The organism is Georgenia sp. SYP-B2076, from assembly GCF_003991205.1.
Taxonomy (GTDB): domain Bacteria; phylum Actinomycetota; class Actinomycetes; order Actinomycetales; family Actinomycetaceae; genus Georgenia.
The window spans coordinates 113,227-169,343 of record NZ_RXOZ01000001.1; the positions used below are offsets into that span (position 1 = coordinate 113,227).

The window sequence follows — 56,117 nt, forward strand, 5'->3', positions numbered from 1 at the left end:
TGATGTCCATGGACGGAGTCTGACAGGTGGGCGCCCGGTCACGCTCCCGGCCGCTCGTCCCCCTCGCCCGCCTCCTGCTCGTCGTCAGCCGGCGTGGCGCTCGTCCAGGAAGGCGCGCAGGTCGGCCAGCGTGTCCGCCGAGATGCCGTGCCCGAGCCCGTCGTAGACCCGCGCGGTCAGGCTCGAGTGCTCGGGCAGCCACTGCCCGGCCCGCTCCACCAGGAACGGGGCGATGACCTGGTCGGCGCTGCCGCGGGCCCAGAACACCGGGGGTCGGCGACGGGCCAGCTCGGCGTCGCCGTCGAGCTGGCCGGGGGCGACGAAGCCGGAGAGGTTGGCCACGACGCCGATGCGGTCGGGCTCCTGGCGCAGGACCTGGGTCGCGATCGCCCCGCCCTGGGAGAAGCCTGCGAGGCCGACGCCGCTGAACTGCCCGTCGAGCGTGTCCAGCCAGGCGCGCACGGCCTCGGCGGCGCGGTTGGCGCCCTCCTCGCGCAGGCGGTCCGTCGTCTCCGTCTGCTGGTGGGCGGCCGGGCCGGCGAGCTCCCCGCCCAGGGAGAACCACTCGTACCCGAACTGGTTCCGGCCGGGGGCGCGGAGGGAGGCGACGACCAGTTCCTCCGGCAGGTACTGCGCGAGGCCGAAGAGGTCCTGCTCGTTCGAGCCGTAGCCGTGCAGCAGCACGAGCAGGGGCCGGCCGGCGCGCTCCGCGGCCGGGGCAGACCAGAGGATTGCGTCCGGGTCGATGGTCAGGGGTGTGCTCATGCGGGGGCGCTCCTGGCGTGCGGTGGTGGGGACATGGCGGTGCCGCCAGGTCCGTCCGCACAACGGCGCCGGGGCGGGTGGCATTCCGGGAGGTCGGCGACCATCGCGCGGCTAGGCCCGCCATTGCCCCACGACTGGTGCCGAAGTTACAGGTGTGTCGGCCGATCGGCCCTTGAGTGCCTCACCCGCCCCATTCATGGGACAAACGGCTCGTCCGCGGCGGCCGGGTCCACCGACGGCGGCTTGCCGCGCTACAACCGGGTGCCGCGCCGCACGACGGCGCCCATGATCACCCCGGCGACGGTGAAAGCGCCGATCATGACCGTCGCCATGATGGTCACCGAGCTGCCCAGCAGCCCGGACAGCGGCGCCCCGACGGCGGCCATGCCGAACTGCGAGGCGCCGATGAGGGCCGCGGCGCTGCCGGCATCGTGCGACTGGCGGGCCAGCGCGATGGCGGGCACGGTCGGCAGCAGCACCCCGATGGAGCCGATGGTCGGCAGCAGCGCCGCCAGCAGCGGCCACAGCCGTCCGGGGCCGGTCCCCACGGCGCCCGCGACCACGATCATCGCCGCCGCCCCGCAGAGCGCGACGACGAGGGCCCCGAGGACGAGCCGTTCCGCGCGCACCCGGCCCATGAGCGCGCCGGCGACCTGGGTGCCGGTCGTGACGGTGACGGCGCCGAGCCCGAAGATCAGGCCGAACTGCTGGGCGCTCAGGCCGTAGGTCTCCTGGAACAGGAAGGTGGACGTGGAGATGTAGGTGAACTGCCCGAGCATCGCCAGTCCCGCCACGAGCACGAGCCCGAGGTAGGTGGGGTCGCGCAGGAGGGCGACGTAGGCCCTCACCGCGGCCCGGGTGCCGCCGCGGCGGCGGCTTTCCGGCGGCAGGGTCTCCGGCATCCACAGCGCGACGAGGGCGAGCTGGACGGCGCCGAGCACGGCGAGCACCACGAAGAGCAGCCGCCAGGAGCCGACCAGCAGCAGCTGCGAGCCCAGGGCTGGCGCAACCACCGGCGCGACGCCAACCACGAGCATGAGCCGCGAGAGGGTCTTGCCCACCCGGACGCCCTCGTAGACGTCGCGGACGACCGCCACGGCGATGACGATCCCGGCGGCGGCCACGAGGCCGTGCAGGAAGCGGAGGGCCACCAGCAGCTCCACGCTGCCCACCACCGCGATGGCCAGGCTCAGGAGGACGTGGAGCGAGATGCCGACCAGGAGCGGCCGGCGGCGGCCGACCGCGTCGGAGACGGAGCCGATGACCAGCTGGCCTAGGGCCAGCCCGACCAGCGCGGCGGTGAGGGTGAGCTGGACCTGCTCGGCGCCGGTGCCGAGCTCCGCCGCCAGGTGCGGGAACGCGGGCAGGTACAGGTTGAGCGTCAGCGGGGCCATGGCGACGAGGGCGGCCAGCAGCACGACGAAGCCGGCACCGAGGCGCTGGCGTGTGGTCGTGGTCACCCGGAGAGCCTAGGCGCCTCGCGGGCCGCGCGGCGGGTACCCGGCGGCGGCGAAAGTCCGCTGGCGCAGGCCGCCGCCGGACGGGAGGGGGTTCGTCCGGCGGCGGGCTGGTCTCAGCGGCTGGCCGGCTTGCCCGCGACCACCTGGAACTGCGTGGTCGACTCGGACACCTGGCCGTAGGGGTCGGTGCTTCGCACCGTCACGGTGTGCTGCCCGGGGGCGATGTTGTTGGGCAGCCCCGCCGTCCACAGGTGGGACGAGGGCTCGGGCTTGGCCGGCTGCTCCGGGGTGCCGAGGTAGGCGGCCCGCAGGGTCGTCATGTACGGGTCATCGACCGGCGCGGACCGAGTCATGGCGGCGAAGGGCCGGCCGTCGATGCTGACCTCGACGGTGTGCCGGGCACCGCCGTCGAACACGTTGGCGGTCACCGTCGGGATCGCCCAGCGCTCGCCGTTCCAGTCGCGAGGGTGGTACTGCACGGCCTCGGCGAAGTCTCCCGACCCGCTCGGCCCGGACGGGACCCGGGTGACGTCGCCCTCGCCCCCGGAGAAGCTCAACCGCATCTGGAAGTCTGCCGGCAGGCTCGCGGCCTTGTACCGGGCGGTGTAGTCGGTGCCGTCGAAGCTCATGGTGTAGTAGCCGTTCGGGTTGCCGTCGGCCATGTCGGCGGCCGAGACGCCGCGCTCGTCGATCGGCCCGGTCGTCCAGCCACCCCCGCGGACCTCGGCGAGGACCTGCTGGTGGAAGGGCTTGGCGCCGGTCCACCCATCCTCCTCCCCGAGGTACATCTGCCAGCTGTTGGAGGTGTCGTGGCCGGAGAAGCTGTACACGTTCTCACGGTCGGCCAGGACGTCGAAGAGGCCCTCGAGGTTCGCCGTGTTGCCGCCCGCCGACGTGGAGGCATCGGACTTCAGCGGGATGTGCGTGGCGATGACGACCAGCGCGTCATCGGGAACCTGGGCGAGGTCGTTGGCCAGCCACTGCAGCTGCTGCTCGGACAGGGATCCGCGGTAGGCCGAGCCCGTCCCGGTCTTCTCGACGTTGTCCATGGCGACGACGTGCACCTGGCCGTAGTCGAAGGAGTAGTTCGTCGGGCCGAACACCGACTTGAATGTGTCCGTGGCGTGCTCGTCGCTCGGGGCGTCGTAGTCCATGTCGTGGTTGCCGGGCAGGCTCCACCACGGGATCCCGATCTCGGCGACGGCCGCGTTGTGCTCGGGAATCAGGCTCAGCGGGTCGTTGACCACATCCCCCACGGTGAGGCCGAAGGCGGCGTCTGATCCAACCAGCTCGGCGATCACGTCCTGGCGCAGCTCGCCGATCTCCCCGGAGTTCCGCGTCTGCGGGTCGGCAAAGACGAGCGCATCGAAGGCGTCCGGGTCGTCCTGCTCGACAAGCGGGAAGTCGACCGACTCCGGCAATGGGCCGGTCGGCTCGATCCCCCCGTAGCGGAGCGTGTGGGGTGTGCCGTTCGGGTAGTGCAGGTAGTAGAACTGGGGCAGCTGGACCTCGTTCACGGGAACCATGTACCCCGAGGGCTTGGAGACGAAGAGGATCGTCTCCTCGTCGACCGGCAGCGAGTAGGCGCCGCCCTGGTCCGTCGTCACGACGTCCAGCCCGTTGGACACGGCGACCCCCTCGATGCCGGGCTCACCGGCGTCACGCCGGCCGTTGCCGTTGTGGTCGTTGTACACCACACCCTCGGCAGTCTCTGTCGTGGCAACCGCGGAAGCCGCTGTGCCCGGCACGAGCAGCCCGGCCGCCAGCACCGTGCACGTCAGGGTGAGTCGTCTTCTCAGCATGCGTCTCTCGCCATCTCTTCGATGAAGTACGGACGCTTTGTGACGTTAATTAGTCCAGACGACTGCCTCATGAACACAGCGGTACCAGGAGCGGAACCATGCCCGGCGGTGGCGATGACCGGGCCGCGGGGAGCATGGGGAGGGCGTCACGTCCCTGCGCACGGGTCGTGAGCCCGCGACCGGGCCACCAGGGCTGGCGCGGCTGCCACGACCGGTCGTCGACCTGTCGACGACGCAGGACGTCGAGCCCCCGTTCGGGACCGAGCCTGCCATCGTCTGTGGTCCGTCATCCCGCCTCTCAGTAGCACACGTCCCGGTCGGGGACGGTGAGACCGACGAGGAACGCGTCAACCGCCTCCCGTGCGCAGGCGGAGGTGTAGTAAGAGGTGTGCCCGTCCCCCGCGCGCGTGAGCACGTGGCTGCCCTCGATCTGCGCGGCCAGGCTGTGGGCCCACTTGTAGGGCACGGACGGGTCGTAGGTGGCGTGGACGATGAGCGCGGGCACGTCCCGCACGTCCAGGCTCCGGGGCGGGTTGGTGGCCTCGACCGGCCAGTCGGTGCACAGGTTGACCCGCCACGTCTCCGAGGCACCCTGCAGGTGGGGCGCCAGCTGTTTGCCGAGCTCGATCCGCCGGCGCATCTGCTCCCAGGTGTGTACCTGGGGAACGTAGTCGAGGCAGGCGTTGCCGAGCTGGGCGTGCAGGCCGGTCTGCGGGACGTCGGCCGGGAGCGCGAAGGCGGAGGCGTCACCGCCCAGCGCGGCCTGGAGCGCGCGGGACAGCCCGGCCCAGGACACGTCGGGGCCGTAGATCGACGGTTCCTTGAACGTCAGGCGGCCGATGGTGCCCATCCGGATGTCTTCACCGGTCACCGCGCGGATGGCGCCCTCGACCGGGAGGGGACGTTGGTCCGCCGCCGCGACGAGCTGGTCGTAGAGGCCGGCTACGTCCTGCCCGCGCAGCGCGCAGGTGCCGTCCGTGCCGCACCACTGGACGAACCGGTTGAAGGACGCTTCCACGGCCTGGATCTCGTCCGCGACCTGCGCGACCTCGGGCAGACTGTGCTCCAGCGCCGCGTCGAGGGCCATCGCGCGCGTGTGCCCAGGGAAGAGCTCGGCGTAGTTCGCGGCGACCTGCGTCCCGTAGGAGACGCCCAGCCAGCTCACCTCGGGGACGTCGAGGGCCTGGCGCAGGGCCTCGTGGTCCCGGGCCACGCTGACCGTGTCGAGGTGCCGGAGCATTGCGCCGGTCCCCTCCAGGCAGCTCTCCCCGACCGCCCGGTTGTGTGCCTTGAGCTGCTCGAACTGCTGCTCCGTGCGGGGCCACAGCGTGGACTCCGCCGTCAGGACCGGGAGCGCGCAGCTGACGGGCGTGCTGGCCCCGACGCCCCGCGGGTCCATCGCGACGATGTCGAACCGGGCGCGGAGGGTCCCGGAGAAGATCCGCTCGGCGTCGATGACGTAGGAGACGCCGCCGTCCCCCGGGCCGCCCGGGTTGTAGAACAGGGTGCCCACCCGCTCGTCCGGGTTGTCCGCCGGGCGGCGCGCGACGGCGAGGGTCACCTCGTCCCCGTCCGGCTCGGACCAGTCCACGGGGACGTCGAGGGTGCCGCACTGGGCCGCCTCCGACCCCGGGCAGGCCGCCCAGTCCACGACGACGGACGGCGTGCGCCGATCGGGATGCGCCTCGGCTGCTCCGGCGGCCGGCGCCGCGGGTGCGGCCAGCGCTGCCGGTGCGGCCAGCGCCGCCGGTGCAGCTAGCGCCGCGGGTGCGGCCAGCGCGGCCGGCAGGACGAGCGCAGCCGGCAGGACGAGCGCGGCGGCGAGGATCGGACGGACGTGGGGACGCGTCATGGCCTTGCCTCTCGCGGAGAGGACAGGCGCGGGCTGTGGCTCGGGATGAGTCGACACGTGCTCGTCCGCGCCGTCCCGGTCGAGGATCCGCGCCACATCGGACCGGGTCAAGGGTGGCCGGTCTCACCCGCCGCTTCGGAGGCGACCTGTCAGGCGTCGAGCAGGGCCAGCAGCTTGAGGACGGTCGACCAGTTGCGGGCCGTACCCTCCGGAGGGGCCTCCGCACCGGTGCCCGGCCGGGCCAGCACCGCGGCCAGCTTGCTCCGACCCAGCCCGTCGGGCGTTCGCAGGTACATGGTCCGGCCAAGGACGGTGACCTCGTCGCGCCCGCCCTGCTCCCGCGCGCGCCGCGAGGCGGTCGCGACCGCCTCGACCTGGCTGAGGCTGGGCGCCGCGGCCAGGAAGACCGCGTGGAGGCGCTTCGGGTCGGCCTCGTCCGGGTAGGGGTTCGCCGCGACCACGTGGGCCAGCTCGTCACGCGTGATGACGACGACGCGGGGTCGTACACCCAGCTCGTCGGCGATCCGTTCCTCGAGGGCCGCGGCGAGCGCGGCCGTGCCGGCGTCCGGGGCGCTGGCCGTGAAGACCACGTTCCCGCTCTGGATGTACGTCGCCACGTCGCCGTGCCCCAGGGACGTCACGACGCCACGCAGGTCGGACATGGCGACCTTGTTGTGGCCGCCCACGTTGATGCCGCGCAGCAGGGCGACGTGGGTGGGCATGGCAACACCGTAGGGGCACCCGGTCGTCCGCGGGACGCGACGGCATGCGCCGGCACGGCTGACGCCGCCGGCACGACCACCGGCGGCACCCGGCACGACCGCCGGCGACACCGGGCACGACCACCGGCGACAGCCGGCACGACCACCGGCGCCGGACCTCCGCGTGAGCGACTTGCCGGGCCCCGGCGTGAGCACCCGGCCGGGCCCGGCATGACCGCCGCCCCGCACATCGGCGACAATGGGACACCGTGACCCAGAGCCCGCAGCAGGAGAGCACGGCGACGCCGTCCCCGGACGCCGCCCCGACGCCGGACGGCGACGCGCGGCGCACGCCCCGGCGCCGTCGCGGGCGCGGCGGTCGTGGCGCGCGGGCGGGCGGCGCAGATGGCGGCCGCGCGGCAGTGGAGCCACGGCCCGACGGGACGCCCGGCACGCCCGGCACGCCGACGAACGACGATGCGGCCACCCGTGCCCCGGACGGCGACGGCCGGGCGCAGCAGGGGCACCGCAGCACCGAGGGGCAGGCCCCCGAAACTTCGGAGGACCGCGAGCCCGGGCGCGGCCGCCGCACAGGACGCGCACCGGGGCGGGGCGGGGACGGCGCCTCCCGTCGTCCGCCGGAGCAGCGGCCGAGCCGGGGCGGGTTCCGCCCGTACTCACCCGAGCAGCTGGCGGAGCGCCGCGCCGCGATGCCGAGGATCACCTACCCCGAGCAGCTGCCCGTCTCCGCCCGCCGCGACGAGATCGCCGAGGCGATCCGCGACAACCAGGTCGTGATCGTCTCGGGCGAGACCGGTTCGGGCAAGACCACCCAGATCCCCAAGATCTGCCTCGAGCTCGGCCGCGGCATCGCCGGGACCATCGGGCACACGCAGCCCCGCCGGATCGCCGCCCGCACGGTGGCCGAGCGCATCGCCGAGGAGCTCGGCGTCCAGATGGGCGGCGCGGTCGGCTACCAGGTCCGCTTCACCGACCACGTCTCGGCAACCACCCTGGTCAAGCTCATGACCGACGGCATCCTGCTCGCGGAGATCCAGCGCGACCCGCTGCTGCGCCGCTACGACACGATCATCGTCGACGAGGCCCACGAGCGGTCGCTGAACATCGACTTCATCCTGGGCTACCTCGCCCAGCTGCTCCCCCAGCGCCCGGACCTCAAGGTCATCATCACCTCCGCCACGATCGACTCCGAGCGCTTCGCCGCGCACTTCGGCCTCCACGAGGGCGGCCGCCCCACCGGCACGCTCATCAAGCCGGCCCCGGTCGTCGAGGTCACCGGCCGGACTTATCCCGTCGAGCTCCGCTACCGACCGCTCGTGCCCGACACCGACACCGAGGACGAGGACGAGGACGGCCCCGCCGTCGGCTCCGCGCCGCGCGGCACCAAGGGCGGGGGCAAGGGCGGCAAGGGCGGCGGCAAGCCGGCCCGCGAGGAGCCGCTCGACCAGATCACCGCGATCACGCAGGCCGCCGACGAGCTCATGGCGGAGGGCCCCGGCGACATCCTGGTCTTCCTCTCGGGCGAGCGGGAGATCCGCGACACCCACGTCGCCCTGCAGGAGAGCCTCGGCCCCCGCTACGTGGACACGGCGCGCGCCTCGGCACACGCCGTCGGCGCCGTCGAGGTGGTGCCGCTGTACGCGCGGCTCTCCTCCGCGGAGCAGCACCGCGTGTTCGAGCACCACACCACCCGGCGCATCGTGCTGGCCACCAACGTCGCCGAGACGTCGCTGACCGTGCCGGGCATCCGGTACGTCATCGACCCGGGCACCGCCCGCATCTCGCGGTACTCCAACCGCACCAAGGTCCAGCGCCTGCCGATCGAGCCCGTCTCGCAGGCGAGCGCCAACCAGCGCTCCGGCCGCTGCGGCCGCGTGGCCGACGGCATCGCGATCCGCCTCTACTCCGAGAAGGACTTCGCCTCCCGCCCGGAGTTCACGGAGCCGGAGATCCTGCGCACCTCCCTCGCCGCCGTCATCCTCCAGATGGCGGCGCTGGGCCTGGGCGACGTCGCCGCGTTCCCCTTCGTCGACCCGCCCGACACCCGCGCCGTGCGCGACGGCGTCCAGCTGCTCACCGAGATCGGCGCCCTCGACCCGGCCGCCACCGACCCGCGGCACCGCCTGACCAAGATCGGCCGCGAGCTCGCCCAGCTGCCCATCGACCCGCGCCTGGGCCGGATGCTCCTGGAGGCCGAGCGCAACGGGTGCGCCGCGGAGGTCATGGTCATCGTCGCCGCGCTGTCCGTGCAGGACGTGCGCGAGCGCCCCGCCGAGCACCAGCAGGCCGCGGACGAGAAGCACCGCCGCTTCACCGACCCGACGTCGGACTTCCTCGCCTACCTGAACCTGTGGCGCTACCTGCGCACCCAGCAGCGCGACCTCTCCGGGTCCGCGTTCCGCCGCCTGTGCCGCACCGAGTTCCTGAACTACCTGCGCGTGCGCGAGTGGCAGGACGTGGTCGCCCAGCTGCGCCAGCTCGCCAAGCCCCTCGGCCTGACGCTGCGCCCCCTCGCCCTGCCTCACGAGAGCGACATCGCGGCGACGGCGGAGGGGAGCCAGGACGGGCGGCCCGACCCGGCCAGGGCCGTGGTCGCCGTCGGCCGTGGCTCCGACGCCACCAGCGCGGACGCCCTGCACCAGTCCATGCTCGTGGGCCTGCTGTCCAACCTGGGCTCCTGGGACGAGCGGCGCCGCGAGTACGCCGGCGCGCGCGGCACCCGGTTCGTGATCTGGCCCGGGTCCGGCCTGGCGAAGAAGACCCCGGCGTGGGTGATGGCCGCCGAGCTCGTGGAGACCTCGCGCCTGTTCGCCCGCACGGTGGCGCGCATCCAGCCCGAGTGGGTCGAGCCCCTGGCCGGGCACCTCGTCAAGCGCACGTACTCCGAGCCGTTCTGGTCGACCAAGCAGGGCGCGGCCATGGTCAAGGAGAAGGTGCTCCTGTACGGCATGACCCTGGTCGCCGACCGGACCGTGCTGCTGGCCAGGGTGGGCACCGACGAGGCCCGGGAGCTCGCCCGCGAGATGTTCCTCCGCCACGCCCTGGTGGGCGGCGAGTGGCGCACCCACCACGAGTTCTTCGCCCGCAACCGCGAGCTGCTCGCCGAGGCCGCCGACCTGGAGAACCGGGCCCGCCGGCGCGGGCTCGTGCTCGACGAGGACGGACTGTTCGACTTCTACGACGAGCGGGTGCCCGACGACGTCGTCTCGGCGGCGCACTTCGACTCGTGGTGGAAGAAGGCGAAACGTGCGGACCCCGCCCTGCTCGACTTCACCCTCGACCTGCTCGTCCCCGACGCCGGCGCGGTCTCCGGCGCGGACTTCCCCGACGCCTGGCGGCAGGGTGACCTCACCCTCCCGCTGACCTACCAGTTCGAGCCCGGCACCTACGCCGACGGCGTCACCGTGCACGTGCCCGTCGAGGTCCTGAGCCGGCTGCGCCCGGACGGCTTCGACTGGATGGTCCCCGGCCTGGCGCTCGAGCTGGCCACAGCGACCATCAAGGCCCTGCCGAAGAAGGTGCGCGTCCAGCTCGTGCCCGCACCCGACGTCGCCCGCCAGGTGATCGCCGAGCTGCCGACCTGGTCCGAGGTGGCCCCGGCTCCCCCGGGCGCCCCCTCCTACCAGGAGGCCTTCGCGGGCGTCGTCCGTCGGCTGCGCGGGGTAGAGATCCCCGACGACGCCTGGGACGAGGACAAGCTGCCCGACCACCTGCGGATGACCTTCCGGGTGCTCTCCGAGCGCGGCGCGGTGCTGTCCGAGGGCAAGAACCTCATCGCGCTGCAGCGCGAGCTGGCCCCACAGGCGCAGCAGGCGGTGCGCGCGGCCGTCCGCGGCGCGGTCCGGGTCGCGCTCGAGGAGGCGCACGCGCGGTCGGGTGCGGATCGCGCCACAAACGCCACCGCTCGTGGGGCCGATGGGGCCGATGGGGCGGCTGAGGGCGCCATGGCCGCCTCGCAGGCGCCGGTCGTGGCGCGATCCGGCTCTGGTGGCTCGCTCATGCCCCTGCTGCCCGAGCAGAGCGACCTGACTACCTGGCCCGACGTGCCCGGCGGCGTGATCCCCCGGCAGGTGGAGTCCACCGGCGCGCACGGGCTGATCGTGCGGGGCTACCCCGCGCTGGTCGAGGTGCCAGCGGGCGCGGCCGGGGCGCGGGCGCAGGGCAAGCAGGCCGCGGGCGCCGCCGGGACCACGGTGGCGCTGCGGGTCCTCGCCGACGCCACCGAGCAGGCGCGCGCCCACCGGCTCGGCGTGCGCCGGCTCGTGCTGACCCAGGCCGCCCTGAACGTCCAGCGGGTCACCACCCGGTGGACGGGGAAGCAGGCGCTCACCCTGGCCGCCAGCCCCTACCCCACCACGGAGGCGCTCGTCGCGGACGTGCAGCTCGCCGCCGCGGGGGCGCTGGTGGACGAGTGGACCGCGGCGCACGGCGGGCACCAGGTCGTCGACGCGGCGGCGTACCGCGAGCTCGTGGCGCACGTGCGCACGGAGCTGGAGGAGCGCGTCCACCGCACGGTCGGGCAGGTCGTGGCCACGCTGGACGCCCAGCGCGACCTCCAGGGGGTGATCAAGTCGGCGACCTCGATGTTCCTGCTGAACACCCTCACGGAGGTCCGGGACCAGGCCGCCCGGCTGGTCTACCCCGGGTTCGTCTCCGCGACGCCGCCGGGTCAGCTGGTCCACCTGCCCCGCTACCTCAGGGCGGCCCAGCGGCGGGTCGAGCGGGCACAGCTCAACGTCCACCAGGACGCGGACCTCGCCTGGCGGGTGGGGGAGATCGAGGACGCCTACGAGGCGGCCGTCGCGGCGAGCGCGCGCCTGGCCCCGGACCCGGCACGCGACGCCGCACTGGTGGAGGTGCGCTGGCTCATCGAGGAGCTGCGGGTCAGCTTCTTCGCCCAGCAGCTCGGGACGCCGGTGAAGGTCTCCGAGAAGCGGATCCGCAAGGCGCTGGCGGAGCTGTAGGCGCCGCCGGCCGGCCCCCGCCCCGAGCTCACTGCGCCACCAGCGCCTCGACGTCGACGGGCTTGTCGACGACCCCCCGCTCCAGCATCCGGTCCGCGATGAGGGTCAGCGAGGCTATGTCGACCTTGCCGTTCCAGACCGGCAGCACCATCGCGGAGGCCACCGCCGGGTCCACGCCCTGCAGGTCGGGCAGGGGCGAAGGCGTCCGGGTCGTCGGCGATGCGCGTCGCCGTGTCCGGGAAGCCCATCTCGACGAACCGGATGCCGCTCGTGTCGACCCCGCGCTTCTCCAGCGCCGCCGTGATCGTGATGTCCCCGATGTTCTCCAGGGTGTTCACGGCGATCGACCGGCCGGCCCCGCTGGCCGGCCAGGAGCGCGGAGACCGTGTTGGAGCCGGCGATGTCCAGGTTCCCGCTCACCAGGGCCGGGATCACGGCCGCACCCCCGGTCGAGGTGTCGACCTCAAGGTCGAGGCCGTGCTCCTCGAAGATCCCGAGCTGCCGGCCGTAGGCGAGGAACGCCGAGGGGACGCCGGCGGTCTCCCCGACGTGGACGGCGACGGGCCCGGCGCCGGTCCCGGACCCCGCCTGGTCGCTCGGCGCCGGCGCTGAGGTTCCGCCGCAGGCGGCGAGGCCCACGGCAGCGGCAGCGGTGGCGGTGGCGGTAGCCACGAGGACGCTCGGTCGTGCTCTCATCTCGGCCCCCTCCGCCGTTGGTGGGTGCGCGGTGCAGGTGGCCTCAATCTCCGGTGTCCCGCGCACGGCGGCCACCCGATCCGGTCGTGGCGGCCCGCACGCGGCGCTAGATTCTGTCAATGATCGGCCTCGAGGGGGAGGGACGATGAAGGTCTTGATCGTGGGTGCCGGCATCGGTGGCCTGACGTTGGCCCTGGAGCTCCAGCGCGCCGGCATCGACTGCCAGGTGGTCGAGGCGTCCCGGGACCTCGCGCCGATCGGCGCGGGCATCAACCTGCTGCCGCACGCGTCGAGGGTGCTGGCGCGGCTGGGGCTCGAGCCGCTGCTCGCGGGCGTCGCCGTCCAGACCCGGGAGTCGGCGTTCTTCAACCGCTTCGGTCAGCACATCTACACCGAGCCGGCGGGCCGCGCGGCGGGGTACGAGCACCCGCAGTTCTCCATCCACCGCGGCGACCTGCAGGAGATCCTCCTCGGCGCCGTCCACGACCGCCTCGGTGAGCGCGCCGTGAGCCTGGGACGCAGGGTCCTCGGCGTCACCGAGGCGCCCGCCGGCCCGATCGCCCACACGGTGGGCGTCGCCGGCGACGTCGTGGACCTCAAGGGCGACGTCGTCATCGGCTGCGACGGCGTGCACTCGGCGATCCGCCGGCAGCTGTACCCGGACGAGGGCGAGCCACGGTACTCCGGCGTGAACATGTGGCGCGGGGTCACGTGGTGGAGGCCGGTCCTGAGCGGGGCCACGATGGTCCGGGCGGGCTGGCTCGCCCACGGCAAGATGGTCATCTACCCCGTCCGGCGTGAGCTCGACGACGACGGGCTCCAGATGACCAGCTGGGTCGCCGAGGTCCAGACACCCCAGCACGCCGACCGGTCGTGGGACCGCACGGGGCGGCTCGCGGACTTCATCGGCCACTTCGAGGACTGGCACTTCGACTGGCTGGACGTGCCGAGGATGATCCGGTCGACCCCGTCCATCCTGCAGTACCCGATGGTGGACCAGGAACCGCTCCAGAGATGGACGTTCGGGCACGTCACGCTGCTCGGCGACGCCGCGCACCCGATGGTCCCGCGCGGCTCCAACGGCGCGGCCCAGGCCATCCTGGACGCGCAGGCCCTTGCACAGGCGCTGGTTCGCGAGGCCGATCCGGCGTCGGCGCTGGCGGCGTACGAGGCGGAGCGGCGACCGGCCTCGAACGCCGTCGTCCTCGCCAACCGGCGCACCCCTCCCGACGCGATCCTCCGGGAGGTGTGGGAACGCACCGGGGACCGGCCCTTCACCGACATCGACGACGTCATCAGCCGTGCCGAGCTGGCCGCGCTCACCGACCGGTACAAGCACGTCGCCGGCTACGGCCTCGAGCAGCTGGAGGTGACCGACTGACCACGGCCCCACCCCCTCCTCCGGGCGCGACAGGTCAAGTATTGACAGGCGCCGGGCGCGGGCGCCTACGTCACTAGATGACCTCTCACCACCCTGGCGCGGGGCGGACGCCTACGTCAGTAGATGACCTCTCACCACCCTGGGGCTGGCGGACGCCCGCGTCAGTAGATGACCTCTCACCACCTGGGGCGGGATCTGCCCCACCATCACGCTCCCCCGGGGCCGCCCGAACCGTCACACTCACCTCTATCAGCGTTCCCCGCGCCGGCCCCGACGGCGACGCCCGCACCAGGAGAGCCCATGACCACCACCCGAACCACGGCCGCGACCACCACGGTGCCCGCGCCGCACTGGCTCGACGGCAAGGCCTACGCCGGCACCTCGGGACGCACCGGCGAGGTCTACGACCCCGCCACGGGCGAGGTCCGCGCGCACGTCGCGTACGCGTCCACCGAGGACGTGGCCGCCGCCGTCGCCTCCGCGAAGGCCGCCTTCCCGGCCTGGCGCGACACCTCGCTCCCGCGCCGCACGCAGACGCTCTTCGCCTTCCGCGAGCTGCTCAACGCCCGGAGGGACGAGCTGGCCGGCATCATCACGGCCGAGCACGGCAAGGTCCTCGCCGACGCCCTCGGCGAGGTCGCCCGCGGCCTGGAGGTCGTCGAGTTCGCGTGCGGCATGCCCGGGCTCCTCAAGGGCGGGATGACGGAGAACGCGTCCACCGGCGTGGACGTCTCCTCGGTCCGTCAGCCGCTGGGCCCGGTGGCGATCATCTCCCCGTTCAACTTCCCCGCCATGGTGCCGATGTGGTTCTTCCCCATCGCCATCGCCGCCGGGAACACCGTCGTCCTCAAGCCCTCCGAGAAGGACCCCTCCGCCTCCCTGTGGATGGCCGAGCTGTGGGCCGAGGCCGGCCTGCCCGCCGGGGTCTTCAACGTGGTGCAGGGTGACAAGGTCGCCGTCGACGCCCTGCTGACCCACCCGGACGTCAGGGCGGTCTCGTTCGTCGGCTCGACCCCGGTCGCGCGGCACGTCTACGAGACCGCCACCGCCCACGGCAAGCGCGTCCAGGCCCTCGGCGGCGCCAAGAACCACATGGTCGTCCTGCCCGACGCCGACCTCGACCTGGCCGCCGACGCCGCCGTCAACGCGGGGTACGGCTCCGCCGGCGAGCGCTGCATGGCCATCTCCGCGCTCGTCGTCGTCGAGCCGGTGGCCGACGCGCTGGTCGCGAAGATCGCCGAACGCACCGCCACGCTCACGGTCGGCGACGGCCGCCGCGGCTGCGACATGGGCCCGCTGGTCACGCGGGCCCACCGCGACAGGGTCGCCGGCTACATCGACGCGGGCGAGGAGGCGGGCGCGGCCGTCGTCGTCGACGGCCGGGGCGTCACCCCCGACGGCGCCGCCGGCGGCTTCTGGCTCGGCCCGACCCTGCTGGACCACGTCACGCCCGGGATGAGCGTGTACACGGACGAGATCTTCGGGCCGGTGCTCTCCGTGCTGCGGGTGGCCTCGTACGAGGGCGCCGTCGAGCTGATCAACGCCAACCCGTACGGCAACGGGACGGCGATCTTCACCAACGACGGCGGCGCCGCCCGCCGCTTCAGCAGCGAGGTCGAGGTCGGCATGGTGGGCATCAACGTGCCGATCCCGGTGCCGGTCGCCCACTACTCCTTCGGCGGGTGGAAGAGCTCCCTGTTCGGCGACACGCACGCCTACGGCGCGGAGGGCGTGCACTTCTTCACCCGCGGGAAGGTCGTCACCACCCGGTGGCTGGACCCGAGCCACGGCGGGATCAACCTCGGCTTCCCCCAGAACCGCTGACGCCGCGCCCCGCCCGCGCCGCCCAACGCCCAACGCCCACGCAAGGAGACCGACCGTGCCCGCTCCCCAGGACCCCGCCGCCCGCCGCACCTACGAGCTCGACCGCGCCCACGTCTTCCACTCCTGGTCCGCCCAGGCCGCCGTCGACCCGATGGTCATCACGGCGGCGCGGGGCTCGCACGTGTGGGACGGCGACGGGAAGAAGTACCTCGACTTCTCCTCCCAGATGGTCAACACCAACATCGGCCACCAGCACCCCCGGGTGACCGCCGCGATCAAGGCGCAGGCGGAGGTGCTGTGCACCATCGCGCCGTCCTACGCCAACGACCGGCGCAGCGAGGCCGCCCGCCTCATCGCCTCCCACGCGCCGGACGGCCTGAACAAGGTCTTCTTCACCAACGGCGGCGCCGAGGCGGTCGAGAACGCCGTGCGGATGGCGCGCCTGCACACCGGCCGCGTCAAGGTGCTCGCGCAGTACCGCAGCTACCACGGCGGCACGACGACGGCGATCAACCTCACCGGCGACCCCCGCCGGTGGCCCAACGACTACGGCAGCGCGGCCACCGTGCACTTCTTCGGCCCGTTCCTCTACCGCTCGGCCTTCCACGCCACCACCGAGGCGGAGGAGTCGGCCCGCGCCCTGGAGCACCTCGAGCAGCTCATCACCTTCGAGGGCCCCGCCACGATCGCGGCCATCGTGCTCGAGACCATCCCCGGCACCGCCGGCATCATGCCCCCGCCGCCCGGCTACCTGGCCGGCGTCCGCGAGCTGTGCGACCGGTTCGGCATCGTGTTCGTCGCCGACGAGGTCATGTCCGGGTTCGGCCGCGCGGGCCGCTGGTTCGCGCTCGACCACTGGGGCGTCACCCCGGACCTCATCGCCTTCGCCAAGGGCGTGAACTCCGGGTACGTCCCGCTCGGCGGGGTGCTCATCTCGGACGCCGTCGCGGCCACGTTCGACGAGCGCGTCTACCCTGGCGGCCTGACCTACTCCGGGCACCCGCTCGCCTGCGCGGCCGCCGTCGCCACCATCGAGGCCATGGAGGCGGAGGGTATCGTGGAGCACGCCGCCGACATGGGCGAGCGCGTGATCGGCCCGCGGCTGCGCGAGATGGCCGGGCGGCACCCCGTGATCGGCGACGTGCGCGGCGTGGGGGTGTTCTGGGCGCTGGACCTGGTCACGGACCGGCAGACCAGGGAGCCGCTGGCACCCTACGGCGGCACGTCCCCGGCGATGGTGGAGCTGCTCGCCGCCGCCCGGCGCGCCGGGCTGCTGCTCTTCTCCAACTTCCACCGCGTCCACGTGGTCCCGCCCTGCACCGTCACGGAGGAGGAGCTGGCCGAGGGCCTCGACATCCTCGACGAGGTCCTCGCCCTCGCGGACGCGCACACGACGGCGGGGGCCGCCACCGCCCAGGTGTGAGCGGACGCCGCCCGCGCGCGGGCGCTGCCGGGGTCAGGCGCTGCCGATCACCTGGACGAGCAGGATCTTCGCGATGATGCCCAGCGCGAAGAGCGCCGCGTAGCCGGCGTCGATGCGCTCGTCCACGGCGCGGCCGTTGGCGTAGGCCAGGATCGCCGGCTGGCCCACGAACCCCGCGAGGGCGCCGGCCGCGCGCGGCGCGCTCGTGCCGACCAGGCGCGAGAGCACGACGAACAGCGCGGCACCGAGGGCCACCACAACGGCCGCGGCGACCACCACGCGCAGGCCGAGCCCGGTGAAGGCCTGGTCGGCGAACGCCTGCCCGGACGCCAGGCCGGTCGCCCCGAGGAAGAGCAGCAGCCCGAGCTGGCGGATGGTCAGGTTCGCGGCGCCCGGCAGGCCCCACACGACCGGACCGGTCCGCTCGATCCGGCCCAGGACCATGCCGACCACGAGCGGACCCGCGGCGGAGCCGAGCGCGAAGGAGATCCCGCCAGGCAGCGGGAGGGTGGCCAGGCCGACGAGGAGCCCCACGGCGAGGCCCACCCCGAGGGAGAGGGCATCGATCTCGCTCACCCGGCGCTCGGAGTCGCCGAAGAGGGCGGAGACGGGGTCCTTCTGCCCGCGGGGCACGACGACGCGGACCCGGTCGCCGAGCTCGAGGACGACGTCGTCCGAGGCGAGGAGGTCGAGGTCGCCGCGGCGCACGCGCGTGACCACGCCCCCGAAGCGCCCGGGCACGTCCAGCTCGCCGACGGTGCGTCCCGCGATGGCGGGGTTGGAGACGATGAACCGGCGGTAGTCCACGGTGGAGCGGTCGTGGGCGAGGTGGTCGCTCACGCGGCGGCCCAGGTGCTCGCGGGCGCGGCTCACGGCGCCTTCGGGGCCGACGACGACGACCCGGTCGCCGGCGAGCAGCTCCTCGTCGGGGGCAGCCACCCGGACGGCGCCGTCCCGGGCGAGGTAGGAGAAGCGCACGGAGTTCTCGGCGAAGCCCGGGACGTCCCGGAGCCGGCCCGGGCGCTCCACCTCGACGCTGATGTCCACCAGGCCCACGCCAGCCGCCGGGTCGGGGTCGCGCCGGGCGCGCCACGGCCGGGACAGGATCGTGGAGACCACGAGGATGGTCACCGTCACGCCCACCGGGTACGCGAGGGAGTAGCCGACGGCGGGCTCGTCGCTGCCCGCCAGGCCGGTGGCGGCGGCCAGCGCCGGCGTCGAGGTCAGCGCGCCGGCGAAGGTGCCCGACGCCAGCGCCGGGGTCAGCCCCAGGAGCTTGCCGGCGATGATCGCGACCACGGCGACGACGGCGAGCACCACGACGGACCCGCCCATGAGGGGCAGCTGGCGGCGCAGGTCGCGGAAGAACCCGGCCCCGGCGGCCAGGCCCACCGTGTAGACGAACAGCGCGAGCCCCAGGGTCTGCATGAGGCCGAGCCCCTCGCCCAGGCGCGGGTCGAGCGCGCCGACGGCGAGCCCGACGAACAGGGCCCCAGCCGCGCCGAAGCGCACCGGCCCGAAGGGGACGGCGCCGAGCAGGGTGCCCAGGGCGACGACGATCATCATGGTGAGCAGGGGCGAGGCCGCAAGCACGTCGATCATGCTGCAAGCGTCCCACCGGTCCGCCGGCGCGAGGGCCTCGCCGGGGGTGGGACGCGCCACGCCGACCGCCGGCAGCGTAGCGGGCCGGCGGGGCTGCCGCCGGCCCACGTGCCGCGGCTAGGACGCGCGGCGGCCCATCCTCAGGCCCTCGAAGGTGTGCTCGGTGCGGTGCGGCGGCAGGGTGCGGGTGGTGTCGGACACGACCTCGTGGCTCAGGTGCGCCCGCAGCTCCGGGTCGAGGCTGTCGTAGAAGCCCTGGGACACCCTGATGCGCGGCGGCCTGGGGTCGGCCGGGTCCTGCCGACGGCGGACGACGGCGCCGTCCTCCTGCGCCGTGATGCCGAGGATGGCCACCTGCCGCATGCGCGAGTCGATGCCCATCGCCGAGCCGCGGTGCAGGATCAGGCCCGTGCGGACCGAGAAGTCGCCCATCTTCGCGTAGAAGGACTGCATGCGGGCCTCGAGCACGGCCGCCTGCGCGTCGGGCGGGAACATGCCGCCCTCGAGGTCCTCGCTGTCGTAGAACTGCGTCCCGAGCACCGCCTGGAAGGGGCCGTCCACGACATCCATGACCGGCACGTTGACCGCGATCGACGTGAGGCGCCGCTCGCGGCGGGTGACGTCCGGGATCGGGAAGTCGCGGTGCCAGGGCTGGTTGATCGCGCCGGGCAGCGGGATGTCGCAGCCGAGCTCGACGACCTGCCAGTCCGGGCCGAACATCTCCTCGGACAACGCCGTCAGGACGGGGTGGGTCACCAGGTCGAGGAACCCGCGCACCTTCTCCGCGTAGGGCTCGAAGTAGAAGCGGTTCCATCCCCGGGGCGCCACGCCGCGCGGCGCCCGGAGCGCGTCCATGAACTCGCCGGCGAGGTCGTCGTCGAACTGCGCCGCCCACTGCCGCGAGAAGGCGCCCTGGACGACGATCAGCCCCTCCGTGTGCAGCCGGCCGCTCATCTCCCGAGGATCGTGGCGTCGTGACTCTTCGGTACCGACAAGGCTCTTCACCGGGCACCCGCTTTGCTTGATCCTTCGGTTACCTCAAGCGTAGAGATCGCCATGCCGGGGTGGAAGGGCCGCCGAGGCTGACACGCCGCCCATTCAGGACGGCGACAGGATCGCAAAGATCCCCGCGACCGCCTCACGTCCAGCGCGATTGGCTCCCACCGTGGACGACGACGGTCCGTATCCGATGAGGTGGAGGCGAGGCTCGCCCGCCACCTGGGTGCCGTCCATGGTGATGCCGCCCCCGTGCCCGCGCAGGCGCATCGGCGTCAGGTGGTCCAGCGCCGCCCGGAAGCCCGTGGCCCACAGGATGGTGTCGGCCTCCTGGAAGCTGCCGTCGGCCATCCGCACGCCGGCCGGCTCGATGCGGGTGAACATCGGGTGCCGCTGGAGCACGCCACGGTCCCTCGCCGCCCGCAGCGCCGGGGTCCAGATGAGCCCGGTCACCGAGACCACGGACAGCGGCGGCAGGCCCATCCGGACCCGCTCCTCCACGAGCGCGACCGCGTCGCGCCCGGCGTCGGGGTCGAACACGTCGTCACGCCACACCGGCTCGCGCCGGGTGACCCAGGTGGTCGTGGTGACCTGGGAGATCTCGTCGAGGAGCTGCACCGCCGAGATGCCGCCGCCGACGACGACCGTGTGCTGGCCGGCGAAGTCCTCGGCACGCACGTAGTCGGCCACGTGGAGCTGCCGGCCGGCGAAGTCGAGCTGGCCCGGGTAGCGGGGCCAGAAGGGTTTGGTCCACGTGCCGGTGGCGTTGATGACGGCGCGGGCGGACCAGGTCCCGGCGTCGGACTCGACGAGCAGCCGGCCGGCGGGGTCCGCGTCCGCGCGGCGCACCGCCCTGACCCGCACCGGCCGCACGACGGCGAGGTCGAGCTCGCGCTCGTAGGCGTCGAAGTAGCGGGGCAGCACCTCGACGGACGGCTCGCACGGGTCGACGTCCGGCTGGGCCATCCCGGGCAGGTCGTAGATGTTGTTCACGGTGGCCATCCGCAGCGAGCGCCAGCGATGGCGCCAGGCGCCGCCCGGGCCGGCCTCGGCGTCGAGCACGACATAGGTGCCGGGCGCGCCGACCGCCGCCGCGGCGGCCGGCACGAATCCGCGGCGCCGCAGGTGGTAGGCGGCCGAGAGGCCCGCCTGGCCCGCCCCGACGACGACGACGTCGGCGAGCCGAACGCCGCCCGCCTCCCGGGGTGTCTCCAGCGGGCGCGGCGCGTCGAGCGTGGTCACGGCAGTCACGCGAGGCGCAACGCCCAGGCGCGCCGATCCCTTCCCGCAGCGTGCGCCCGCCGCCCGCCCGCCTCCCCACAGCGGCCGCGGGCGGCGGCGGATCCACCGTGATCCGGGCGATGTCACCGCCACGTCGTAACCTCGAGCTGTCCCGCCGGGCCGGCGACGTTCCGGGGGACGTGACTGTAGCAGTCGAGGACGGAGGTGCGGCATGGATCTGACGGAGGTCCGCCGGATGGGGCAGGAGCTGCTGGCCGAGCACGGCCTGCGCGCCTGGCAGCTCGCGTTCGACAACGCCAAGCGCCGGGCGGGCGCCTGCAAGTTCGACGCGCGCACCATCTCCGTCAGCCGCCACCTCATGGCCCTGTACGACGAGGACCAGGTGCGCGACACGCTCCTGCACGAGATCGCCCACGCCCTCGTGGGGCCCAGGCACGCGCACGACGCCGTGTGGCGGGCCAAGGCCCTGGCGATCGGCTGCTCCGGCTCGCGGCTCGTGGCCGCGGACGCCCCCCGCGCCTCCGCGCCGTGGCACGGCACCTGCCCGCGCGGGCACAGCTACGACCGGCACCGGCGCCCGTCCCGCGTGTCGAGCTGCGCCCGGTGCGACCCGGGGTTCAACCCCGACTTCCTCCTCACCTGGACGTTCCGCGGCCGGCCGGCGCCGATGGGCACGCGGTACGACCGGGAGCTGCGCACCATCCTGAGCGGCCGTGAGCGCAGGCGGCTCGCGGAGATCTACGCGGGAGCCCGGGAGGTCGGGGGCGCCACGCTCTTCGACGACGAGGCCGCCCTGCTGGAGGACGAGCCCGCCGTCCACCAGCCGGCGCTGTGGTGGCAGCGGGAGCTGGACGACGAGGCGGCCGCCGCGCCCGCGGAGGACGACGAGGGCTGGATGCTCGACGAGGACGGACGCCGGTGGCGCGTCGAGGAGCCGCCGGTGGAGATCGCGGACCCGCCGCTGAGCCCCCTGCTCCGCCTCGAGCTGGCCGCGGCGAACGGGCAGCTGACCCCGGGCTGGCGCGTGCGCATCACCGCGCCCGGGAAGTACCTGGGCCTGGAGGGCACCATCGTCAAGAGCGCCCGCACGCGCTACCACGTGAGGTCCGGCCCCGACGTCCTGACCGTCCCGTTCGAGCTGGTGCAGCCGGTGCGCCCGGCCGGCTGACCGGCGGCCCGCCGACCGGGATCAGCAGGTCTCGATCAGCCGCCGGAGCACGCGCGCGCCGAACTTCACGCCCTCCACCGGCACGCGCTCGTCGATGCCGTGGAACAGCGGCGCGAAGTCGAGGTCGGCGGGCAGCTGCAGCGGCGCGAAGCCGTAGCCGTCGATGCCCAGCCGCTTGAGCGCCTTGTTGTCGGTCCCCGCGGAGAGGCAGTAGGGCAGCAGGTGGGCGCCCGGGTCCTCGGCGAGGATCGCCTCGCGCATGGCGTCGACGAACGGGCCGGAGCGGGGGGCGTCGAGGGGGATGCCGAGCTGGTCGACGATGAGCTCGACGTGCTCGCCGGCCAGCTCCCGGATGGTCTCCAGCATGAGGTCTTGGTGCCCGGGCAGGAACCGGCAGTCGATCGCGGCCTCGGCACTGCCGGGGATGACGTTGTTCTTGTACCCGGCGGTGAGCATGGTCAGGTTCGCGCTGTCCCGCAGCGTGCCCGAGACGAACTGGCGGGCCCCGCCCAGCAGGGGCAGGAACGCCTCGATGTTCGCGTCGTCCCGCTCGACGCCGGTCAGCTCGGTGATGCTGTCGAACAGCGTCCGCACCGAGGCGACGTACTCCGCCGGCCACTCGTGGGCGTCGATCCGGTCGATCGCGCGGGCCAGGCGCACGATCGCGTTCTCGTCGTTGGGCACGGAGCCGTGGCCGGCGCGGCCGGCGGCGCGGATCCGGATCCAGGCGAAGCCCTTCTCGGCGGTCTGCAGCAGGTAGGCGCGCACGGGCCGGCCGGTGCCGCGCTCGGGGAGGGTGATGGAGTAGCCGCCGACCTCGCTGATGGCCTCGGTGCACCCCTCGAAGAGCTCCGGGTGGTGGGTGGCGACCCAGTGCGCGCCGAGGGTGCTGCCGGCCTCCTCGTCGGCGAAGAACGCGAAGACGACGTCGCGCGGGGGCTTCGTGCCCGTGCGGGCGAGGTGACGGAGGTTGGCCAGGATCATCCCGTCCATGTCCTTCATGTCGACGGCGCCGCGGCCCCAGATCATGCCGTCGCGGATCTCCCCGGAGAAGGGGTCGACCGACCAGTCGGCGGCATCGGCCGGCACGACGTCGAGGTGGCCGTGGATGATGAGGCCCGGCCGGGCGCGGTCGCTGCCCTCGACGCGAACGACGACGCTGGCGCGACCGGGTTCGCTCTCGAGATAGGTGGGCTCGAGCCCGACCTCGCGCAGCAGCCCGACGACGTACTCGGCCGCCTCCCGCTCGCCCGGTCCCGTGCCGTCGCCGTAGTTGGTGGAGTCGATGCGGATGAGCTCCTGCGTGATCCGGACGGCCTCCTCCTCGATGCGGGCGACGGCGGCGTCCTGCGACTGCTCGCTCGGTGCGGTCATGCGCGCCTCTCCTCGGCTCGGGTGCGAGCCCACGGTACGACGTGGGGAGCGCCCCTCGGCGCGCGGCACCAGCAGAAACATTCCAATCCTTGGCGTCCCCCTGACGAAACAGACACCGGGCGATAACCTTCTGTGGATCGGTCCCCCACCACTGCGGGGTCGACCCGAGGAGGAAGTCCATGCACAGCCCGTCCCGCCGCCGGATGCTGGTGGCGGCCGTGACGGCAGGCGCCGCGTCGCTCGTGCTGGCGGCGTGCACGGGCGGCACCACGCTCGCGGACCCCGGCAGCGACGGCTCGACCGGCGACGCGGGCGCCACGACCGTGACGTTCCGGCTGTGGGACGACGTCGCCGCCCCCGCGTACGCCGAGTCGTTCGACGCCTTCAGCGCGGCCCACCCGGACCTCCGCGTCCAGGTCGAGGTGGTCCCGCGGGGCGAGTACGCCGACAGGCTGCGCGAGGACATGACGGACGGGGACATGGCCGACGTCTTCTGGGCCACGCCCACCATGTACCCGGCCTACGCGGCGGCCGGCGACCTCGTCGAGGTCGGCGCCGACCCCGACGAGGCCGTGTGGGAGAGGTCCGTCGTCGACCTCTTCACCTACCGCGGCACTCTCTGGGGCGTGCCGCAGCTGTGGGACTCCGTCGCGCTGTACTACAACGAACCGCTCGTCGCGGCCGCCGACGTCGACCCGTCGCGTCTTGCGTGGACGCCCGGGGGCGGCGCCGGGGACACGCTGCAGGCGGCCTCCCGCGCTCTGACCGTGGACACCACCGGCCGGCACCCCGGCGAGGCCGGGTTCGACCCCGGCGCGACGCAGAGCTACGGCTTCAACGCCGGGGCCGACCTGTTCGCCATCGTCCTGCCCTTCCTCGCGCAGAACGGCGTCCGGTTCCGGGACGGCCAGGAGTTCACCTTCGCCACGCCGGACGGCGAGGCGGCCTTCCAATACCTGGTGGACCTGGTCCGCGCCCAGGTGGCGCCGCCCGCCGCGCAGGACGGCGCGCGGGACGGCGCGGACGCGGGTCCGGCCCGCGACCTGTTCACCCACGGCCGGCTGGCCCTGTTCCAGTCCAGCTCGCAGGACCTGCGTACCCTGGTCCAGGACGCCGGCCCGGGCCTGCGCATCGCCCCCATGGTGGCGGGCCCGCAGGGACGCCCGGGCGTCCTCACCGGGGTGGCGGCAGTCGGCAACGCGCACAGCGCCCACGACGGCGCGACGCGGGAGGTGCTGCGCTGGCTCGGCTCGGCGGACGGTCAGGCCGCGCTGGCGAGCCAAGGAGTGGGCGTGCCCGCCGTGGCCGGCGCCCAGGAGGCCTACGCCGAGTACTGGGCCGCCCGCGGCGTGGACGTGCAGCCCTTCCTCGACGCCGCCCGGGAGCCCGGGGCCCCCGCCCCCGCCGCCATCGGCGTGGACGCGGGCATCGCGGCGGTGCAGCCGGTCCTGGACCGGATGTTCCGCGGGGAGATCCCCGTCCCCGAGGCCGTCGCCCAGGCGCAGCAGGCCGGCAACGCGGCCCTCGCCACGCCGTCGCCCGAGCCCTGACCGCCGCGCGGGCGGGTCGGACGTCCCGCGGTCAGACGTCCTACGGTCAGACGTCCTTGAGGGCGCCGACGACGTTCGCGAGGGACTCCTTGGCGTCCCCGAAGAGCACTTGGGTCTTGTCCGCGAACAGGAGCTCGTTCTCGATGCCCGCGAAGCCCGGGCGCATGGAGCGCTTGAGGAAGATGGTCTGCCCGGCCTGGTCGGCGTTGATGATCGGCATGCCGTAGATCGGGGCGGCCCGGTCCGTGCGCGCCGCGGGGTTGACCACGTCATTCGCGCCGACCACCACCACGACGTCGGTGGACGGCATGGCCGCGTTGACCTCGTCCGCGTCGAGGAGCAGCTCGTAGGGCACGTTGGCCTCGGCGAGGAGGACGTTCATGTGCCCGGGCATGCGGCCGGCGACGGGGTGGATGCCGTAGACGGCGTCGACCCCCCGCTCGCGCAGCGCGGTGACCAGCTCCGCCACCGTGTGCTGCGCCTGCGCGACGGCGAGGCCGTAGCCGGGCACGACTACCACGCGGTTGGCGTACGCCAGGGTGATCGCGACGTCCTCGGCCTGGGCGCGGCGCACGGGCCGGTCGGAGGCCTCCGTGGCGCCCGCGGTGGACCCTCCGCGCAGCGCGCCGAAGAGGATCCCCGTGACGGAGCGGCCCATCGCGGTGGCCATGGCGCGGGTGAGGATCGTGCCCGAGGCGCCCACCAGCGTCCCGGCCACTAGCAGCAGGGTGTTCGACATCGCCCACCCGGAGGCGGCGACGGCGAGGCCGGTGAAGGCGTTGAGCAGCGAGATGACGATGGGCACGTCGGCGCCGCCCACGGGCAGCACCAGCAGCGCGCCGATCACGAGGCCGACGGCCAGGAGGGCGGCGCCGAGCCAGACGTCCCCGGTGAGCGTCACGGCGACCGCCCCGCCCACCGCGACGAGCAGCGCGGCCACCATGACCGGACCCGCGCCGGGCAGCACGACCGGCCGGGACGTCATCGTCCCCTGGAGCTTCGCGAACGTGAGCAGCGAGCCGCACAGCGACATCGACCCGACGAGCACCGCGAAGGCGGTGGCGCCGGCGGCCACGGCACCGCCCTCACCCGCCCGCTCGGCGAGCTCGACGACGCCCACCAGCGCCGCCGCCCCGCCCCCGACGCCGTTGAAGATGGCCACGAGCTGCGGCATCTCGGTCATCTTCACGCGCCGGGCGGCGGGCACCGCGACGGCCGTGCCGACGAGGACCGCCGCGAGGACGATCCACAGGGTGGCCCCGCGGAACGCGGTGGAGAGCAGCACCGTCACGACGGCGATCGCGGCACCGAGCGCGCCGAGGAGGTTGCCGCGGCGCGCCGTCCGGGGCGAGGACAGCCCCTTGAGGGCGAGGATGAACAGGGCCGCGGCGGCGAGGTAGAGCAGCGCGGCTACGGGCGTGGGCAGGAGCGTCATCGCTCACCGCCCGTGGCGGAGGTCGCGGGCGTCTGACCGGCGGACGTGCGCGCCCGGTCCGGGGGGCGGCGTCCGGGCTCACGCGCGGCGGCGCCCGGGGTCGGCTCGCCCGCGGCGGCGCCCGGGGTCGGCTCGCCCGCGGCGGGCATGTCGGCGACCGGCTTGCCCGCGGCGGGCATGTCGGCGACCGGCTTGCCCGTGGCGGTCGTGGCAACGGCCGGCTTGCCGGCTGTCCCCGCGCCCACGACCGGCTCGCTGGCGGCGGGCTCCCCGGCGGGCACGCCCGCACCCCGGGCGGGCCGCCGCGAGAACATCTCGAGCATCCGGTCCGTGACGACGAACCCGCCGACGAGGTTGATGGTCGCGAGCAGGACCGCCAGCGTCCCGAGCACGACGAGCACGGGGCTCGTGGTGTGCGCCGTCACGCTGATCGCGCCGACGAGGATGATGCCGTGGATGGCGTTGGCCCCGGACATCAGCGGCGTGTGCAGGGTGGAGGAGACCTTCGAGACCACCTCGACGCCCACGAACGCCGCGAGGACGAACAGGGTGAGGATCGTGACGCCGTCGTTCATCGGGGCTCCGCATGCTCGGGGGCGGGGGCGCCGCCCGGTGTCACGGCGGGCGCCACCACGCCGGCGTCCTGCGCCGGTGGTGCGCCGAGCCCGTGGCGGGTGGCGCCGTCGTGGGTCAGGGCCATGCCGTCGATGATGTCGTCGTCGAGCGGGACGACGAGCCCGCCGTCGGCGCCGGTGAGGAGCGCGACGACGCCCGCGACGTTCTTGGCGTAGAGCCGCGAGGCGTCGGTGGGCAGGTCCGCGGGCGCCGAGGCGAGGCCGACGAGCGTGATCGCGCCGCCGCCGCGCGCGCTGGGGACGGTCGCGTCCACGCCGGGACGCGACCCCTCCACGTTCCCGCCACCGGCCGCGGCGAGGTCCACCACCACCGAGCCGGGACGCATGGCGGCCACCATCGCCGCGGTGACCAGCAGCGGCGCCCGGCGGCCGGGCACCGCCGCCGTGGTGATCAGCACGTCGGCGTCGGCGATGTGCGGGGCGAGGGCCGCCTGTTGCGCCTGGGCGGCGGAGCGGCCCAGGGACCGCGCGTAGCCGCCCACGCCCGCGCCGGCCTCCCCGGCAAGCCCGACGTCGATGAAGGTCGCGCCGACGGAGCGGACCTCCTCGGCGGACTCCGGCCGGATGTCGTTGGCGGCCACCTTCGCGCCGAGCCGGCGGGCGGTCGCGATGGCCTGGAGACCCGCGACGCCCGCGCCGAGCACCACCACCTTCGCGGGCGGCACGGTGCCCGCGGCGGTCATGGCCAGGGGGAAGAAGCGGGGGAGCCGGATCGCGGCCTCGAGCACGGCCCGGTAGCCCGCGGCGAGCGCCTGCGAGGACAGCACGTCCATGGCCTGGGCGCGGGAGGTCCGCGGCAGCCGCTCGAAGGCCAGCACCGTCAGGCGGCGGGCGTTGGCGGCGGCTAGGCGGTCGGCGTCGTCCAGGGGGGCCTGGAGGCCGAGCGTCACCGCGCCGGGGCGCAGCCGCAGCAGGGCGGCCGCCGGCAGCGGGGTGACGTGGACGAGGATGTCGACGGCACCGAGGTCGATGGCGGGCACGACGGCGGCCCCCGCGGCGGCGTAGGCGTCGTCCGGGTGGTGCGAGGCGGTCCCGGCCCCGGACTCCACGAGCACCTGGTGCCCGGACCGCACGAGCCCGCGCACGACGTCCGGCACGAGGGCCACGCGCGTCTCCGGCGACGGCTCGCGGGGGGCGGCGATGGTGATCACCCTCACGAGGGTAGGCGCGCGGGCGCCCGGGATGCGGGACTTACGGCTGCCCACCCCTGCCCCACCGCAGGATGGTGGGGCGCTCGAAGTCGCTCATCTCGATGACGATGTCCGACCTGGACATCGGGTCGACGGCGTCGTTGTAGAGCCGCAGGGCGGGAAGGTACCGCTCCCAGTATCGGGTCTCGACCTCCGCGTCGGGCTCCTCGCTGGCGGAGGTGAGGGCCACGATGCGCTCGACGGTGACGTTCTCGGGCACGGTGAGATACACGGTCACGTCCCACAGCTCGGCGAGCTCGGGGCGCTGAAGCGTCATGCCGTCGACGAGGAGGACGCAGCCGCGCGCGTCGAAGTCGGGGGCTCCGGCGGCCATGGACCGGATCCGGTCGAGGTCGTAGACGTGCTCGTAGAGCCACCGCGGGTCGGCCGCCTCCGGGGACCGACGCTGCTGCAGCGGGATCAGCACGTGGTCGGCGCTGAACCGGTGCACCTCGGCCCGGTCGTCCACGAGCGGCCTGAGCGCGTCGTCGAGGTCGCGTGAGAAGGTCGTCTTCCCGGCGCCGTCGGGCCCGTCGATCGCGACACGGAGCATGCCGTCGCCGAGGCGGCCCACGAGCTCGTGCGCCAGGCGGTCGAGAAGCTCGCTGCGTGAGATGGACGTCGTTGTCTCCATGCCGGAGATGGTAGGGCCATCACACCTGCTCAGCGACACGTGTCCGCAATGATCTCTCAGTATGGACGGCCCCCGCCACGGCGTGGACGCGGCGTTCACACCAGGAGGAGCACCCCGACGAGGGACACCCCGGCGGACAGCAGCGCGGCGACAAGGCCGAGGAGCATCGCCGGACCGCCGCGGCCGAGCAGCACGCTGACGTTCACCCCCGTGCCGAGCGCGACCATCGCCACCGTCAGCGCCAGCGTGGAGACGAATCTGGCGACGTCCTGCACGCCGTCGGGCACCGGCAGCAACGACCGGACGGCGACGAGCGCGAGGAACCCCAGCACGAACCCCGGGATGATCGGCGGCCGCGTGGCGTGGGGCGTGGCGACGTCGGGGGCGCCGGCCAGCACGCGGGCCGCGGAGTCCACCGCGACCTGGTGCTCGACCGCGGCGCGAGCGCGGCGGCTGCGCACGAACCCCACGCCGGCGACGAGCGGCGCCAGGAGCACGACGCGGCCGAGCTTGGTGACCACCGCTGTGGCGAGGACCGCCGAGCCCATGACCCCGCCGGCGGCCACGACCTGGCCCACCTCGTGGATCCCGGCACCCAGCCACACGCCCGCGCGCTGCTCGCCGAGCCCGATCGCCTCGGCGAGGGTGGGCAGGGCGAGCATCGAGACGGTCCCGAAGATGGTGACGGCGGCGACCGCGGTGGCCGCGGCGTCCTCGACGTCCTCGTCCTCGGCCTCGGCCGTCCGCGTCCCCGGCGCCCGCTCGCCGAGGACGGCGCTCATGGCCGCCACCGCCGAGGCGCCGCAGATGGCGGTGCCGGTGGCCAGGAGCATGCGCAGCGCTGCGGGCACCTTCATCCACCTGCCGATGACGAGGGTCGCGGTCCAGGTGATGGCCACGGTGAGCACGATGACTGCCACGGCGCCCCAGCCCAGCCCGACCACCTCAGGGATGGAGAGCTGGAGGCCCAGCAGCACGACCCCGAGCCGCAGGACGGTCCGCGCGCTGTACCTGAGCCCCGCCTCCGCGGCTGCCGGGACCCACCCCATGTTGCGCAGCACCACCCCGACGACGATGGCGACGAGCAGCGCCGAGACGACGGGCACGTACCGGTTGACCGTGTACGCGGCGGCCGCTACGAGCACGGCGAGCAGGAGACCGGGGGCGCGGGTGCGCCAGGTGGCGGGCGAGGGGAGCACCCGCCAAGTGTGCACCGCTCGCCCGGGGCCCCGGCGGCACCGTCGTGCGGCGCCGGCCCCCGTGGGGGAAAGCGCAGGATCGGCGTGCGGCCGTCCACGCCGGGAACGCGGCTGTCCGCACGGGCGGCCGTCGGCGGGCGTCCGCCCACGGGCAGCCGTCCGCGGGCGTCCGTCCGCACGGGGAACACGGCTGTCCGCACGGGCAGTCCGCCCTCGCGCGCCCCGGGTGTGCTGGAGTAGGGCGGTGACGGTCAGGACGGGTGGGCGCGACGCGGCGCACCGGCCCAGGGCCGTGCGTACCGGCACGGCGCCGCGGGCACGCACGGCGGCGGATCACCGCCGGATGCGCCGCCGGGGGGTCGTCATGCAGGCGGTCACCGTCGGCCTCCTGGGCGCCGCCGCCGTGGCGCTCTGGCGGCCGGCTCCCCCGCCGCCTCCCCCTGCGACGGATGCGGTGTCGCCCGTCGTGCTGCCGGCACCCGCCCCGTACACCGGCGGCAGCACCGGCTGCGTGGTGACCGACCCGACCGGCACGGGCGGCTGCGTCACCGGCGCGGCGGACTGGTTGGTGAGTGAGCTCGGCGTCGCCGTCGGGCGCCAGCCGATGACCTGCTGGAGCGAGCACGCCTGGAACCCGGCCAGCGACCACCGCCGGGGGCGCGGGTGCGACGTCTTCGTGGGCGCCGCGGGGCAATTCCCGGCCGCGGCCGACGTCGACAGCGGCTGGTCGATGGCCGAGTGGTTCCGTCTCCACGCCGACGACCTGCGGGTCTCCTACGTCATCTGGCAGGGGAAGATCTGGGTGGCCGACCGCGCCGATGAGGGCTGGGCGCCCTACGACGGTGGCGGGGTGTACGACGCGCAGGACGCCACCGGCGGCCACTACGACCACATCCACGTCTCGGTGCACGGTTGAACGGCTTCGGCCGGAACTCGTCGCCCGGTCGCCGCCGCGGACTGACGGCGGACACCAACCGAGTGTGCGGCCGCGGAACGCGAGCGTCCGCGGATCGTGGGGTCCCGGACTGCGGTCGCGCGGATGATGGCGTCTTCGGACTGCGGGCGCGTGGACCGCGAGGGTCTGCAGACCGAGGCGCCTCAGGCCCCCGCAGGCGGCGGCACGTCGGCGCCGAGCACGGCGCCCAGGTGCGAGACGAGGCCGTCGGCGCCGGACTCGACCACCCGGAGGGTCTCGTAGAACCCGTCCTGGTCGCCGTACCAGGGGTCGGGGACGTCGAGGTCGTCCTGGTCCGCCGCGCGCGGGGCCGTGGCGTCGAACTCGCGCCAGAGCCGCACCTCGGCCGTGCGGCCGGCCCCGTCGAGCTCGGCGCGCCGGCGCAGCGCCCGGGCGTGCTGCTTCGTCATGGCCAGCGCGAGGTCGTATCGGGCGAGCTCACCGGGTGCGACCTGGTGCGCGTGGTGGTCCGGGACCGGGTAGCCCGCCTCGGCGAGCACCACCCGGGCACGCCGGTCGATCGGCCTGCCGTGCTCCTCGTCGCTGATGCCCGCGGAAGCCACCTCCACCTCGTCGCCGAGCCCGGCCTCGGCCAGGCGCTCGCGCAGGACCACCTCGCCCATGGGTGAGCGGCAGATGTTGCCGGTGCACACCACCAGGACGCGGTAGGGCCGCTGGGAGGCTCGTTCCGTGGCTGCGTGGTTGGGGGCGTCGAGTGTCATGGCCCCATGGTGCCAGCGGCGCCGGCGGGCGCCGGAATCCCGCAGCCCGGAGCGCGGATCGCGCCACAACGGACGCCGCCGGGGCCCGTGGGCACCAACACCTGTCCCTGGTGTCACTCCAGCCCCACGGCGCGGGCCGGTTGCGGCGCGATCCTGACGGCGCTGCCGGACGCTTCGAAAAAAGCAGATGACAGCCCGCCGACACGGTGCTTACCGTGGGGTCACACGAGAAGGGAGGTGGTCCTGAGGTGAAAATTCTTCGGACGCGTGAGGTGGCTACCCGCTAGCCCGTCAGGGGACGGATCCAGGTCCTCCCGCCGGCGGCGGCGAGTACCAGGTGGTCACCGGAGCCCGCGGGGCCGTGACATCGTCCAGCACGGCACCCGGCCGCACGGCCGGGAACCCGCGGGCTTTCCCATGCCCGCCCACCAGCGGCACCGTCCTCCGGCCCAGGTGCCCGGCGCATTCGTCCCCGTCCGCCCGCCCGGCGCCTCACACCAACCCGGCGTCGTGGACACAGCGCGCGATCTGCACCCGGTTGACCGCATCGAGCTTGGTGAACAGGTGCCCGACGTGGGTCTTGACGGTGGCGACCCCCATATACAGCTCCCCCGCGATCTGCGCGTTGGACAGTCCCCTCCCGACGGCCACGGCGACCTCCCGCTCGCGGTCGGTGAGCCCCGCCAGCCGCTCGCTCGCGGCCCGCGCGCGCGAGTCGTCCTGGCGTAGGGAGCCGGTCATCGGCCTCGGCTCCCCCCTCCGGCTCGACCGCCTCCCACCAAAGGCGGACCTGGGCGAGGCGTCACGCCGGTCAGGACTGGGCGGCGCGGCCGGTCTTCGCCACGTCTCGGCGTCCGTGGACCGCGTGGTACAGGACGGCGGCCAGGGCCGCCAGGACGGCCAACAGCCCGTACATTGCGCCGTACCCGGCGGCGGAGACCAGGACACCTAGGAAAATCGGCCCGAGGCCGATGCCGACGTCGGCCAGGAGCAGCAGGGTGGAGATGCCGGTGCCGAGCTGGTGCGGCGGCACGGCGCTGACGGCGATGGCCTGGGCGGCGGGCATGAGGGTGCCGTATCCAAGACCCGTGAGGGCGCCCGCCACGACGACGTGCCAGTCGGTGTCCGCCGCAGCCAGCAGCCCCAGGGCCAGCACGAAGCAGACCAGGCCCAGGTAGACCACCACGTTGTCGCCCTCGCGGTCCTGCAGGGTGCCGAGCACGAACCGCATGACCAGCATCGCGATCGCGTAGGCGACGAAGAACAGCCCCGCGCCGGCCACGAGGCCGCGCTGCTCGGAGTAGGCGTTCAGGTAGGTGATGACGCCCGCGTAGCACAACCCGATGACCAGCATGAAGCAGCCGATCGGGATGACCGCCGGGTGGGCGATGTCGCGGATCGAGAAGCGGGCATGCGTCTTCCGGGCCTCGCCCGCCTCCTTGGCGGCCTCATTGGCGGCGGCCTCGGCCTCGCGCTGGTGCAGGGGCTTGCGCAGGAGCAGGCCGAGCAGCAGGCCGACGACGGCGGTGCCGAGCACGGCCGCGAACATGGCGTCGTAGCCGACGGAACCGACCAGCAGCAGGCCCAGGGCCGGGCCCACCGCGGTGGCCAGCGTGGTGGCCAGGGCGAGGTAGCCGGTGCCCTCGGCGCGGCGGGAGGCGGGGATGGCGGACTGGGCAATAGCCATGGTGGCGGTGCTGGCGAAGGCGTAGGCGGCGCCGTGCACGGCGCGCACCATGATCAGCAGGGCCAGGGACCCGGCGGGCACGTAGAACGCGCAGGCCACGGCGACGACGGCCAGGGCCACGAGCATGACCTTGCGGCGGCCGAGCACGTCCACGAGGTACCCGGAGACGAGGCGGGCTACGGTCGCGCCGACGACGAAAGCGCTGGAGGCGAAGCCGCTGGCGGCGTCCGAGGCGGCGAACTGCCTCACCGCGTACAGCGCCATCGTCGTCACGAGGATGTAGAAGACGAGGTACTGGATGAAGCTGACGAGCCAGGCCAGGACGAACGTCGGCGTGAGGACCGGCTCCTTGGCGGGCTTCGGTGGGGCGGCGCTGTCCGGTCGCACGGTCTGCTGCTGCACGTCGACGGGGGAGGTCACGACACGCCCTTCCGGTCTCCTAGTGATTACTTAGGGTCCCTAACTTACGCCGTGCCGGGCCCGCCTGTCCATGGTTTTCGTCAACAGCCCCGTCCCAGGGGTGGGACGAGCATCCTGCTGACGGGCAGTGGTCGCGCCTCGCGGTCGCCGTGGCCGTCTGTGGGCTGCTTCGTCGGGGTCTCGGCCTGTGTGCGCCGCGACGTGGCGTAGCGGGCGTCATGCTCGGGAGGGGAGCGCCGGGTACGCCTCCGCCAGGCGGGGGACGGCCCGCTCGACCTGCTTGGTGAACCGCGCGAAGGGCTCGGCCTCGATCCGCCGCCGGGCGCCCGTGCCCGTGCGTCGCCACGCGCCCACGACCGTGCCCCCGGCGACCACGGTGGGCCGGAACATGCCGTTCCCGCCCGGGACGATGCGCTCCGCGAACGCGGGCGGCAGCGTCGCGGAACGGTCCTGGTAGCCGAGCAGCAGCTCGTCGAAGCCGGGCAGGAGGAACACCCCGCCGGCCGCGCCGCGGGCGGCGTCCAGCAGGGCCGGCGTGGCGGGGTCCATAAGGTGCTCGACCCCGTCGACCTCCACGCGCTCGAGGTGCTCGCGCGCGACGGCGAGGCCCACCTTGGCCTCGGCCGCGGTCAGCTTGGTCCACCACATGAAGTCCTTGCGCGTGGCGGGGCCGTGGCCGCGGAAGTACCGCAGCACCCACTCCCCCAGCGCCTCGTCCCGTGAGAGCCGCCGGGGGTGGGGCACCCACTCGTCCAGCAGCACGATGCGTTGCTCGGCGCCGCCGGTGGGTCCGAAGCAGGTCAGCCCCTTCTGGGAGAGCGTCCACAGCAGGTGGTAGCCGCGCTGCTTGACGCCCAGCAGGCCAGCGTCGTCCCACACGGCCATGAGCTCGGCGCGGCTGGTGGAGCGGCCGCCCTCGAGGGCGTCGTGGGCGAGCTGCCCGGCGCGGTCGATCATCGCCTCGTCGATGCCGAGCTGGGCGCGGCGGCGGGCCGCCCCTGCGAGGAGCCGATCGGTGGTCAGGCTCAGCATCCAGCCCAGGTCCTCGGCGGGGACGAGGTGCAGCGTGCCGCGCATCGGCCAGGAGCGGACCACTGCGCCGCAGTCGAGCGCCGCCTCGATGCCGGCGTCACGATCCGCGTTCGCGCCCGGAGCGCGGCCCGCGGTGCGCAGGGCCACGGACGCCAGCGCACCCGGGTAGTCCTGCGCCTGCATCGCGGTGAGCCAGCGGACCACCTCGGTGGCCGTCGGCAGGCCCGGGCCGGCGATCCGCTGGGCCACGAGCCGCAGCAGCGCGACCTCTCTGAGCGTCGTCATGTCACCGCAGCGTAGAGGGCAGCGCCCACACGCCACCGGCTCGGGCGGCCCCCTTCGGCCAGCGCCCGCCCGGTCCCAGCGTCTGCCCGGTCCCAGCGTCTGCCCCGCGTCTGCGTCCGCGGTTATGACGGCTCGGTCTGGTCGTAGTAGGGCCAGGGCCAGACGTTGAGGGCGGCCCAGGCCTCCTCGATGGTGGGGATGCCGCTGACATGGCCCCCGGCGACGAGGTCGTGCATGTGCGCGGCCTTGAGGAAGGTGATGACGTGGGGCAGGGCGTCGCGCCACATGTCGTTGCCGGCGGTGTAGGCGGAGACGATCGCCTCGACCTTCTGGAGCTGGACCTTGGTGATCGGCACGGGTGAGTCGTCGCCCGGCAGCGGGACGTCGGCGTCGATCTGGTAGTGCTCCGGATCGCGCGGGTCGAGTTCGTGGTGCTGCATCGGCTGGCGCCTTCCAACTTCCTCTCAGTGTTGACGGGGATATTTTGCATGGTGGCCGGGTCACGCGGCACGGCGAAATGCTGCGATTCCCGCCACGGCCGGAAGCAGAAGCGGGCGGCGGGTGACCGGCAACACCCGGCCCGACGCGCGCCGCCCCCACACCGGGTTCCCGTCACCGGACCGTGGCACCCTGGCGACATGGACCTTCGTATCTTCACCGAGCCGCAGCAGGGCGCCTCCTACGACGACCAGCTCGCCATGGCGCTTCGCGCCGAGCAGCTCGGGTTCTCGGCCTTCTTCCGCTCCGACCACTTCCTGCGCATGGGCGACGGCGATCCCCTGCCGGGCCCGACCGACGCGTGGACCACGCTCGCCGGCCTCGCGCGGGAGACCACCACGATCCGGCTGGGCACCCTCGTCACGTCGGCGACGTTCCGCCACCCCGGCCTGCTGGCGGTCCAGGTGGCGCAGGTTGACGTGATGTCCGGCGGGCGGGTCGAGCTGGGACTGGGCACCGGCTGGTTCGCCGAGGAGCACGCGGCCTACGGCGTCCCCTTCCCGCACAAGCGCTTCGGCCTGCTCGAGGAGCAGATGGAGATCATCACCGGCCTGTGGGGCACGCCCGTCGGGGAGCGGTACAGCTTCGACGGCAAGCACTACCACCTCCTCGACTCCCCCGCCCTGCCCAAGCCCGCGCAGAGCCCCGTCCCGGTGATCGTCGGCGGCGGCGGGTCGAAGCGCACCCCGCGTCTGGCCGCGCGCTTCGCGGCCGAGCACAACCAGGCCTTCCCGGAGAAGTCCGCGGTGGCGCCCCAGATCGACCGGGTGCGCGCCGCCTGCGAGGAGGCCGGCCGGGACCCCGACGACCTGACCTACTCCATCGCCCTCGTGGCCTGCGTGGGCACGGACGAGGCCGAGGTGGTGCGCCGCGCCGCCGCGATCGGCCGCGAGCCGGCCGAGCTGCGCGAGCACGGCCTGGCCGGGACACCGGCCGAGGTCGTCGACGGCCTCGGCGCCCTCGCCGAGCAGGGCATCTCACGGGTGTACCTGCAGTGCCTGGACATCCGCGACCTCGAGCACCTGGACGTCATCGCCTCCGAGGTCATGGCCCACGTCTGAGACGGCGTCCGGCATGATCACCGGCATGGACGACGACGTCACCCCCGTGCGGCTCGGGTACTCCGCCGGCTACTGGTCCGCCGGACCGCCGCGAGGTGCCGGCGACGCCGTCGCCGCGGCCGACGACCTGGGCCTGGACTCCGTGTGGACGGCGGAGGCGTACGGATCCGACGCCCTGACGCCGCTGGCGTGGTGGGGGGCGCGCACCCGGCGGGTGCGGCTCGGCACCGGGATCGCGCAGATGGCGGCGCGCACCCCGACCGCCGCCGCGATGGCGGCCCTGACCCTGGACCACCTCAGCGGCGGCCGCTTCATCCTCGGTCTCGGCGCGTCGGGGCCACAGGTGGTGGAGGGCTGGTACGGCCAGCCCTACCCCCGCCCGCTGGCCCGGACCCGCGAGTACGTCGACGTCGTGCGTCAGGTGCTGCGCCGCGAGGCGCCCGTCCGGCTCGACGGCGAGTTCTACCGCCTGCCGTTGCCCGGCGGCGAGGGCAAGGCGCTGCGCTCCACCGTGCACCCGCTGCGGGCCGACCTGCCGATCCACCTGGCCGCCGAGGGGCCGAGGAACACCTCGCTGGCCGCGGAGATCGCCGACGGCTGGCTGCCCGTGTTCTTCTCCCCGCGCCTGAGCGAGGTCTACGCGGAGAGGCTCCGCGGCGGCTTCGCGCGGCGCTCACCCGGCCTGTCCCCCGCCGGCGCCTTCGAGGTCTCCCCCGCCGTCCCCGTCGCCCTGGCCGACGACGTCGAGCGGGCGGCGGACGCCGTCAGGCCCCATCTCGCCCTGTACATCGGCGGCATGGGCTCGGCGGCCACGAACTTCCACCGCGAGGCGATCGAGCGGCTCGGGCACGAGGCCGCGTGCGCCGAGGTCGCGCGGCGGTGGGCGGGCGGGGACAGGGCGGCCGCGGCCGCCGCGGTGCCGACCGAGCTCGTCCTCGACGTCGCGCTCGTGGGCAACGCGGCGCAGCTGCGCGAGCAGCGGCGGGCGTGGGAGCGCAGCATCGCCACGACGCTGATCATCCAGACGGATCCCCGCGCCCTCCCGGCGGTCGTCGACGCGCTGAGGGCGTGACCGAGCCGCACGGCCGGGTGCGGGCGGCACGCGACGCCGGCCCGTCAGCGCGGCAGGTCGTCGCCGGGGCCCACGACCTCCTCGCCCTCCCCGCGCGGGACCTCGAAGGTCGCGATGAACCGGTCGAGCAGCTCGGACGTGACCGGGAACGCGTCGGCGTCCCCACGGGACCGCCGCTCCGCGACCCGCCGGTGCAGCACGCCGGGGTCGATCGCGAAGTAGACCAGCCGCCACCGCCCACCGGCCGTCTCGATGAGCGCCTTGTACTCGTCCCGGTCGGCGCGCCGCCAGAACGCGAGGTCGAGGACGACGTTGCGGCCCTGCCCGACGAGCGTGGCGAGGTGCTCCTTCAGCGTGGGCTCGACGAGGTCGTTGAGCTCCTGGTAGCGCTCCACGGGCACGTCGGTCCCGTACCGGCCGAACCGACGCCGGACCTCCTCGTCGAAGGACAGGCGCACGTACCCCTCGGCCACCAGCCGCATGGCGAAGGTCGTCTTGCCCGACCCGGACGGCCCGCACGTCATGACCACCGTCGGCCCCTGCTCCATGTCCTCAGCGTGGCAGGCCCACGCGCGTTCGTCAGGCCCCGACCGCCGTCCCGGGCGTCGTCGTCCGCCGTCCCGGGCGCCGTCGCCCCTTGCACCCGGCCGCCCGCCGCACCTCGGCAGGCGGTTGGCCGGACGGCGCGGGCCGGGACGATGGATCATGGAGACACCCGCCCGGGGTGTGTCGTCGGAGTACCGAAAGGGGAACGTGACGATGGAGGAGATTCGCATCATCGAGCTCGAGGAGCAGGTGACCGCCGGCGTCCGCCAGATCGCGCGCATGGACGACCTCACCACGCTGTTCGACGCGAAGTTCGCCGAGGTCGCCCAGGCGTTGCAGGCGTCCGGGGTCACCCCGGCCGGGGCGCCGTACGCGCGGTACCGGGGCAGGCCCTCCGAGACCGTCGACGTCGAGATCGGGTTCCCCGTGGCCGAGGCGTTCGCCGCCACCGGCGACCTCGTCGTGGACGCGCTGCCGGCGGTCCGGGCCGTGGAGACCTTCCACGTGGGCTCCTACGACAAGCTCCACGAGACGTACGAGCGCGTCGACTCCTGGATCGCCGAGCACCAGCTCCAGACGCTCGAGGACATGTGGGAGGTCTACGAGTCGGGCCCCGAGTCCGACCCCGACCCGGCGACGTGGCGTACCCGCATCCTCCTCCCGCTGACCGGGCCGCAGGTGGAAAAAGCCCCGTAGCGCACGCCGCGGCGTGCGCCAGGCGGGAATCAGGTGGGCCGGGGCTCCGGAGGCAGCGATGATAGACGCGAGCGAGAGGAGCCCCATGGCTACCAAGAAGACGAACCGTCCCCCTGACGCCGCCGACGCAGAGAAGAAGGAGCAGCTCAAGGAGAAGATGCGCGCAGCCCTCGACCGCAAGCAGAACAACGAGGGCGCGTCCCGGGACGCCGCCGGTGGGTCCGGCGCCCACAAGCTGCACGGCGTGGACCACCCGGTGGGCCCGAAGCAGTTCCGTCGCAAGTCCGGCGGCTGACGCTCCCCCCTCATGGGCGGGCCGACAAGCCCCACGGTCGCGCCCGGACCGGAGGCTCCGCCGAGGGGGCGGTGAACGAGCAGCTCACCGCCCCTTCGGCCTCGGTCCGTGTTCGGCAGCCATCCGCCGCACGGACCGTGTCCCTATCCGCCCCGGGGTGGCTCGTACAGGCCGAACTCGGAGCCCTGGTCGTCCCGGCAGAGCGTGAACCGCCCGTACCGGGCCACGGACTCCGCGTCGCCCTCGAGGTCGACGCCGTCGACCTCACCACCGAGCTCACGAACCTTCCGTACCGCCTGCTCGATGTCGTCGACCCGGAAGAAGGTGTACGGCCGCGCGCCCGGGTCGCCCCCGTGGATGCCGCCCGGGATGCCGGCGGTCTCGATCATGAAGCCCCCACCGCCGGAGGGCCCGGGCGCGAACGTCCAGCCGAAGAGGCCCTCGTAGAACTTCCGCGCCCGGTCGACGTCCTCGACCCCGAGCTCGAAGAAGGCCGGCTCGCCAGACATCGTCGTCTCCCGTCCGCAGGTAGGCACGACGGTACGGACGTGGGACGGCGGCGACAAGGGCTCGAGCCGCCGGCTACGGTGCGTCGTCGTCCGTCCCGCGAAGCTCCACGGTGCTCACGACGGTGACCAGGCTGGGGCGGGACGGCGTGGAGCTGAACCCGAACCGGGGCGGCGGGGTGACCGCGGTCAGCGTCCCGAGATCGGTGCCGCCCCAGGTCGTGCGGGCGTCGACCACCCTGCGCTCGTCGCGTGCGCCGTACCACTCCCTCCGTCCACCGCCGGCCGTGCCGATGGTGCTCACCCCGGGCAGCAGTACCCGGGCGGCGGGCCCGACGGCGCGCGCCCAGGCCGGGCTGGCCGCGAGCGGCCCGGGGACGCACCGCAGCAGCCGGCCCAGCCAGGTCCGGCTCCCGACCGTGAAGACGAGATCGAGCGGACCCGCGCGCGCGTGCCAGCGAGGGCCGGTGCTGTCGACGACGACGGGGACCGTGCGGACCTCGTCGAAGCGGTATGTCGCGGAGACGAAGGCTCCGATGCGTGCGTCCGGGGCCAACAGGATCCGGTGCCCGTCGGCCCGCTCGGCCATCACGTCCGCGAAGGGCCCGAACGGTGAGCGCGGCCAGTGGCCGAGGACGATCCGGGTCCCCTCCGCCGTCCCCAGCCCGGCGATGTGCCCGCCGAAGCTCAGGCGGGCAGCGGGGGGAACGCGAGTGCGTCGCACGCGACCACGGTAGGCGGACGGGGGCCGCGCGCCAGCCGGCGGCCGCGCGCCAGCCCGCGGCCGCACGCCAGCCGACGGCGGCGGTCTGCGAGCGGCGGGCCCACGCGCGGCCGGCATGGTCGCGCGGCGCCGCCCGCGCTAGCGTGCGCCCATGACGGAGCCGTTCACCGCGGGCTGGGAGGACTTCTTCGTCGCCATGGCCGGCGGCTCGGCCGCCCTGGCAGGCCTGGTCATGGTGGCGATCTCCGTCAACATCAAGGCGATCCTCTCGCTGCCCTCGGTGCCGACGCGCGCAGGTGCCGCCGTCGCCTCCCTGGTCCTGGTGGTCGTCATCTCCGGTCTCGCGCTGGTCCCGCGGCAGCCCGCCGTGCTGCTCGGCGCGGAGGTCCTGGCCGGCACGTGCGTCGCGGCGCTGACGCACCTCGCCTACCTCCGGCAGTCGCGCCGGCTCCCCGACGTCGCACCGTCCAGCCGGATCCTCCGCGTCTCCCTCACCGCCCTCCAGCTGTTGCCGCTGCTGGCGGGCGCCGGGCTGCTGCTGGTCGGCTCCGACGCCGGCGTCGCCTGGGTCGCCGCGGGGATCATCCTCACCATCATCGGGTCCACGCTTGACGCCTGGGTGCTGATGGTGGAGATCTTGCGCTAGGTCAGCGGGAGCCTGCGCGCGGTCCGGCCAGGTCGCCGGACCCCAGGGCGAGCCGGCTGTGCCGCCGGCCGTAGAGGAAGTAGAAGATCAGCCCGACCACCATCCAGATCGCGAACCGCAGCCAGGTCTCGGCGGGCAGGTTGAGCATGAGCCACAGGCAGGCCGCCGCGGACAGGATGGGCAGCACGGGCACGCCCGGGACCCGGAACGACCTCGGCAGGTCGGGGCGGGTGCGCCGCAGGATGATCACGCCGATCGACACCAGCACGAACGCGAAGAGGGTGCCGATGTTCACCAGCTCGGCCAGCGTCCCGAGCGGGACGAACCCCGCCAGCAGGGCGACGATGATGCCGGTGGCGATGGTGATGCGGTACGGCGTGCGGTAGCGGGGGTGCACCACGCCGAGCGCCGGCGGCAGCAGGTGGTCGCGGCTCATCGCGAACAGCACGCGGGACTGGCCGAGCATGAGGATCATGACGACCGAGGTCAGACCCGCCAGCGCGCCGACCGAGATCAACCCCGAGGCGAACGGCAGCCCGACGCTGCGGAACGCCTCGGCCAGCGGGGCGTCGGTCGAGAGCTCGGTGTACTTCTGCATGCCGACGACGACCAGAGAGACGGCGACGTAGAGCACCGTGCAGATGACCAGCGAGGCGATGATGCCGCGTGGGAGGTCCCGCTTCGGGTTCTTGGTCTCCTCAGCCGCCGTCGCGACGATGTCGAAGCCGATGAACGCGAAGAAGACGATGGCGGCGCCGGCGAAGATCCCGCCCACGCCGAAGGTGCTCGGGGTGAACCCGGCGATCAGCTGGATCAGCGGGGCCGTCCACGCGGTGCCCCCCGGCGTGCCTGCCTCGGCGGGCGGGACGAAGGGCGTGAAGTTCTCCGTCTTCACGTAGAAGAGCCCGAGCACGATCACCAGGAGGACGATGACGATCTTGATGCCCACGATGACCGCGGTGATCCGCGACGACAGCTTGATGCCGAGGACGAGGATGCCGGTCATGACCAGCGCGATGGCCATCGCGGGGATGTTCACCGTCGCGGTCTCCCCCGCGATCGACTCGGGCAGCGGGACGCCGAGGTCACCGAGCAGCTGGTTGAAGTAGCCCGACCAGCCGACCGCGACCGTCGCGGCGCCCAGCGCCAGCTCGAGGACCAGGTCCCAGCCGATGATCCAGGCCATGAACTCGCCGAAGGTGGCGTAGGAGAACGTGTACGCCGAGCCGGCCACCGGCACGGTGGAGGCGAACTCGGCGTAGCAGAGCGCCGCCAGGCCGCACACCACGCCCGCGATGACGAAGGAGATGGCGACCGCCGGGCCGGCCTGCGTCTTCGCGACCACGCCGGTGAGCACGAAGATGCCGGTGCCGATGATGACGCCGACCCCGAACACCGTCAGGTCCAGCGCGGAGAGGTTCTTGTTGAGGCGGTGCTCGGGTGCCTCGGTGTCACGGATCGAGTCCTCGACGGACTTGACGCGGTGTGGTGCGGCCATCGCACGCCTCCTCGGCCGGCCGGCCGGAGCCGGCGCTGCTCATAACTCCGGCAGCGTGCCACGGGTGCGGCGGGCCCGCATTGTCAGCGCGACCCCGCCGACGACCGCGCTCGAGGGATCGGAAGACAGAGGTTTCCTGCGTCGACGGCCTGCTGGACGCCGCCGGCGTTCCCGCGACTGTCGCCCCTGTCCTGCCAAGCCCGTTGCTGGGCTAGTCGGACTTCGATGTCAGCGAGGTCTCGCGACAGGGAGCGTTTGCTCGCGGCCCCAAATCCATACCGAATATGACCCCTGGTGGCTAGATTGCGGCCCATGAGGAGGACCGAGCGGATCGCCGCGGTGGCGACCGTCGTGCTCGGCGCCGTCGTAGCGACCGCTTGCTCCGTCGACGTGCGCGGAGACATCGACCTCGACCTGCTAGAACGGGAACGCGCCGCCGGTGATGAGCTCCCCGCGGGAGTAGTCGGGGGCGACGACGCTCTTTCCGTCGACGGCGGCACGTCGCGGCTCATCACCTCGGTCGACGACATGAGCTACTGGGCTGCGCTCACCACTGACAACAAGGTGTGCGTCGTGCTGGAGCGCGGCGGGAGTGACGACTGGGGAGCGTCCTGCACCTTCGCTCACGACTTCAACCGAGGCGGCGTCGGGATCGGAACTGGTGGGTCGCAGACCTTGTTCGTTCCCGACGACTTCCCATCGCCGATGACCGATGGGTGGGAGCAGATCGCACCCAACCTGTACCGGTCCGCCTGACCGATCGGCGAGCCACCGGTGGGATGAACCCTCACTGGCACTTGGGCCGGCTCGCGCCACAGTGCCGAGGTGCCGAGGACTCAGCGCCAGTCAGGGCGTCACGCCGCACGACATCCTCAGAAGTCCCAGTCGTCGTCCTCGGTGTTCACGGCCTTGCCGATCACGTAGCTGGAGCCCGACCCGGAGAAGAAGTCGTGGTTCTCGTCGGCGTTGGGGCTCAGCGCGGAGAGGATGGCGGCGCTGACGTTGGTCTGGTCCTTGGGGAACAGGCCCTCGTAGCCGAGGTTCATCAGGGCCTTGTTGGCGTTGTAGCGCAGGAACGCCTTGACGTCCTCGGTGAGGCCGAGGGGGTCGTAGAGGTCCTCGGTGTACTGCTCCTCGTTCTCGTACAGCTCGAAGAGCAGCTCGAAGGTGTAGTCCTTGAGCTCCTTCTGGCGCTCGGGTGTCGCCCTCTCCACGGCCTTCTGGAACTTGTAGCCGATGTAGTACCCGTGCACGGCCTCGTCGCGGATGATCAGCCGGATCAGGTCCGCGGTGTTGGTCAGCTTGGCGTGGCTCGACCAGTACATCGGCGCGTAGAAGCCCGAGTAGAAGAGGAAGGACTCCAGCATCGTGGAGGCGACCTTGCGCTTCTCCGGGTCGTCGCCGCGGTAGTAGTCCATGACGATCCGGGCCTTGCGCTGGAGGTTCTCGTTCTCCTCCGACCAGCGGAACGCCTCGTCGATCTCCTTGGTGGAGATCAGCGTGGAGAAGATCGAGGAGTAGCTCTTGGCGTGCACCGACTCCATGAACGCGATGTTCGTGTAGACGGCCTCCTCGTGCGGGGTGACCGCGTCGGGGATGAGGCTGACCGCCCCGACCGTGCCCTGCACGGTGTCCAGGAGCGTCAGCCCCGTGAACACGCGCGTCGTCATCAGCTGCTCGTGCGGCTTGAGCGTGTGCCAGGACTGGATGTCGTTGGACAGCGGCACCTTCTCGGGCAGCCAGAAGTTCCCCGTCAGACGGTCCCAGACCTCGACGTCCTTCTCGTCCTGGACGCGGTTCCAGTTGATCGCCTGGACACTGCTGACCAGCTTGAGCTTCTCCGACACGGGGTGCTTCTCCTTGCGGTTCTTGGGTCGCGGCCCGTGGGGGCCGGCACGGTGGTGAGGGGGCGACGGTGGGGCCTGGCTCCGCCGTCGCCCATCCTCGCGTCCGGGCCGGCCGGCGGTCCACCGGCGGCCCTGGCGGGTCCTAGAGCATGCAGGACACGCAGCCCTCGACCTCGGTCCCCTCGAGGGCGAGCTGGCGGATCCGGATGTAGTACAGGGTCTTGATGCCCTTGCGCCACGCGTAGATCTGCGCCTTGTTCAGGTCGCGGGTGGTCACGGTGTCCTTGAAGAACAGCGTCAGCGACAGGCCCTGGTCCACGTGCTGCGTGGCCTCGGCGTAGGTGTCGATGATCTTCTCGGGGCCGATCTCGTACGCGTCCTCGTAGTACTCGAGGTTGTCGTTCGTCATGTAGGGCGCCGGGTAGTACACGCGCCCGAGCTTGCCCTCCTTGCGGATCTCCACCTTGGACACGATCGGGTGGATCGAGGAGGTGGAGTTGTTGATGTAGGAGATCGAGCCGGTGGGCGGGACCGCCTGGAGGTTCTGGTTGTAGATGCCGTGCTTCTTGACGGAAGCGGCGAGCTCCTTCCAGTCCTCCTGGGTGGGGAGGTGCACGCCCGAGTCCGCGAAGAGCTGGCGCACCCGCTCGGTGCGCGGCTCCCAGACGCGGTCGACGTACTTCTCGAAGTACTCCCCGCTCGCGTACTTCGAGTCCTCGAAGCCCTTGAACGCCGTGCCCTTCTCGATGGCGATCTTGTTGGACTCGTCGATGGCGTGGAACGCCACCGTGTAGAAGTACATGTTCGTGAAGTCCAGGCCCTCGTCGGAGCCGTAGAAGATCCGCTCGCGGGCGAGGTAGCCGTGCAGGTTCATCTGCCCCAGGCCGATGGCGTGGGAGTCGTTGTTGCCCTGCTCGATGGACGGCACGGACCAGATGTGGGTCTGGTCGGCCACGGCGGTGAGCGCGCGGATCGCGGTGCCGACCGTCTTGCCGAAGTCCGGGGAGTCCATGGTCTTCGCGATGTTCAGCGAGCCGAGGTTGCAGGAGATGTCCTTGCCCACGGAGGCGTAGGTCAGGTCCTCGTTGTACGTCGACGGCGTGGAGACCTGGAGGATCTCCGAGCACAGGTTCGACATCGTGATCTTGCCCTTGATCGGGTTCGCCTTGTTCACCGTGTCCTCGAACACGATGTACGGGTAGCCCGACTCGAACTGGATCTCCGCGAGGGTCTGGAAGAACCCGCGGGCGTTGATCTTGCGCTTGTGGATCCGGCCGTCGTCGACCATCTCGTGATACTTCTCGGAGACGTTGATCTCGGAGAACGGCACCCCGTAGATGCGCTCGACGTCGTAGGGCGAGAACAGGTACATGTCCTCGTTCTTCTTGGCCAGCTCGAACGTGATGTCCGGGACGACCACGCCGAGGGAGAGGGTCTTGATGCGGATCTTCTCGTCCGCGTTCTCCCGCTTGGTGTCCAGGAACTTCATGATGTCGGGGTGGTGGGCGTTGAGGTACACCGCACCGGCGCCCTGACGGGCCCCGAGCTGGTTGGCGTAGGAGAACGAGTCCTCCAGCAGCTTCATCACGGGGATGATCCCGGAGGACTGGTTCTCGATCTTCTTGATCGGCGCGCCGGACTCACGCACGTTGGTCAGCGACAGCGCCACGCCGCCGCCGCGCTTGGACAGCTGGAGGGCGGAGTTGATGCCGCGGGCGATCGACTCCATGTTGTCCTCGATGCGCAGCAGGAAGCAGCTGACGAGCTCACCGCGCTGCGCCTTGCCGGCGTTGAGGAACGTGGGGGTGGCGGGCTGGAAGCGTCCGGAGAGGATCTCCTCGACCATGTCCAGCGCGGCCTGCTCCTTGCCGTCGGCAAGGGCGAGGGAGACCATGACGACCCGGTCCTCGAAGCGCTCGAGGTAACGCTTCCCGTCGAAGGTCTTCAGCGTGTACGACGTGTAGTACTTGAAGGCCCCGAGGAAGGTGTCGAAGCGGAACTTCTTCGACCAGGCGAAGTCCCAGATCTTCTCGAGGAACTCGAACGAGTACTTCGCCAGGACGGCGCCCTCGTAGTACTTCTCCTCGACCAGATAGTCGAGCTTCTCCTTGAGGTTGTGGAAGAAGACGGTGTTCTGGTTCACGTGCTGCAGGAAGTACTGGCGCGCAGCCTCACGGTCGGCGTCGAACTGGATGTTCCCGTCCGCGTCGTAGAGGTTGAGCATCGCGTTGAGCGCGTGGTAGTCCGCCTCCGGCGTGCTGGCGATCTCTACGCCGGTATCAGTGAGCGTTGCTGCCAAAACTGCCCCAATCCCTCGCGAACGTCCGTGACGTCCTCGCTCGTTCCTAGAAGTTCAAATCGGTAGAGGTACGGCACGTGGCACTTCGCGGCGATGATGTCCCCCGCGATCCCGTATGCCGCACCGAAGTTCCGGTTCCCCGCCGCGACGACGCCCCGGATGAGCGAGCGGTTGTGCTCGTCGTTCAAGAACTTGATGACCTGCTTGGGCACCGCCCCGCGGCCGTTGCCGCCGCCGTAGGTGGGCACGAACAGCACGTACTCCTCGTCGGCCTGCAGCGCGGGATCCGCGCCGCGCAGCGGGATCCGCCGCGCGGGCATGCCCAGCTTCTCGACGAAGCGGTGGGTGTTGTTGGTCGCGGAGGAGAAATACACGATGGTGCCCATGCCCGCCTCCTTGGACGACGGCGTCGGCCGTTGCGGCGCCGCTGGCGGCGCTATGACGACCGGTTCTTGGTTTTCAGCCGGGCCGCCGGATCGCGGCGGCCCGGCTGAAGTCTGTGGCGCGCCTCAGGCGACGACGGCTGCCTGCTGGGCGACGAGGGCCTTGATCTTGTCCGGGCGGAAGCCGGACCAGTGGTCACCACCGGCGAAGACGACGGGCGCCTGCTGGTACCCCAGCGCCTTCACGCTCTCCAGCGCCTCGGGGTCCGTCGTGATGTCGACGACCTCGTACTCGAGGCCCTGCTTGTTCAGCGCACGGTAGGTCGCGTCGCACTGGACGCAGGAAGGCTTGCTGTAGACGGTGATGCTCATCTGAGCCGGTCTCCTCTCGGTGCGTCACAGGGCGCGAAGCGTCTCGACATCGCTGTAACAACAGTCGTGTGATTTTGGCGGAAAGCCGCGCTTTCCTCTGCCTCCAAACACTACACCTAGTGGTGACCCGAGGGCAGCACCCCAACATGATGTGCCGGGCGTGTCGCGCGGCGGCGTGTCCTCCACAGCACAGGCCTCCTTCTGTGGAGCGCTCCGGGGCGCCCTGGGGACGACCTGTGGACATCCCGCGGACCAGGCTTGCCGTCGCGTTCCCGACACCGCCCACGCTCCCACCCACCACTGACATCGGCGCCCCGCCGCGCGATCTGAGGGCGGCTGTGGACGGGAAGACCCATAGTTGTCCACAAGCTGTGCACAGCGGTGGATAAAGTCGGGAACAGACCTCCCAGACCGTGTGGATGCCGGGTCCGTCACACCCTCGGACGGCGTGCCGGGCTGCCCGTCCCCACCGCCTCCGGCCGGCCGACCGCCGGAACCCGGGACGCCGCCACCGCAAGGTGGATGATGGACCCGCATCCGCCGTCGTGCCTGAGGAGCCCCCATGCCCATGAACGTCGAGAGCTTCAACCTGGACCACCGCGCCGTCGCCGCCCCGTACGTCCGCGTCGCCGACACCAAGCGGCTGCCCGCCGGGGACGTGCTGACCAAGTACGACGTGCGCTTCTGCCAGCCGAACGTGGCCCACCTCGAGATGCCTGTGGTGCACTCGCTCGAGCACACCTTCGCCGAGCACGTGCGCAACCACTCCGGCGACGTCATCGACTTCTCCCCCATGGGCTGCCAGACCGGCTTCTACCTCCTCCTCGCCGGGGAGCACTCCCTGGAGGAGGTGCTCGACCTGGTCGAGACCACGCTGCGGGACGTCGCGGACGCCACCGAGGTACCCGCCGCCAACGAGGTCCAGTGCGGCTGGGCGGCCAGCCACACCCTGGCCGGCGCGCAGGAGGCCGCCCGCACCATGCTCGCCCGCCGGGGCGAGTGGGCGCAGGTCACCGCATGAGAACGCTGGGCACGCAGGGCCCGGAGACCTCGGAGGTGCCGACCCCGACGCCTGCCGTGCCCGCCGTCGACGCGCTCGTGATCGGCGCGATGGCGGAGGAGGTGCGGCCCTACACCGAGCGCGCCACCGAGGTGGGGCCGGTGCTCGAGCACGGGTTCGCCGCGGCTCGGCTCCTCCTCCTCGACGGCCGGCACGTGCTCGTCGTGCGCAGCGGCATCGGGCTCGTCAATGCCGCGTCCGCGGTGGTCGCCGCGCTGGCGCGGGTGCGTCCGCGCGCGGTCCTCTCCACCGGCTCCGCCGGCGGGCTCGCTGCGGACGTGGCCGTCGGCGACGTCGTCGTCGGCGAGCGGTACACGTACGCCAGCGCCGACGCCACGGCGTTCGGCTACGCCCGCGGGCAGGTCCCGGGCATGCCCGCCGCCTACGACGCCGACCCCGTCCTGCTGGGCGCGGCCCGCGCGGTCGCACCCGCCGCCGGCGCGCTCCGCACCGGCGAGATGGTCTCCGGGGACTCGTTCATCACCGCCGCGAACGTGGCCGAGGTGCGGCAGGCGTTCCCCGCGGCGCTGAGCACGGACATGGAGACCACGGCGCTCGCCCAGGTGTGCCACGCCTACGCCGTGCCGTTCCTGTCCGTGCGCGGCATCTCCGACCTCTGCGGGCCCGCCGCGGACCAGGACTTCCACATGGCCGTGGACGAGGTGGCCGCCCGCGCCGCCGACGTCGTGCTGGCGGTGCTCAGGGCGTAGGCGCGCGGGCGGCGGCGGTGCCACGCCGGGTGTCGGTGGACCGTGCTTGACTGGACGCATGACCCTGACAGGCGAGTACGAGCCCAGCACGAGCAAGCGGTCACGGGACCAGGTCGAGGTCTACGAGAGCTCGAGCGGGACCGAGGGCACCACCCTGCACGGCCGGCCGTGCGTCGTCGTGACGATGCTCGGCGCGAAGTCGGGCAAGCTGCGCAAGGTCCCGCTCATGCGCGTCGAGCACGACGGCGACTACGCCCTCGTCGCCTCGATGGGCGGGGCGCCGAGGCATCCGGTCTGGTACCGCAACGTCGTCACCAACCCGCACGTCGAGCTCCAGGACGGGCCGCAGAAGTGGGACATGGTGGCACACGAGGCCACCGGCGAGGAGAAGAGGACCTGGTGGGAGCGCGCCGTCGCCGCCTTCCCGCCGTACGCGGACTACCAGGCGAAGACGGAGCGGGAGATCCCCCTGTTCGTCCTCGAGCGCGAGGGCCGCTGACCCGTCGGTACCCGCTTGCGGCCGGTTGAGTCCGGTCCCTCCGGTGGCCGGACCAGCGCCGATGGCGTTCGATGTGGGTACGGAAGGATCGATCCAGCCAGGAGGGCAGTCCCGTGGAGACTTGGATGTGGGTCGTGCTGGCCATCGTGGTGGTGGCCGTCATCGTGCTCGCCATCGTCGCCGCCAGCCGTCGCAAGAAGGACCGCGAGATCGCCCGGCAGCGCGAGAACCGCGCCCACGCCGCGGACCTGCGCTCCCAGGGCGAGGAGAAGGACCTCGCCGCCCGCCAGCGCGAGGCCGACGCGGCGGCGGCCGAGGCGCAGGCGAAGAAGGTCCGGGTCGAGGCCGACCGGCTGGAGCGCGAGGCGCGGCAGCGCACCGAGGAGGCGGCGACCGTCCGCGCCGAGGCGCAGGGACACCTCAAGGACGCCGACGCCCTCGACCCCGACTACGACCCGGCCGACCCCCGCCGCGGGACCGACCAGACCGGGGGCTCCCACGCCGGCGACGGCGTGCCGGACGAGCGGCGTTCGCCGAGCGCCCAGGACGACGCCGGCCGCGACCGTCCGGACGACCGGCCGCGCACCCCGGAGGACCGGCCGCGGGCCTGAGCCGGTCTCAGGCGAGCTTCCCGCGCACGATGCTGTCCCCGCTGTGCGCGGGGTTGCCGTCGTAGGGCTCGTCCGACACGTCGACGACCGGGAACTGGGCCAGGTCCAGGCCCGCGGGCAGCACGAACCGGCCCTCCGACCCGGCGAGCACGCCGACGCTGACGAGGCGCTTGAGGCCGCTGTCCATCAGCCACACCTCGCGGTACCCGCCCTCCACGTCCGTCGGCAGCTTCACGGCGAGGACGCGCTCGCCGCCCACCTCCGTGACCGACGCCGTGCCGGCCTGCCGCCAGCCCGGAAGCGGCTCGAGCTCGGCACGGGTCAGCGTCTGGACGGGCGGCGGCGACGGGGACGCGAGGTTCTGCGCTGCGACCGTGCCCGCGACGCCGACGGCGAAGCTCGCCGCGGCCACCCACGCCGTCCGGCGGCGCCACCACGGTCTCGCCGGCACGGCCGGCTCGCGCGGTGCAGCGGCGGGACGTGGGGGCGCGAGGGGTGCAGCGGCGGGACGTGGAGGCGCGAGGGGTGCCGGTGGCGCGGCAGCCGGGGCGTCCCCCAGCCCGAGCTCGGCGGCGATCCGGTCCCACACCGCGTCGGCGGGCCGTTCCAGCGCGCCGGGTCGTTCCAGCGTGCCGGGTCGTGCGCCGGGTCCCGGCCGCTGCCTGCCCGCGTCGGTCACGCGCCTGAGGGCGGCGAGCTCCGCCCGGCACGTCGGGCAGCCCGCGATGTGCTCCGCGATGTCGTGGCCGCCCACGTGCTCGCCGAGCGCGAGGAGGGCGAGGGTCTCCTCACCGGGATGCTTCATCTGCCACCTCCAGCCGTGCGCGCAAGCGTTGCAGGCTCCGTTTGATGTGCGACTTGACCGTGCCGAGCGGCAGCCCGACGCGTTCGGCGATCTGGACGTGCGTGAGGTCGTCGTAGAACGCCAGCGTCAGGATCTCGCGCTGCGGGTCGCCCAGGCCCGCGACGGCGTCGGCCACGATCACCCGGTCGACCACCCGTGACGGGTCCTCGTACCCGACGACGCCCTCCTCGCCCGCCGTGGCGGTGGCGGCGTCCTGGGCGCGGCGCTCCCGGGTCCGGCGTTCGTGCGTGTCGGCGACCACGTGCCGGGTGATGCCCACCAGCCAGGAGGCCAGCGGCGCGCGGTCCGGGTCGAACCGCGCCCGGCCGCGCCACGCGGCGACGAAGACCTGCTGCGTGACGTCCTCCGCGTCGCTCACGGACCCGAGCGAGCGCAGCGCGATGGTGTAGACGAGGGGCGACCACCGCTGGTACGCGGCGCGCATGGCGTCGGGCTGCCCGTCGCGGAAGGCGCGGGCCTGCGCGGACTCGTCGTCGTCGACCTCTCTCACCTCCAGCAGCGCCGCCGGTGGTCCGGCCGGCGTCACCCGGGCGGGGGCGACGCGGCCGTCACGTACCGACGAGGATAGCGGTGACGACGATGTTGTCCTCATAGCTCCGCCTCGCCTCGATCCATCGTCCCCCGCACGTGACCAGCACGAGCCGGGGGTCGCCGTCGCGGCGGAAGTACACGGACAGGTCGATGGTCGCCTTGCTGAGGCGCTGGACGTCGACGACCTCGTACGCGGCCGTCCCGCCGTCCTCCCTGACGGCCCGCACACGGTCCCCGACGGCGGCGCCGCGCAGGTCGTAGAAGGGGCCGCGGGGGGTGAGGACGGAGCCGGCGTGGGAGGCGACCACCGCGGTCCCGGCGCGCTGCCCGACGCTCGGGCCGTACCGGTACCAGCCCGCGCGCGCCGCGTCCGGGGGAATCTCCATCGCGCCGCCGGCGGCGACGCCCACGGCGTCCACCGGCATGTCGATGCCGAGGCGGGCGTAGAGCAGGCGCACGGGCGGGATGGCCGGCGGTGGGACGCCGGCCTCCAGGCCGGCGTCCCGGACCGCCACCGGGCCGAGGGCCGGCGTGCCTGCGGTGCCGACACCGGCCGCGCCCGGCGCCGCGCCCGGCCCCTGGTCCCGCGCCGTGGCCGGCGTCGCGCCCGGCCGGGAGTCGCGCACGGCGGTGGGCGCCGGCCCCGCGGGCCCGGCCGCGCAGCCCGCGGTCAGGGCGACGCCTGCCGCCGCGGTGGCGAGGAGGCGTGCGAGGCCGGCGCCCACGTCGTCTCCCGGCTCAGCGCTGGACGGCCAGGCGCCGGACGCCGAGGAGCGTCGCGGAACCGAGCACCAGGGCCGTGCCGACGTAGAGCGCCGGCGCGACGCCGTCACGGACCTCGACCTGACCGGTGGGGACGCCGCTGGGTGCCGAGTGCAGGCCGTCGATCGTCTGCGTGGCCAGCGCCAGGTTGCCGTCCTCGAGGCTGCCCCACGCGTACGCGATGGTGGCGGCGCCCTCCTGGACGGGGACGTCGGCCGGGCCGATCACCGGGTCGGTCGTGCCCGTCGCGGCGACGGCGGCGGAGACCGTGCCGGCCGGCAGGTCGAGCGAGGACTCGTCCGGGTTGGCGAGGTTCGTGATGACCGCCTGCCCGCCCGCCAGGACGTCGACCGCCGGGGCCGCCGCGACGTGGCGCACGGTCAGGCGCCCCTGACCCGCCGCCGCGGCGCTGGTGTCGTTCGTGAACAGGGTAGCGGTGGGCGTCTTGTCCGCCGTCAGGTGCGCGACGGCGGTGTAGTTGCCGCCGGCCTCGAGCGGCAGGTTGACGGGGCCGATCACCGGGGCGCTGTCGTCCGCGGCATCGGCAGCGGTGATGGCCACGGAGTACGTGCCCGGCGCGAGGGCGAGCGGGCCGGCGAGGTCGCCGGGGGCGAAGTCGTCGATCGTCCGCTCGCCGTTGACGTACACGTCCACCACCAGGTCCGGCACGCCGTGCAGGACCGACAGGGACGCGTCGTCCCCCGTCTGGGCCTGGGCCGGCGCCGCGGCGAGGGCCAGGGCCGTCAGGCCCAGCATGCCGCCGAGTGCTGCTGCTCGATTGCGCATCGTGCTCCTCCTCGATCGTGCCCCGGGGCGGGGCGTGCTGTCGAAGAGGTATTCCGGCGCGCGCCCGGATCCGGATGCAGCGGTGACGGAGACGTACCTCGCCCGGTCGCTCGGGCGGCCGCCGTAAGGTTGCCGCCATGACGGACGTCCCCGGTCTCCGCGACACCCAGGCACGCGCACCGTTCGACCGGGCGGCCGCCCGTGGCTGAGCGTCGGATCGTCGGCGGCACGGTCATGACGTTCGACGACGCCGGGTCGATCCACCCTGACGGCGAGGTCGCCCACGACGACGGCGGCACCCTCACCTACGTCGGGCCGCGCCGCGGACCGGCCGGCGCGGGAGACCTCGACGTCACCGGCACGATCGTCATGCCCGGACTGGTCAACGCGCACGCCCACTCGGCGATGACGTCCCTGCGGGGCGTCTCGGACGACCTGGACCTGGCGAGCTGGCTCCGGGAGATCCGCCGCGCCGAGCTCAGGCTGACCGCCGAGGACCTGCGCTGGGGGCTGCGCCTGGCCCTGGTGGAGATGCTCCGCTCGGGCACGACGACCTTCGCGGACATGTTCCTGTGGGACGCGGGGCTCCTGGGCGACGTCGCCGCCGCCGGCATGCGGGTCATGGCCGCCCCCACCGTGTTCGGGTACGAGTCGGTCGGTTACCCGAGCGCGGACCCGCGGGACGGCCGCGCCACCCTGGACCTGACGGAGCGGCTCGCCGCCGACTTCGCCGGTGACCGCCACGTCCGCATCGCGTTCGGTCCGCACGCGCCGTACACGTCACCGCCCGAGGTGCTGCGCGACGTCGCCGCCCGGGCGGCGCGCCGAGACCTGCGCGTGCTCATCCACGTCTCCGAGACGGCCCCCGAGGTGGCCGACTCCCTGGCGCTGCACGGCCTGACCCCCGTCGCGCACGTCGAGCGGCTGGGGCTGCTGGAGGTCCCGACGCTCGTGGCCCACGCCGTCCACGCCACCGAGGACGACATCCAGATCCTGGCCGCCGCGGGCGCGGCCGTGGCCCACAACCCCGTCTCCAACCTCAAGCTCGGCTCCGGCGCCGCACCGGTGCCCGCCATGCTCGCGGCCGGCGTCACCGTCGGCCTCGGCACGGACTCCGTGGCCAGCAACAACACCCTCGACATGTTCGAGGAGGTCAAGACGGGCACGATCCTCCAGCGCGGGATCCACCGCGCGGCCGACGTCGTCGCCTCGGAGGCGTACCTCCGGATGGCCACCGCCGCCGGGGCGCGGGCGGTGGGCTTCCCCGAGACCGGGGTCCTCGCGCCGGGCCGGTGGGCCGACGTCGTCGTCGTGGGCACGGACAGCACCCGCGCGACGCCGATGCGCGCCCCCGCCTCGTTCCTCGGGTTCGCGGCGCGGGGCGACGACGTGCGCCACGTCGTCGTCGCCGGCCGGCTCGTCGTCCGGGACGGCGTCGTGACGACTCTCGACGAGGCAGAGATCCGCGCTCAGGTCGGCGCGACGGCCCGCCGGCTGGCGGGCGGGCCGGCGTAGACGCCTCGGCCGTCCCCCCGCGGGGCCGGCGCGCCCGGGCCGGGCGAAAGTCACAATGCGGTCACAACGATTGACGTACGGTGGCGTCCCCTCAAGAGTTGCGGCCAGTCCACAAGGGGGTGTGATGCGCGCCACGACCTGTCACGTCGCCGGCCTGGCCGGAGCCTCGGCCCGGACGCTCCCGCGCGCCCTGACCGCCCGGGAGGCCCGCCGGTCCCGCCCGCCCCGCGCGGGAACAGGGCGCGGCTCCCGCGCCGACGACGACGGTCCCCGCGGGGCGTTCCCGCGGACCCCACGGCCCGCGGCACCACGGTGCCGGACCGTCGTCGACACAGTCTCCCGCCGGTAACGACGCCGGCGGACAAGAGAGGAAGACACATGCGCCGCACCACACTGCAGGTCGCCACGGCGGCCGCCGCGCTCGGCCTCCTGCTCTCCGCGTGCTCCGCGCCGGACACGGGCGGCGGGACCTCCACCGCGACCGGCAGCGGGGGCAGCCCCGCCGCGTCGGGCGAGGTCCCGGACAAGCCGTCCGCCCCCGTCACGCTGAACATCCTGGACGTGGCCGGCAACAGCAAGCTCACCACCAGCATGGTGGACGCGTTCGTGCAGGAGAACCCCGACGTCATCTCCGCCGTGACGTGGGAGTCGGGCGGCGCGCCGGACCTGGTGGGCACGATCAAGCCGCAGGTGGACTCGGGGAGCCTCCAGGTCGACCTCGTGATGACCGGCACCGACGGCCTCTCGGCCGGCATCGACCAGGACCTGTGGATCCCGCTGGTCACCGACTACGGGGACAGGCTGAGCAACCAGAAGAACTACCTCGAGCCGGCGGCCAAGATGCAGGAGCTGGCGGAGGGCTTCGGCGCGGTCACGACCTACTACCCGTCCGGCCCGCTCATCCAGTACAACCCGGACGTCGTCAAGGACGCCGACGTGCCGAAGAACCCCCAGGAGCTGCTCGACTGGGCGAAGGCCAACCCCGGCAAGTTCGGCTACGCCCGGCCGGCGAACTCCGGCCCGGGCCGCACCTTCCTCCAGGGCCTGCCCTACATGCTCGGCGACAAGGACCCGTCCGACCCGGAGAACGGCTGGGAGAAGACCTGGGCGTACCTCAAGGAGCTCAACCAGGTCATCGACACCTACCCCACGGGCACCGGGCAGGTCATCACGAACATGGCCGACGGGACCTGGGCGATGATCCCCACCACGACCGGCTGGGACATCGAGCCGCGCGCCGACGGCCGTGAGCCCGAGAACATCCAGGCGGCCGCGTTCGACGACTTCACCTGGGTCACCGACGCGCACTACGCCGTCGTG

The 56,117-nt window shown here is 73.3% G+C and carries 53 protein-coding genes (2 of these 53 only partly in view); 20 read left to right on the forward strand and 33 right to left on the reverse strand.

From position 1 onward, the window contains the following. The 6 genes from EJK16_RS00530 to EJK16_RS00555 all read right to left on the reverse strand — a co-directional run. Positions 1-10, reverse strand: partial view of an ASCH domain-containing protein gene (locus EJK16_RS00530; RefSeq protein ID WP_127125263.1) — the beginning only. Its footprint begins 506 nt before the window's first position; only the first 10 of its 516 coding nucleotides appear in the window; it begins with the start codon at positions 8-10; the stop codon falls past the left edge of the window. Between the two features lie 74 nt (positions 11-84). Next, entirely contained in the window at positions 85-765 is a 681-nt protein-coding gene (locus tag EJK16_RS00535; RefSeq protein ID WP_127125265.1) for an alpha/beta hydrolase, read from the reverse strand. A gap of 251 nt (positions 766-1,016) precedes the next feature. Beyond that, positions 1,017-2,225, reverse strand: a complete 1,209-nt coding sequence (locus EJK16_RS00540) for a Bcr/CflA family efflux MFS transporter (RefSeq protein WP_127125267.1) — start codon at positions 2,223-2,225, stop codon at positions 1,017-1,019. Positions 2,226-2,338: 113 nt separating this feature from the next. Next, positions 2,339-4,027, reverse strand: coding sequence for a calcineurin-like phosphoesterase C-terminal domain-containing protein (locus tag EJK16_RS00545; RefSeq protein ID WP_127125269.1), 1,689 nt, complete (start codon positions 4,025-4,027; stop codon positions 2,339-2,341). 298 nt (positions 4,028-4,325) lie between these two features. After that, positions 4,326-5,879, reverse strand: coding sequence for an alpha/beta hydrolase (locus EJK16_RS00550; protein WP_127125271.1), 1,554 nt, complete (start codon positions 5,877-5,879; stop codon positions 4,326-4,328). Between the two features lie 149 nt (positions 5,880-6,028). Continuing rightward, positions 6,029-6,601: a DUF1697 domain-containing protein gene (locus EJK16_RS00555; RefSeq protein WP_127125273.1), complete on the reverse strand. Its 573-nt coding sequence runs from the start codon at positions 6,599-6,601 to the stop codon at positions 6,029-6,031. A gap of 689 nt (positions 6,602-7,290) precedes the next feature. On the opposite strand from EJK16_RS00555, the gene EJK16_RS00560 reads away from it, so the two are divergent. Then, positions 7,291-11,565 carry a DUF3418 domain-containing protein gene (locus tag EJK16_RS00560; RefSeq protein ID WP_127125415.1) on the forward strand — a complete coding sequence of 1,425 codons (4,275 nt, stop codon included), beginning with the start codon at positions 7,291-7,293 and terminating at the stop codon, positions 11,563-11,565. Positions 11,566-11,593: 28 nt separating this feature from the next. Here EJK16_RS00560 and EJK16_RS20385 read toward each other — a convergent pair whose 3' ends face one another. After that, complete coding sequence (locus EJK16_RS20385; protein WP_255411458.1) at positions 11,594-11,728, reverse strand: hypothetical protein; 135 nt, start codon at positions 11,726-11,728, stop codon at positions 11,594-11,596. 68 nt (positions 11,729-11,796) lie between these two features. On the opposite strand from EJK16_RS20385, the gene EJK16_RS00565 reads away from it, so the two are divergent. The 4 genes from EJK16_RS00565 to EJK16_RS00580 all read left to right on the forward strand — a co-directional run bounded on the left by EJK16_RS00565 (position 11,797) and on the right by EJK16_RS00580 (position 16,889). Continuing rightward, positions 11,797-12,177, forward strand: a complete 381-nt coding sequence (locus tag EJK16_RS00565; RefSeq protein WP_127125275.1) for a hypothetical protein — start codon at positions 11,797-11,799, stop codon at positions 12,175-12,177. Between the two features lie 229 nt (positions 12,178-12,406). Continuing rightward, a complete protein-coding gene (locus EJK16_RS00570) occupies positions 12,407-13,642 on the forward strand; it encodes a flavin-dependent oxidoreductase (protein WP_127125277.1) in 1,236 nt (411 codons plus the stop codon). A gap of 300 nt (positions 13,643-13,942) precedes the next feature. After that, positions 13,943-15,466 carry a CoA-acylating methylmalonate-semialdehyde dehydrogenase gene (locus EJK16_RS00575; RefSeq protein ID WP_127125279.1) on the forward strand — a complete coding sequence of 508 codons (1,524 nt, stop codon included), beginning with the start codon at positions 13,943-13,945 and terminating at the stop codon, positions 15,464-15,466. A gap of 55 nt (positions 15,467-15,521) precedes the next feature. Further along, positions 15,522-16,889 carry an aspartate aminotransferase family protein gene (locus tag EJK16_RS00580; RefSeq protein ID WP_127125281.1) on the forward strand — a complete coding sequence of 456 codons (1,368 nt, stop codon included), beginning with the start codon at positions 15,522-15,524 and terminating at the stop codon, positions 16,887-16,889. Between the two features lie 33 nt (positions 16,890-16,922). Here EJK16_RS00580 and EJK16_RS00585 read toward each other — a convergent pair whose 3' ends face one another. From EJK16_RS00585 to EJK16_RS00595, 3 genes are all read right to left on the reverse strand, one after another. Further along, positions 16,923-18,491 (reverse strand): aspartate:alanine exchanger family transporter, encoded by a 1,569-nt coding sequence (locus EJK16_RS00585; protein ID WP_127125283.1) that lies wholly within the window; start codon positions 18,489-18,491, stop codon positions 16,923-16,925. Positions 18,492-18,608: 117 nt separating this feature from the next. Continuing rightward, positions 18,609-19,445: a phytanoyl-CoA dioxygenase family protein gene (locus EJK16_RS00590; protein WP_127125285.1), complete on the reverse strand. Its 837-nt coding sequence runs from the start codon at positions 19,443-19,445 to the stop codon at positions 18,609-18,611. 144 nt (positions 19,446-19,589) lie between these two features. After that, the gene (locus EJK16_RS00595; RefSeq protein WP_240645698.1) at positions 19,590-20,702 is read right to left on the reverse strand and encodes an NAD(P)-binding domain-containing protein; all 1,113 of its coding nucleotides are present in this window, start codon (positions 20,700-20,702) and stop codon (positions 19,590-19,592) included. 238 nt (positions 20,703-20,940) lie between these two features. Between EJK16_RS00595 and EJK16_RS19735 the strand changes: the two genes are divergently transcribed. Beyond that, the gene (locus EJK16_RS19735) at positions 20,941-21,897 is read left to right on the forward strand and encodes a SprT-like domain-containing protein (RefSeq protein ID WP_205739533.1); all 957 of its coding nucleotides are present in this window, start codon (positions 20,941-20,943) and stop codon (positions 21,895-21,897) included. A 21-nt stretch (positions 21,898-21,918) separates the two neighbouring features. Here the strand turns inward: EJK16_RS19735 and EJK16_RS00605 are convergent, their stop codons facing one another. Continuing rightward, positions 21,919-23,271 carry a M20/M25/M40 family metallo-hydrolase gene (locus EJK16_RS00605; RefSeq protein ID WP_127125289.1) on the reverse strand — a complete coding sequence of 451 codons (1,353 nt, stop codon included), beginning with the start codon at positions 23,269-23,271 and terminating at the stop codon, positions 21,919-21,921. A gap of 179 nt (positions 23,272-23,450) precedes the next feature. On the opposite strand from EJK16_RS00605, the gene EJK16_RS00610 reads away from it, so the two are divergent. Further along, complete coding sequence (locus tag EJK16_RS00610) at positions 23,451-24,821, forward strand: ABC transporter substrate-binding protein (RefSeq protein ID WP_127125291.1); 1,371 nt, start codon at positions 23,451-23,453, stop codon at positions 24,819-24,821. A gap of 46 nt (positions 24,822-24,867) precedes the next feature. On the opposite strand, the gene EJK16_RS00615 is transcribed toward EJK16_RS00610, so the two are convergent. From EJK16_RS00615 to EJK16_RS00635, 5 genes are all read right to left on the reverse strand, one after another. Continuing rightward, entirely contained in the window at positions 24,868-26,256 is a 1,389-nt protein-coding gene (locus tag EJK16_RS00615; RefSeq protein WP_127125293.1) for an NAD(P)(+) transhydrogenase (Re/Si-specific) subunit beta, read from the reverse strand. After that, the gene (locus EJK16_RS20545; RefSeq protein WP_127125295.1) at positions 26,253-26,831 is read right to left on the reverse strand and encodes an NAD(P) transhydrogenase subunit alpha; all 579 of its coding nucleotides are present in this window, start codon (positions 26,829-26,831) and stop codon (positions 26,253-26,255) included. Before EJK16_RS20545 ends, EJK16_RS00615 begins: the two co-directional genes overlap by 4 nt. Next, a complete protein-coding gene (locus tag EJK16_RS00625) occupies positions 26,828-28,042 on the reverse strand; it encodes an NAD(P)(+) transhydrogenase (Re/Si-specific) subunit alpha (protein WP_127125297.1) in 1,215 nt (404 codons plus the stop codon). The genes EJK16_RS20545 and EJK16_RS00625 overlap by 4 nt, the downstream gene beginning before the upstream one ends. A gap of 40 nt (positions 28,043-28,082) precedes the next feature. Then, on the reverse strand, positions 28,083-28,715 hold the full coding sequence (locus EJK16_RS00630; protein ID WP_127125299.1) for a hypothetical protein: 633 nt from the start codon (positions 28,713-28,715) through the stop codon (positions 28,083-28,085). Positions 28,716-28,810: 95 nt separating this feature from the next. After that, the gene (locus EJK16_RS00635; RefSeq protein ID WP_127125301.1) at positions 28,811-29,914 is read right to left on the reverse strand and encodes a YeiH family protein; all 1,104 of its coding nucleotides are present in this window, start codon (positions 29,912-29,914) and stop codon (positions 28,811-28,813) included. Between the two features lie 364 nt (positions 29,915-30,278). Between EJK16_RS00635 and EJK16_RS00640 the strand changes: the two genes are divergently transcribed. Beyond that, positions 30,279-30,830, forward strand: a complete 552-nt coding sequence (locus EJK16_RS00640; protein ID WP_127125303.1) for a hypothetical protein — start codon at positions 30,279-30,281, stop codon at positions 30,828-30,830. Positions 30,831-31,012: 182 nt separating this feature from the next. Here EJK16_RS00640 and EJK16_RS00645 read toward each other — a convergent pair whose 3' ends face one another. The 5 genes from EJK16_RS00645 to EJK16_RS00665 all read right to left on the reverse strand — a co-directional run bounded on the left by EJK16_RS00645 (position 31,013) and on the right by EJK16_RS00665 (position 35,455). Then, on the reverse strand, positions 31,013-31,591 hold the full coding sequence (locus EJK16_RS00645) for a low molecular weight protein-tyrosine-phosphatase (RefSeq protein WP_127125305.1): 579 nt from the start codon (positions 31,589-31,591) through the stop codon (positions 31,013-31,015). A gap of 492 nt (positions 31,592-32,083) precedes the next feature. After that, on the reverse strand, positions 32,084-32,332 hold the full coding sequence (locus tag EJK16_RS00650; RefSeq protein ID WP_127125307.1) for a LuxR C-terminal-related transcriptional regulator: 249 nt from the start codon (positions 32,330-32,332) through the stop codon (positions 32,084-32,086). Positions 32,333-32,402: 70 nt separating this feature from the next. Further along, positions 32,403-33,698, reverse strand: a complete 1,296-nt coding sequence (locus EJK16_RS00655) for an MFS transporter (protein WP_240645692.1) — start codon at positions 33,696-33,698, stop codon at positions 32,403-32,405. A 216-nt stretch (positions 33,699-33,914) separates the two neighbouring features. Then, entirely contained in the window at positions 33,915-35,015 is a 1,101-nt protein-coding gene (locus tag EJK16_RS00660) for a winged helix DNA-binding domain-containing protein (RefSeq protein ID WP_127125309.1), read from the reverse strand. A 122-nt stretch (positions 35,016-35,137) separates the two neighbouring features. Next, on the reverse strand, positions 35,138-35,455 hold the full coding sequence (locus EJK16_RS00665; RefSeq protein WP_127125311.1) for a hypothetical protein: 318 nt from the start codon (positions 35,453-35,455) through the stop codon (positions 35,138-35,140). A 198-nt stretch (positions 35,456-35,653) separates the two neighbouring features. On the opposite strand from EJK16_RS00665, the gene EJK16_RS00670 reads away from it, so the two are divergent. Further along, positions 35,654-36,574: an LLM class F420-dependent oxidoreductase gene (locus EJK16_RS00670; protein ID WP_127125313.1), complete on the forward strand. Its 921-nt coding sequence runs from the start codon at positions 35,654-35,656 to the stop codon at positions 36,572-36,574. Positions 36,575-36,620: 46 nt separating this feature from the next. Further along, the gene (locus tag EJK16_RS00675; RefSeq protein ID WP_127125419.1) at positions 36,621-37,646 is read left to right on the forward strand and encodes an LLM class F420-dependent oxidoreductase; all 1,026 of its coding nucleotides are present in this window, start codon (positions 36,621-36,623) and stop codon (positions 37,644-37,646) included. Positions 37,647-37,690: 44 nt separating this feature from the next. Here EJK16_RS00675 and EJK16_RS00680 read toward each other — a convergent pair whose 3' ends face one another. Beyond that, the gene (locus EJK16_RS00680; protein WP_127125315.1) at positions 37,691-38,194 is read right to left on the reverse strand and encodes an ATP-binding protein; all 504 of its coding nucleotides are present in this window, start codon (positions 38,192-38,194) and stop codon (positions 37,691-37,693) included. 211 nt (positions 38,195-38,405) lie between these two features. Between EJK16_RS00680 and EJK16_RS19430 the strand changes: the two genes are divergently transcribed. Together EJK16_RS19430 and EJK16_RS00690 are read left to right on the forward strand one after the other, a co-directional pair. Continuing rightward, positions 38,406-38,888, forward strand: a complete 483-nt coding sequence (locus EJK16_RS19430) for a GyrI-like domain-containing protein (protein WP_164737157.1) — start codon at positions 38,406-38,408, stop codon at positions 38,886-38,888. 85 nt (positions 38,889-38,973) lie between these two features. Next, positions 38,974-39,183: a DUF5302 family protein gene (locus tag EJK16_RS00690; RefSeq protein ID WP_127125319.1), complete on the forward strand. Its 210-nt coding sequence runs from the start codon at positions 38,974-38,976 to the stop codon at positions 39,181-39,183. A gap of 143 nt (positions 39,184-39,326) precedes the next feature. Here the strand turns inward: EJK16_RS00690 and EJK16_RS00695 are convergent, their stop codons facing one another. Further along, complete coding sequence (locus EJK16_RS00695; protein WP_127125321.1) at positions 39,327-39,692, reverse strand: VOC family protein; 366 nt, start codon at positions 39,690-39,692, stop codon at positions 39,327-39,329. A 73-nt stretch (positions 39,693-39,765) separates the two neighbouring features. Then, positions 39,766-40,413, reverse strand: coding sequence for a hypothetical protein (locus EJK16_RS00700; protein WP_127125323.1), 648 nt, complete (start codon positions 40,411-40,413; stop codon positions 39,766-39,768). Between the two features lie 151 nt (positions 40,414-40,564). On the opposite strand from EJK16_RS00700, the gene EJK16_RS00705 reads away from it, so the two are divergent. After that, positions 40,565-41,059 carry a hypothetical protein gene (locus EJK16_RS00705; protein WP_127125325.1) on the forward strand — a complete coding sequence of 165 codons (495 nt, stop codon included), beginning with the start codon at positions 40,565-40,567 and terminating at the stop codon, positions 41,057-41,059. Between the two features lies 1 nt (position 41,060). Here EJK16_RS00705 and EJK16_RS00710 read toward each other — a convergent pair whose 3' ends face one another. Then, entirely contained in the window at positions 41,061-42,557 is a 1,497-nt protein-coding gene (locus EJK16_RS00710; RefSeq protein ID WP_127125327.1) for an amino acid permease, read from the reverse strand. Between the two features lie 312 nt (positions 42,558-42,869). Between EJK16_RS00710 and EJK16_RS00715 the strand changes: the two genes are divergently transcribed. Next, on the forward strand, positions 42,870-43,313 hold the full coding sequence (locus EJK16_RS00715) for a hypothetical protein (protein WP_127125329.1): 444 nt from the start codon (positions 42,870-42,872) through the stop codon (positions 43,311-43,313). A 116-nt stretch (positions 43,314-43,429) separates the two neighbouring features. On the opposite strand, the gene nrdF is transcribed toward EJK16_RS00715, so the two are convergent. The 4 genes from nrdF to nrdH form a co-directional block, all read right to left on the reverse strand. Then, complete coding sequence (nrdF, locus tag EJK16_RS00720; protein WP_127125331.1) at positions 43,430-44,404, reverse strand: class 1b ribonucleoside-diphosphate reductase subunit beta; 975 nt, start codon at positions 44,402-44,404, stop codon at positions 43,430-43,432. 142 nt (positions 44,405-44,546) lie between these two features. Then, positions 44,547-46,703, reverse strand: coding sequence for a class 1b ribonucleoside-diphosphate reductase subunit alpha (gene nrdE / locus EJK16_RS00725; RefSeq protein WP_127125333.1), 2,157 nt, complete (start codon positions 46,701-46,703; stop codon positions 44,547-44,549). Beyond that, positions 46,673-47,089: a class Ib ribonucleoside-diphosphate reductase assembly flavoprotein NrdI gene (gene nrdI, locus EJK16_RS00730; RefSeq protein ID WP_127125335.1), complete on the reverse strand. Its 417-nt coding sequence runs from the start codon at positions 47,087-47,089 to the stop codon at positions 46,673-46,675. Before nrdI ends, nrdE begins: the two co-directional genes overlap by 31 nt. A 123-nt stretch (positions 47,090-47,212) precedes the next feature. Then, complete coding sequence (nrdH, locus tag EJK16_RS00735) at positions 47,213-47,458, reverse strand: glutaredoxin-like protein NrdH (RefSeq protein WP_127125337.1); 246 nt, start codon at positions 47,456-47,458, stop codon at positions 47,213-47,215. Positions 47,459-48,026: 568 nt separating this feature from the next. Here nrdH and EJK16_RS00740 point away from each other — a divergent pair. The 4 genes from EJK16_RS00740 (at position 48,027) to EJK16_RS00755 (ending at position 50,338) form a co-directional block, all read left to right on the forward strand. Further along, positions 48,027-48,479, forward strand: a complete 453-nt coding sequence (locus EJK16_RS00740) for an S-ribosylhomocysteine lyase (protein WP_127125421.1) — start codon at positions 48,027-48,029, stop codon at positions 48,477-48,479. Beyond that, positions 48,476-49,228, forward strand: coding sequence for a 5'-methylthioadenosine/adenosylhomocysteine nucleosidase (locus EJK16_RS00745; RefSeq protein ID WP_205739534.1), 753 nt, complete (start codon positions 48,476-48,478; stop codon positions 49,226-49,228). The genes EJK16_RS00740 and EJK16_RS00745 overlap by 4 nt, the downstream gene beginning before the upstream one ends. A gap of 58 nt (positions 49,229-49,286) precedes the next feature. Then, complete coding sequence (locus EJK16_RS00750; RefSeq protein ID WP_127125339.1) at positions 49,287-49,727, forward strand: nitroreductase family deazaflavin-dependent oxidoreductase; 441 nt, start codon at positions 49,287-49,289, stop codon at positions 49,725-49,727. Between the two features lie 125 nt (positions 49,728-49,852). Continuing rightward, positions 49,853-50,338 (forward strand): hypothetical protein, encoded by a 486-nt coding sequence (locus tag EJK16_RS00755; protein WP_127125341.1) that lies wholly within the window; start codon positions 49,853-49,855, stop codon positions 50,336-50,338. A 7-nt stretch (positions 50,339-50,345) separates the two neighbouring features. On the opposite strand, the gene EJK16_RS00760 is transcribed toward EJK16_RS00755, so the two are convergent. From EJK16_RS00760 to EJK16_RS00775, 4 genes are read right to left on the reverse strand one after another with little or no spacing between them, the layout of a single operon-like run. Next, positions 50,346-51,143, reverse strand: a complete 798-nt coding sequence (locus EJK16_RS00760) for an anti-sigma factor (protein WP_127125343.1) — start codon at positions 51,141-51,143, stop codon at positions 50,346-50,348. After that, positions 51,127-51,693 carry a sigma-70 family RNA polymerase sigma factor gene (locus EJK16_RS00765; RefSeq protein WP_240645693.1) on the reverse strand — a complete coding sequence of 189 codons (567 nt, stop codon included), beginning with the start codon at positions 51,691-51,693 and terminating at the stop codon, positions 51,127-51,129. The genes EJK16_RS00760 and EJK16_RS00765 overlap by 17 nt, the downstream gene beginning before the upstream one ends. A gap of 58 nt (positions 51,694-51,751) precedes the next feature. Beyond that, the gene (locus tag EJK16_RS00770) at positions 51,752-52,459 is read right to left on the reverse strand and encodes a class F sortase (protein WP_127125347.1); all 708 of its coding nucleotides are present in this window, start codon (positions 52,457-52,459) and stop codon (positions 51,752-51,754) included. Positions 52,460-52,472: 13 nt separating this feature from the next. Then, a complete protein-coding gene (locus EJK16_RS00775; protein ID WP_127125349.1) occupies positions 52,473-53,282 on the reverse strand; it encodes a DUF4397 domain-containing protein in 810 nt (269 codons plus the stop codon). Positions 53,283-53,483: 201 nt separating this feature from the next. Between EJK16_RS00775 and EJK16_RS00780 the strand changes: the two genes are divergently transcribed. Both EJK16_RS00780 and EJK16_RS00785 read left to right on the forward strand, forming a co-directional pair. Further along, positions 53,484-54,797, forward strand: coding sequence for an amidohydrolase (locus EJK16_RS00780; protein WP_304999932.1), 1,314 nt, complete (start codon positions 53,484-53,486; stop codon positions 54,795-54,797). A gap of 378 nt (positions 54,798-55,175) precedes the next feature. Next, on the forward strand, positions 55,176-56,117 hold the 5' portion of the coding sequence (locus EJK16_RS00785; RefSeq protein WP_127125351.1) for an extracellular solute-binding protein. Its footprint extends 297 nt past the window's final position; 942 of the gene's 1,239 nt are visible here — the first part of the coding sequence; the start codon lies at positions 55,176-55,178; its stop codon lies off the right edge, out of view.

Bases quoted from the DNA above. Each gene is read 5' to 3' on its own strand.
- EJK16_RS00535 (WP_127125265.1), bottom strand. From the start codon at position 765: ATGAGCACACCCCTGACCATCGACCCGGACGCAATCCTCTGGTCTGCC.
- EJK16_RS00545 (WP_127125269.1), bottom strand. From the start codon at position 4,027: ATGCTGAGAAGACGACTCACCCTGACGTGCACGGTGCTGGCGGCCGGG.
- EJK16_RS00550 (WP_127125271.1), bottom strand. From the start codon at position 5,879: ATGACGCGTCCCCACGTCCGTCCGATCCTCGCCGCCGCGCTCGTCCTG.
- EJK16_RS00555 (WP_127125273.1), bottom strand. From the start codon at position 6,601: ATGCCCACCCACGTCGCCCTGCTGCGCGGCATCAACGTGGGCGGCCAC.
- EJK16_RS00560 (WP_127125415.1), top strand. From the start codon at position 7,291: ATGCCGAGGATCACCTACCCCGAGCAGCTGCCCGTCTCCGCCCGCCGC.
- EJK16_RS00570 (WP_127125277.1), top strand. From the start codon at position 12,407: ATGAAGGTCTTGATCGTGGGTGCCGGCATCGGTGGCCTGACGTTGGCC.
- EJK16_RS00575 (WP_127125279.1), top strand. From the start codon at position 13,943: ATGACCACCACCCGAACCACGGCCGCGACCACCACGGTGCCCGCGCCG.
- EJK16_RS00585 (WP_127125283.1), bottom strand. From the start codon at position 18,491: ATGATCGACGTGCTTGCGGCCTCGCCCCTGCTCACCATGATGATCGTC.
- EJK16_RS00590 (WP_127125285.1), bottom strand. From the start codon at position 19,445: ATGAGCGGCCGGCTGCACACGGAGGGGCTGATCGTCGTCCAGGGCGCC.
- EJK16_RS19735 (WP_205739533.1), top strand. From the start codon at position 20,941: ATGGATCTGACGGAGGTCCGCCGGATGGGGCAGGAGCTGCTGGCCGAG.
- EJK16_RS00605 (WP_127125289.1), bottom strand. From the start codon at position 23,271: ATGACCGCACCGAGCGAGCAGTCGCAGGACGCCGCCGTCGCCCGCATC.
- EJK16_RS00610 (WP_127125291.1), top strand. From the start codon at position 23,451: ATGCACAGCCCGTCCCGCCGCCGGATGCTGGTGGCGGCCGTGACGGCA.
- EJK16_RS00615 (WP_127125293.1), bottom strand. From the start codon at position 26,256: ATGACGCTCCTGCCCACGCCCGTAGCCGCGCTGCTCTACCTCGCCGCC.
- EJK16_RS20545 (WP_127125295.1), bottom strand. From the start codon at position 26,831: ATGAACGACGGCGTCACGATCCTCACCCTGTTCGTCCTCGCGGCGTTC.
- EJK16_RS00630 (WP_127125299.1), bottom strand. From the start codon at position 28,715: ATGGAGACAACGACGTCCATCTCACGCAGCGAGCTTCTCGACCGCCTG.
- EJK16_RS00640 (WP_127125303.1), top strand. From the start codon at position 30,279: ATGCAGGCGGTCACCGTCGGCCTCCTGGGCGCCGCCGCCGTGGCGCTC.
- EJK16_RS00645 (WP_127125305.1), bottom strand. From the start codon at position 31,591: ATGACACTCGACGCCCCCAACCACGCAGCCACGGAACGAGCCTCCCAG.
- EJK16_RS00650 (WP_127125307.1), bottom strand. From the start codon at position 32,332: ATGACCGGCTCCCTACGCCAGGACGACTCGCGCGCGCGGGCCGCGAGC.
- EJK16_RS00660 (WP_127125309.1), bottom strand. From the start codon at position 35,015: ATGACGACGCTCAGAGAGGTCGCGCTGCTGCGGCTCGTGGCCCAGCGG.
- EJK16_RS00665 (WP_127125311.1), bottom strand. From the start codon at position 35,455: ATGCAGCACCACGAACTCGACCCGCGCGATCCGGAGCACTACCAGATC.
- EJK16_RS00670 (WP_127125313.1), top strand. From the start codon at position 35,654: ATGGACCTTCGTATCTTCACCGAGCCGCAGCAGGGCGCCTCCTACGAC.
- EJK16_RS00680 (WP_127125315.1), bottom strand. From the start codon at position 38,194: ATGGAGCAGGGGCCGACGGTGGTCATGACGTGCGGGCCGTCCGGGTCG.
- EJK16_RS19430 (WP_164737157.1), top strand. From the start codon at position 38,406: ATGGAGGAGATTCGCATCATCGAGCTCGAGGAGCAGGTGACCGCCGGC.
- EJK16_RS00690 (WP_127125319.1), top strand. From the start codon at position 38,974: ATGGCTACCAAGAAGACGAACCGTCCCCCTGACGCCGCCGACGCAGAG.
- EJK16_RS00695 (WP_127125321.1), bottom strand. From the start codon at position 39,692: ATGTCTGGCGAGCCGGCCTTCTTCGAGCTCGGGGTCGAGGACGTCGAC.
- EJK16_RS00705 (WP_127125325.1), top strand. From the start codon at position 40,565: ATGACGGAGCCGTTCACCGCGGGCTGGGAGGACTTCTTCGTCGCCATG.
- EJK16_RS00710 (WP_127125327.1), bottom strand. From the start codon at position 42,557: ATGGCCGCACCACACCGCGTCAAGTCCGTCGAGGACTCGATCCGTGAC.
- EJK16_RS00715 (WP_127125329.1), top strand. From the start codon at position 42,870: ATGAGGAGGACCGAGCGGATCGCCGCGGTGGCGACCGTCGTGCTCGGC.
- nrdI (WP_127125335.1), bottom strand. From the start codon at position 47,089: ATGGGCACCATCGTGTATTTCTCCTCCGCGACCAACAACACCCACCGC.
- nrdH (WP_127125337.1), bottom strand. From the start codon at position 47,458: ATGAGCATCACCGTCTACAGCAAGCCTTCCTGCGTCCAGTGCGACGCG.
- EJK16_RS00740 (WP_127125421.1), top strand. From the start codon at position 48,027: ATGAACGTCGAGAGCTTCAACCTGGACCACCGCGCCGTCGCCGCCCCG.
- EJK16_RS00745 (WP_205739534.1), top strand. From the start codon at position 48,476: ATGAGAACGCTGGGCACGCAGGGCCCGGAGACCTCGGAGGTGCCGACC.
- EJK16_RS00750 (WP_127125339.1), top strand. From the start codon at position 49,287: ATGACCCTGACAGGCGAGTACGAGCCCAGCACGAGCAAGCGGTCACGG.
- EJK16_RS00755 (WP_127125341.1), top strand. From the start codon at position 49,853: ATGTGGGTCGTGCTGGCCATCGTGGTGGTGGCCGTCATCGTGCTCGCC.
- EJK16_RS00760 (WP_127125343.1), bottom strand. From the start codon at position 51,143: ATGAAGCATCCCGGTGAGGAGACCCTCGCCCTCCTCGCGCTCGGCGAG.
- EJK16_RS00775 (WP_127125349.1), bottom strand. From the start codon at position 53,282: ATGCGCAATCGAGCAGCAGCACTCGGCGGCATGCTGGGCCTGACGGCC.